Raw genomic sequence first — 57,671 nt, 5'->3', positions numbered from 1 at the left:
GCGGGTTCGCGGGTTCGCTGGTTCATGGATTTGTGAGTTCATTGGCTCGTGGGTTCGTTGGCTCGTGGGTTCGTTGGCTCGTAAGTTCGTTGGCTCGTAGGTTCGTGAGTTCACTGGCTCGTGAGTTCATTGGCTCGTGGGTTCGTGGGTTCGTGGGTTCGTGGGTTCGCGGGTTCGCGGGTTCGCGGATTTGTGAGTTCATTGGTTCGTAAGTTCATTAGTTCGTAGGTTCGTAGGTTCGTAGGTTCGTTGGCTCGTAGGTTCGTTGGCTCGCGGGTTCGTTGGCTTGTTGGCTCGTAGGTTCGTGGGTTCGTGGGTTCGTGGGTTCGTGGGTTCGTAGGTTCGTGGGTTCGTTGGCTCGTAGGATCGTTGGCTCGTAGGTTCGCGGTGGATTCTCTACCCTCCCGTCCTTCCATCCTCCCGCCCCTCCGTCCCTCTGCCTATCTAGACTCGGGGTTCTAACTCTCTAGACTCAGCATTACGAGTTACTGAGGCTTCCAAAGAAACGTATATTCACTGAAGCTCACCAAACCAACGCAAGGTAGGGAGCCGTTAGCCATTAGCTAGCCATTAGCTAGCCGTCAGTTAGCTGTTGATTACCCATCAGTTACCCATCAATTATCCATCAGTCACTCATCAGTCACCCATCAGTCACTCATCAGTCAACCAGCAATTATCCATCAGTTGCCCATCGTTTCCTGCCACTTACCCACAATCGACTAAGCCCTCCCCAAAACAGCAAAGCAGCGATCCTCCAGTAACGGAGAGATCGCTGCTTTGCTGTTTAACAAGGTATGTCTCAGCCAGCGAATTAAGGAATCATCATGCCCATTTCACTAGCCGCTTCCTTCAGTACCGCGGCATATTCCACTAGCGTATCTCGGGATAGGCGACTAACTGGGCCGGACAGTGATAACGCCGCGATCACATTTCCACCGCGGCCCGTAACAGGCACCGCCACCGCGGCCGCGCCGGGCTCGCGTTCCTCGAAACTAGTGGCATATCCGAGCCGGATAATGTCATTAAGCTGCTCTTGATAGACATCCTTCTCAACGTAGTCCGGCCATCCCGAACTCTCCAGCAATTCTTTCAGCACCTCTGGAGGAGCATAGGCTGCCAGCACTTTACTTGATGCGCCCACAGATAAAGGCAATCTCGCACCGATCTGCGCCACTCGCCGGATGGCCTGCTGGCTCTGAACCGCCTGAATCCGCACACGTTCTATGCCGTCGCGTAAGTATAAACTAACGGTCTCCCCTAACCGATCCCGCAGCCGTTCCATTGACGGCAATAATACCGCGGCCGACTCATCAAAAGCAGGCAAATGCGTAGACAATTCCCAAATTCGTATACCCAAGCTGTATTTCTCAGTGGCCGGATTACGAATGAGGAAGCCCTTTTCCTCCAAGGTTGCCAGCAGCCGATGGACGGTACTTTTATGTAAATCAATCTTTGAAGCGATCTCCGTCAACCCTAAATCTCTGTCCTGCGTAAAACAAAGCAATATATCAAGCGCACGTTCTACCGCACGCACTGTAAGCTTTCGGTCCTCCATGACAATCTCCCCCTCGTGTTTCATCAAATGAAACTCGGTTACATTATAACTAACTCTATCTTAGTGCAAAACTCTATGGAAAGTCCAGTATATTCACTCCGCCGGAGTTGTGCCAAAAATGTGCCGGAAAAGGTTGGGCCGCACTTTACAGTTACATTACAAAAGCGTCTAATTCATTGACTTTGTAAGGGCTTTTTCATACGATTAACATATTAAATTATCTACTGATGCTTTAGAATCATTTTTACAAATTCTTCTAGGCACTAGTACTCACATCATTCTTAGGAGGGGACCATATGGATCTGGCAACTCGCCAAACCGGCACAACCGTCTCCCGTCGACCTAAACTACCTAAACAAGGCAGTTCGTCCCGGCTATCGCTGCGGATGATTCGTGTGAAGCATATTATCGTTGCACTGCTATTATCTATTTTTTTCTTCTTAGCCTTCTGCTTTGTCTCACTTCATGGCTATATCGCCTGGGTATTATCTAATCCAACGGTCGCACCTCTGTATTCCAATCCCATGCAGGCCAAAGGTCTCGCATACGAGGATGTGACGTTTCCAGCTAAAGATGGAAGTCGGATGATGAGCGGCTGGTATATTCCCTCCGAAGGGGCTACCAAAACTATCGTGTTCAGCCATGGCTATGGCGCCAACCGGGAAGAATCTTGGGTACCTATGTACGATCTCGCTCACTATGCACACAGTCTTAATTTCAATGTCGTGATGTTTGATTACGGTTTTGCTGCCCAAGGCAACAAGGATATTGCAACCGGAGGTAAAAAAGAGTCCCAGCAGCTTCTAGGCGCTATTGATTTTGCTAAGGAACGTGGAGCTGAGGAGTTAGTGGTATGGGGCTTCTCCATGGGAGCTGGCACAGCACTGCAAACAGGATTAGTATCAGAGGACATTGACGCGATGATTCTGGACAGCACCTTTTTGTTAGAGCCAGATACGCTGTATCATAATATTAAGCAAAATATTGATCTGCCCCGCCAGCCTTCCCTGGCGATTATGGAAATGCTGTTCCCAGTTCTGAACGGTACGGGGCTGAATCAAATTCCTTATGCGAAGGTCAAATCCGAAGATTATCCTTTCCCTATTCTACTCATGCATGGAACCGAAGATGATAAAGCTCCTTATCCTATTGCCGAAAAGCTGGCCGCGAACCAAAGCAATCCGTTCTCAGATTCCTGGGTCGTAGAGGGCAGCCATCATGAATTGCTGTTCCGTGAGCACCCGCGTGAGTATTTGCGGCGAGTCTCTGCTTTCTTAGGAAATGTTCAACTAGCCAAAACCTACAATGGCAACCAGCCGGCGATGGCAAGTAACTAGTTAAGCACTACAATCCGCCTCTGTCCCCTGATGGGTCAGTTGCTTCAACCATTTACCACGGCGAAAACGCACGTAACCTATAACCAATCGAACAGCCTCTTCCAGGGACAGAAAGAAGTATACCCAGGGAAGAGGCTGTTTCCATCCCCATGACAACAGTAGCCCTAGAGGCACCCCAAGCAACCAAGTTGTGGAGGCTTCCATAATAAAGACGAATTTACTATCGCCACCACTCTGCAGGATCCCTCCCGCAATCATCATATTGCCCACCTTTATCCATAAAAAAAGAGCAAAAAAGCAGATAACGGAAGTGACCATTCGGCGCTCTTCCACTGTTAAGTTAAAGGCTGAGACGTAGAGCGGGGCAAGAACAGCAATAAGAACACCAAGCAGCAATGAAATCCCTACTCCTATTCGAACAAAAAAACGAGCATACTGAAAAGCACCTGCATTATTATTCTCTCCCAGCTTATGTCCGACCATAATGCCAGCTGCACCAGAAAGCCCTGCCAGAAGCCCAATCGTCAACCCCTGCAGCGGAAAGGTCACTGTCATAGCGGTCATCTCCGCTGTGCCCATACGGCTATATATTACGGAATAACAAGCCTCCCCTAAGACCCAAACCAATTCCGTTAAAACAATAGGCGCTATCGTTCTTAAAAAAGGTATGCACAGCGCTTTCGAAAACGAACTGAGTTCCTTAATACCTCCGGCACCCGGCAGCTTTCCACGATATACGGCTCCGACAATCAAGGCACTTTCGACTATACGTGAGATTAACGTTGCATATGCCGCACCTGCAAGTCCAAGCTCTGGAAATTCCCAATGCCCATAAATAAGCGCATAGTTTAAAATAATATTCATTCCTACAGCAGCTATGCTAACAATCATTGGATACTTTACATGTCCTGAACTTCGTAGAACCGCCGAATAGAGCATCGTCAACATCGTTGGAATATAACTGAGGGCAACGATTTTCAGAAAAATGTACCCATTCTCCAACACTTCTTTATCCGTTGTAAAAATAGACAGACATAGCCGAGGGTTGAAAAAAACAAATATCGTAAATGAACCCGACAAGATCAGGCCAATTCCAAGACTTAATCCCAGTAGTGGTGTGATGCTCTTTCGGTCTTTACTCCCCCAATATTGAGCCGCGTATATAGCAAGACCCGTAGCAAGACCCGCCAGTACCACTGAAATCACGCTATAGATTTTACTAGCCATCCCAACCGAAGCGATTGCTACACCCCCAAGCTGCCCTACCATCAATTGATCTACTAAATACAGCACCGCCATGACTAGACTTTGGAGGGATATCGGTACCGCTAATTTTAAAAGCTGATTATAAAATTGCTTCTTCTCAAGCTTGTTCATACCCTCATCTCATTTCTCAAAGTTTTTCTACTACCCCATAGGATTTCATTAATCGGTCCACACGACAAAAAAAGGTACACCCTCCTTTTCGCGAGGTTGTACCTTTCGGTATCATTGCCTTTATTTTCCTGTATTATTTCACCATATCAAACAGTTGTCAACGATATTATTATCGCGTTCTTATGCTCTTCATAAGCTATCATGAGCACACATATAATGGACTGATGAAGACATATCACGGGAGGTTTTCTTGGAATGTTATATGTATACGGGCCGATGCTGCCAGTACGTATTTTAGAAGAAATCGTATTCTGGAAAACACAAGAGAAAGAGCATACCGAGGTTATCAAAGCAATCGTACCTAACCTGGAGGAACCCTATGTTAAACTGCTGGATGAATGGGCAGTGGTCTTCGGTGCCACAGAGATGGCCGCTCAGCAGTTATTGAATTCTGCCCTCTCTGCTTCTCCACCAAGTCAGGCTGAACTCACTGCGGAAACAGAAAAGCTGCTGCACATCTCCTGTACCCAATCCCAAGAATTTGTTCGGCAGCTTTTTGCCATCATGGAAAGTAGCGCAGCCGTCAAAGCCGTCCCCCTTGCTACCACTGTGATCCTGCATATTATTCGTGAATCAGAGTATTTCCTTGCCGTACTGCACACACTGAGCTCGCCCGGACAGCTCACACAAATTATGAGAGATTACACAACAGCCGACTATGTCGTAAGAACAGAAGAGGACAATGTCACGCGGAATGAGGGACTTATTCCTTCTACAGATACTATCCTTGATATTCGTGAAATGAGTGCTGTGCCAATTGGCGGACATACGCTGCCTCCATTGCCTTATGCTTATAATGCGCTGGAACCATACATCGATGAGAAAACCATGCGGATTCATCACGATAAACACCATCAAAGTTATGTAGATGGACTAAATAAAGCGGAGAACAAGCTAGCTGAGGCTCGCAAGAAAGGAGATTTCGATCTCGTTAAGCATTGGGAGCGGGAGCTAGCCTTTAATGGGGCAGGCCACTATCTCCATACAATCTTCTGGAACGTAATGTCTCCACAAGGTGGCGGGCGTCCAACTGGAGCCTTACTGGAAGCCATTGAACAAAGCTTTGGCAGCTATGACAGCTTCAAGAAACAGTTCACAGAAGCTGCGAATAAGGTTGAAGGTGGCGGCTGGGCTATTCTCGTCTGGAGTCCACGCAGTCATAGACTGGAGATTTTGACTGCGGAGAAACATCAGAACCTGTCACAATGGGACGTGGTTCCGTTACTGGCTCTGGATGTATGGGAGCATGCCTATTACCTTAAACATCAGAATAATCGGGCCGATTATATTGAGGATTGGTGGAAGGTCGTTAACTGGCCTTACGTCTCAGAACGTTATGCTGCTGCCAGTAAACTGGCCTGGAAGCCTTTTTGATATTATTTCAATTCACAGTGAACATCACTCTTATTCCCACACCCTGACCAAAAAGGACCCATCATTCACATTACGTGAACGATGGGTCCTTCCAATTTCGAGGTATGCACCCCGATATTTATTCCTTAATCAAGCTTAGAAACTCCGCACGAGCGGCGGCATCCTCACGGAAGACCCCTCTAGTAGCCATAGTTACCGTTTTGCTGCCTGGCTTCTTCACTCCGCGTGCACACATACACAGATGTTCTCCCTCCACAACAACCATAACACCGTGGGGGCCTAGCACCTCCGTCATAATATCAGCAATTTGCGCCGTAATGCGTTCTTGAACCTGTAGACGCCGGCTTACTGCTTCAACAAGCCGAGCTAATTTGCTGAGTCCAGCAATACGTCCGCTCGGAATGTATCCTATATGCACTTTACCAAAGAAAGGAGCCATGTGGTGTTCACATTGGCTGTAATAGACGATATCCTTAACGATCACTAGCTCTTCATGAGACTCATCAAAAGTAACGCCGAGCGCCTCGCGGGGATCTATCGAATAACCGCCGAATATCTCCTCGTACATCCGCGTAACACGTGCCGGTGTTTCCAGCAGTCCCTCGCGGCCGGTATCTTCACCGATTAATTCTAATATTTTCTCAACGTGATACTCGATTTGCTCACGGTTCTCTGCAACTTTACCGTTCACATATTCCTTGATGTTCCCCATGATGTCTCCCCCTTCCGCACCCGTATACATGTTATCCGGACCCGGTTACTTACTTCTACGTTTATTCCCTTTAGCTGCTCCTGGGCGCGCACCTGGCTGTCCCTGAGTCTTCATCATTTGCTGGGCACGCTGCATTTGCTTCCCGTTCAGGTTATAACCCATTTGCTTTGCAACCTTTTGCAGCATTTCAGGATCATTCTGCATGTTTGTCATTTGTTTGCGCAGATAATATACACCGATGAAAAAACCACCGATGAGACCTACGACCAATGTAATAATAGGTAATGCGATACTCATCTAAAGCCCACCTCTACACTCTATTGTCTGCATCGCCATATGGCACGCGAATCTATCATAGCATTTCAGGAACTGGACAGCAATTGGCAATATGCAACCTGTCTATGAACTTTTTCCTCCATTAATATCGCTGTCCTCCCGTGCCTTCTTCCCAGTAAGGAGCACATCCTGCGCCCGGCTTAGCATTTCCCTCACCGTGCTATCCTCCTCGCGCTCTAAACCCGCTTCTACAGCCGCTAGAGCCTCATCACCGCCAATACGTCCAAGCGCCCAAGCAGCAGTGCCCCGCATCTCTGGCCGCGGCTCTTTCAGAACAATCTCTGATAGCTTTGGCACAGCCCCGGCTTCCTTAAAATTGCCTAGGGCAATGATCGCATTTCGCTGCATCGGCTTTTTGCCTCTCCAGGCTGCTGAGCTATTGCCGAATTTCTCTTTGAACTCACGATTGCTAAGATCAAGGATCGGCAGCAGCAGCGGCTTCACAATTTCAGGATCAGGTTGCATCTGAGGGCGATGATTCCAGTTCTTACCTCTATTCTTGGGACATACAATCTGGCAAGTATCACAGCCGTATAGACGATTGCCGATCTTGGTCATATACTCCTCGCTGAGGAACCCTTTAGTCTGCGTCAAAAAAGAAATACAAGCCTGTGCGTTAAGCTGACCCGGACCCACAAGCGCTCCGGTCGGACAAGCATCAATGCACTTAGTACACTCCCCGCAGCCTTCTTCAACAGGTTCATCCGGAGCAAAAGGAATGTTCGTAACCATTTCCCCAAGATAAATCCATGATCCCCATTTGGGTGAGATGATAGAACAGTTTTTGCCGCTGAAGCCTATTCCCGCTCTTTCCGCTACCGCTCTATCTACTAGAACACCGGTGTCCACCATACTTTCCAGCACAGCCTCCGGTACACGCTCGTGAATAAATTCCTCTAGCTTACTTAAGGCTTCCCTCAGCACATGGTGATAGTCCCTGCCCCAAGATGCCCGGGCGAGGATGCCTCTACGTGCACCCGGCTCAGATTTAGGAGGGTTCTCCATTTTAGAAGGGTAAGCCACTGCAATCGAAATAATAGATAACGGCTTGTCTCCAGAAGACAATGCTGGAACTGTCCTTTTATCCAGATCGGGTTCCTCGAAGCCAGATTCATATCCTTTGTCCCGGTGGTCTTGCAGTATATTTTTTAAATATACAAAAGGTTCTGCTGTTGTAAACCCGATATCATCAATACCGAGTGATGTCGCAGCCTCCTGAATCTCTGCTTTAAGCTGTGCCCACTTGGAAGGCGGGGGAGCATACGATGACTGAAATGTATTGGTCATTTCCGCCTTCTCCTTTCATATCTTCGCTGACTTTCTTATAATCTATTCAGTTTTGACAGAGGCCACCATATATAATCAGCCCTGCCGACAATCATATCCTGTGAAATAGAGCCGAAGTAACGGCTGTCCTTGCTGGCTGAAGCATGACGGTTATCGCCCATTACAAAATAATTGCCACTTTCCACGGTTAACGCTGCAAAATCCGGATCTTCAATCTCAGTATCGATATAGGGCTCATTCACTATTTTTCCATTCACGTATAACTGATGATTCCGTACCTCTATGATATCTCCAGGTATGCCAATCACTCGCTTCACTAAATACTCCTTATGACTAGGTCCGGTACTTGGATCATGAAGAATGACAACATCACCATGTTTTGGATTTACGAAGAGCAATGAAATTTTATTAATGAAGAGCCTCTCACCCTCCCAGAGCGTTGGCTGCATAGACTGACCTTTAACCGTTGATATATTGAACACAAAAACATTAAGAACAGACATCACAGCAAAAACAATCACAGCTGTAAGCAGCCAATCCTTCATTTCCGAGACCAAACGACCGCCCAGGGTAGTCTTGGATCTGGAGGATCTATGTCTTTGTTTCCTATTTCTCGTGTAATCTACTTGGGGCTCCTGATTCAATATGTCACCTCTGTTCTCAATAATTGAAGTCTATACTTGCAGATATTATAACAATAAAAAAGCATATCTCCCAGCCATTAGCAATGGACTTCTGGAAAATACGCTCGAGTATGAATGAAACAGACTATATCGTCAGCTATAGTTCTTTTTTCTAGAAAATGTTTCCGCTTTCGCAGCTGAGTGATCAAAATTACCCAACAATGCTCAGCTTCCGGACAGATTTGAAGATTTGATTCTCGCTATATCCCATAGCTTCATACAATGGCAAAGCAAAAGAATTATGCTCATCGACGGCTACATAGATACCACTGACTTTACGAGCTTGAAACCTGGATTCCATAGCTGATACCAGACTTCTACCGACTCCTCTGCGGCGATAATCAGGATGTACAGCAATCCGGAAATAACAACCGTGGTTTTTCTCAATTGTACCAATCAGTGCTCCAACAATTTCTTCTTCATCTTCCGCAACTACAATGAGATCTGAATCCCAAGAAAGCTGCCTGGAGAAAGGCTCGATAGTGTTCTCGAAACACTCTTCCGATAATGCGGTTTGCAGCAAATCAGTCACAGGGCTAACGTCGCTTAATTGAAAGGAACGAACGTGCATTCTTTAAAATCTCCCTTGTCTATGGCTTATGAATTTAACAAAAAGAAGGAGTTCCCTTAACATAGAGAAAATAAAAAAAAGCATCAAATATCGAGGAATACCTGCTTTTAAATCTATTAAAGCACACTTTTCTCGTGATATCATCATTTTTCTTTTGAAAGCGCTTAATATCAAGCGTTTACATTTCGGGTGGGGTTCATTTCTTGATTAAAAGGGTATTAATAAGGATATATGTCTATAGGTTAGGGACTATTTATTTTAACATTCTAAATACAATTGTAAAACCCTTTCCCTCTCCAATTATACTTTATAAACATTTATGTTTGTTTAGTGTTGCATTATTGGTCTAGATACGGTTTAATTAAAGTATCCTATTGGGCGAAACCCTATAGTACATATTTACAATAAAGGATTTTGACGTTAGTTCGCCAGAATTCTTTATCTATAACAAAATTCTAATATAACTCAGGAGGGATTTTTCCATGGCATTTCAATTACCGGCACTTCCTTATCCGAACAACGCACTCGAACCACACATCGACGCATTGACGATGGAAATTCACCATGACAGACACCATAACACATATGTAACTAATCTGAATGCAGCTTTGGAAAAAGCACCTGAATTGCAAAGCAAAAGCATTGAAGAGCTTCTTACAGATCTGAACGCTGTACCTGAAGCTATCCGTACTGCTGTTCGCAACAATGGTGGCGGACACGCTAACCACACTTTGTTCTGGGAAGTTATCGGACCAAACGGCGGCGGCGCACCAACTGGCGCATTGGCTGAAGCTATCGATAAAGAACTGGGCGGATTCGAAAAATTCAAAGAAGATTTCGCAGCAGCAGCAACTACTCGTTTCGGCAGCGGCTGGGCTTGGCTAGTTGTTAAAGATGGCAAACTGGCAGTAACAAGCACACCTAACCAAGACAACCCAATCAGCGAAGGCGCTACTCCAATCCTCGGACTGGATGTATGGGAGCACGCTTACTACCTGAACTACCAAAACAAACGCCCTGATTACATCAAAGCGTTCTGGAACGTAGTAAACTGGGAAGAAGTTGGCAAACGTTACGAAAGCGCAAAATAAGAAATTCCATTTGGCTTATGCCATTTAACTAAAAAAGAAGGTATCTCAGAGCCGAATAGGCTAAGGGATACCTTCTTTGTTTAGGTTGGAGATATAGAGGGATAAAGATAAAGACAGAGATTGACTGACTGATTGATTGATTGAGATCCTCCCAGACACCGCATTTCACGCCGCTTGCGTCGCTTAAATGGATGCGCTGGATCGGTATAGATCAGAATAGATCGGTATAGATGAGAATAAATCGGAATAAATCGCAATAAATCTATACTCGGCTTACGAGAATCTGCGTTTGGAGTAGCTGAGCAATAGATTAGGGAATAACTCCCTAAAATTCTGCGATATACTCCATAAACACGAGTAATTAGGGAAATACTCCCTAAAAATCATCCGTTTTGGGCATAAAACTGATATTTCCCCAATTATTAGGGAGGTTTTCCCTAAAATGATCAATTACAAGCCAATTCGACCTATTTTCATGGAAGAATTCCCTAATTAAATTTCATTCACTCTCGTAGCCATAGAACACCAGAAGAATTTAGTTGGAACAAGACTGAACTAATCTGAACCAAATAAACAAATATTTGCTACGAAGAGACTGAAGCATACGACCCTACTTGGGCGCATACGACCCTACTTAGGCGCATACGACCCTACTTAGGCGCATACGACCATACCTAGGTGCATACGACCCTACTTAGGCGCATACGACCCTACTTAGGCGCGTACGACCATGCTTTGGTGCATACGACCATGCTTTGGTGCATACGACCATGCTTTGGTGCATACGACCATGCTTTGGTGCATACATCATACTCAGGTTTTGTACATTTAGCACTTTAGCAACGCAACACGGCGAATCTTCTACTTCTCTAGCTTCGCCCGCTCTTCCTGCTCATCAAAATAAAGGTTCAGTAGCTTCAGAAAAACGTTAGGGAACGCATAGTTAGCCATGTCTTCGCGGCTGATCCAGCGCACTGCTCCGCCATCCTCTGGACTAGCGGTCCCGTCCTCAAATCTCTCGATAGGCATGCTGCTGTCGATCCCCGAGAATAAGTCCGCATCCGCGTTGTACACCGCCCGTCCTTCTGCCGCTATCGGCAGCGGAAGGGCGTCCTCTTCGCTGCAGCGGTACACCTGCAGCGTCCACACGATATGGCTGAAGATATGCTCAGCAGCCATCCAGTGCTTCTCAGGCCGGGCAGAGATCCCGGCCTCCCGCAGTGACCGGCGCAGCCGGTCCAGCGCCGCCGCTTCCGGCAGCCGCGCGCCTTTGGCGCCGCCTTCCACAGGCGGCGCCGGCCAGTGCGGCAGCTCCCACATGCGGGCTAACAGCCCGCTTTGTGGCCGCTGCCGGATGAGCACTTGGCCCGCGTGGGCACCGCGGCCCTCAATCAAAGCCGCCAGCCGCTCCTCAGGGCGCGGCGGCTTGGCCTTGGTCTTGACGGGCAGCGAGGTCTCGCAGCCCGCCAGGCGCGCGGCGCAATGCTCCATCACCGGGCAGGTTAAACAGCGCGGTGATTTAGGAGTGCATACGAGCGCCCCAAGCTCCATCAGCGCCTGATTAAAAGATGCCGCTTCCCCCTCCGGGATCAGTTCAGCTGCCAGGCGCTCCATTTTTACGCGGGTGGGTCCCTTGGCGATATCATCCTCTATCAGGAAGTATCGGGACAACACCCGCATCACATTGCCGTCGACCGCTGGCTCCGGCCGATTGAACGCAATGCTAAGGATAGCCCCTGCCGTATAAGGTCCCACTCCCTTTAAACTGAACACAGCCTCACGATCATTCGGCACCTGCCCGCCATACAGCTCTTTGACCTGTTTGGCCGCATGCTGTATATTGCGAGCACGAGAATAATAACCTAAGCCTTCCCAGCACTTAAGAACGTCCTCTTCTGGTGCATCGGCGAGCGACTCCACGGTAGGAAACCTTTCGATAAACCGATTGAAATACGGGATTACCGTATCCACCCTTGTCTGCTGCAGCATTATTTCAGAAATCCAAATATAATAAGGATTGCGGTGCCGACGCCAAGGCAAATCCCGTTTCTGCCCTTGATACCACTCCAGCAAATGATAGCTGAAATATTGCTTAGCCTCCCGCAGCTCCTGTTCGTCTTGAACTTGTAGATCTTGTTGTGTCATTATAACGCTCCTTGCCCTTCTATAATCAGGGTTCAATTTATGAACCTGGCCCTTCCACGACGGCAAAAGCCGAAGCCAAATCACGGCCATGTGTTATCGTAAGATGAATGGTGTACCTCTGTCCATTTGGCAGATCTAGTCTGCTCCAAGCTTCACACGATAAAGTTACCTCTGGTTTTCCTTTAACATCAGGCAATATCTCAATATCGTGAAACCCAACTACATTGCCGATGCCACAGCCTAAAGCCTTCACAACTGCTTCCTTGGCAGCAAAACGTCCGGCTACGAACTCAGCCAACCTCCCGCTTCGCTCTTCAGCAAGTTGATATTCTTGCTCTGTTAAGACCCGCTGGTTAAATTTCTTACCCAGTCCTCTATTTATTACCTCTGAGATTCGTTCAATTTCTAACACATCATGTCCGATTCCGTAAATCAACACTTCACGCTCCTTATGGACGTGTATCCCATTTTGCTTCAATAATGGTATGATCAATCATATGAAGTATTATTAAAAGTAATAGTCCTGCAAGATTCTTTCTGCTATCTTAAAAGAAAATGCGCTCTAAGTCTAATAAGACTATCCAGCGACTTCACGATAGACTAGCTGATTTACTTCATTTTTATATATGGAGAGGGGATTACCCTATGAATCATCGTAATTTTGAAATACCTGCCGGAGACGGAGCTGTTCTCCGCTGCTCACACTTCCCAGCCCAAGGCAAAGCCAAAAGCGTTATAGTTATAGCCCATGGCTACAAAGGTTTTAAAGATTGGGGAATGTTTCCTTACATAGCCACAACTCTCAGCCAAGAGCATGAAGTAATTACTTTTAACTTCTCTCATGCTGGCATCGGGGAAGATCTGCTGCATTTCACTGAACTTGAGAAGTTCGCCCGCAACACCTATCGCCGCAGCTTGAAGGACATGGAAATCCTGTTGTCCTATCTTAGTCAACACCCGAAATTCGGCAGCCTGCCGTTATTCCTTCTCGGCCACAGTCTCGGAGGGGGAATTTGTTTGGTCTACACGCTTGATCATCCCAATGAGATCAGCGGAGTAATCTCCTGGAACGGGGTTACGAAACTCGATTTGCTGACGGAAGAACAAAAGCAGCAGATGAAGGAAACAGGAAGAACCTATGTCCTTAATGGACGTACTGGCCAACAAATGCCGCTGGATGCTGTAATTTTAGAAGATATGGAGAACAACAAAGAACGCTATAACATCCTTGAACGCATACAGAAAGCGTCCTTCCCAGTTGTCCTTATTCAAGGCAGTCAAGATGGAGTACATCTCCGCCAAGGATCTGAGCATCTCATCAAACTTCGGCCAGATATTAGCTGGGTGCAGGTTCCTGAGGGTAATCATACGTTCAACACTGTGCATCCTTTTGCTGGCACGACTCATCAATTAGAGTTCGCGATTGCTGCGACAACTAATTTTATCGATCAGACACTTACGCTTACAGAATAATTATTCTTCTTAGTCTATCCAGCTATCCAACTCACAAAAACCGCCACGAGCTCTGCTGCTACGCAGACCCGTGGCGATTTCTAGTTCAACCTATTCTAAATCCCCGGAATAACATTACGCTTATGTGCCGTTCTCCGGTAATAATTCTCAAGCTTCTCAGCTACTTCAGGGTTAACCTGTTTACCTTCAAGATAGTCGCTGTTATCGTCATAAGTAATGCCCAACTCGGTTTCATCCGTCTGACCCGGCCATAAGCCCGCCGTAGGTGCTTTTGTGACAATATCCGCAGGCACACCGATATGTGCAGCCAATTGACGTACCTGACGTTTATTAAGTGTGGATAGTGGTGTAATATCTACAGCGCCATCGCCCCACTTCGTGTAGAAGCCGGTAATCGCTTCAGAAGCATGATCCGTTCCTACTACAATCAGATTGTTCTCAAAAGCGAGTGCATATTGCATAACCATACGTGTTCTGGCTTTAACATTTCCTTTGCCTTGATGCGTCATATGGCGGTGTTGGCCTATTGATTTCAGACCATGCTCAACTTCAAGGGCAATTTCATTTACAGCTTCCTCAATGTTGGTCTCCACAGTATGAGTCAGATTAAAAGCTTTGGCAACATCATAGCTGTGCTGAATATCTTCCTGAACCCCATAAGGCTGGAATACTCCAAGCGTCATATACTCTGTTCCTTTTTCTGCCGACAGCTCGTCCGTAGCCTGTTTACAAAGACCCGCGGCTACCGCACTGTCCACTCCACCACTAATGGCGATCAATAATCCTTTAGCCCCTGCGTTTAGCACGTACGACTTTAAGAAGTCAACCCGTTTTCGTGCCTCAACCTCTACATCAATCGTTGGCTTCACGCCAAGATCCGCAATAATTTCTTTCTGTAAACTCACCAAACACACCTCGTTCCATCAGAAATGGTTCCATATCCATCAAAATATCCACCCAAACGAAGCTCATGCTTCTAAGCATATTCTATCCCATTATTGCTCTTATATTTTGAAAAATCCCGCATGCAGCCGATTTGCCGGCTGATGCGAGATTATATGGAATAACTGTTTTTACTGGCACAAACGATTGAAGACTTCTTTCAATTCAGCAGCAATTTCAGCAGCCGAACGATCTTCTACACCATGACGTTCAATAAAGTGAACGAGTTCTCCATCCTTCATCAGTGCGATGGAAGGTGAGGATGGCGGATAAGGAGCAAAATATTCACGTGCTTTAGCAGTAGCTTCTTTCTCTTGACCTGCAAACACTGTGAACAAGTGATCCGGAGTGATTTCATTTTGCAAAGCCTGAGCTACACCTGGACGACATTGTCCAGCAGCACAACCACAGACCGAATTTACGACTACAAGCGATGTTCCTTTTGCGGTTGGAAGAGTTGCTTCCACCTCTTCTGGAGTCATAAGCTCCTGAAACCCGATACTTGTCAGGTCATCACGCATAGGCTGAATTGAATCTCTCATATATTGATTAAAAGACATGGACATTTCTCTGCACTCTCCTTCACATTTCAACTGTTTGTCAGATAATATTACAGCAGTACTTACTAACTTTATTATACATTCATACTCTGTGAAAGCAAGAGATGCTGTAGAGGGTGATTCAATCTAAGAGCGAACCCCGCTGGGTTCCTCCTTATTCAATGGGAAGGAGATCGTAAATACCGTGCCCTCTCCTTCTACAGACTCTACATTTATTTTACCGTTATGCCGCTCCACAATACTAAGACACAAGGATAAGCCTAGACCTGTTCCCTGAATTTTCGTCGTAAAAAAGGGTAAAAACAGCTTCTCGCGTTGACTTTCTGACATACCAACACCGCTATCGGTGACAATCAACTCCACTTTATCATGAGTACTGCGAGTCTCCAGCGTCAGCACCCCCTTGGGTCCCATAGCCTCCATACCATTACGTCCTAAATTGAGAATAAGCTGCTTGATTTCCCGGACATTTAGCTCCAATTCATGCAGTGATGGGCTCAGCTTCAGTTCAACACTTTGACCGCGAAGATTAGCATCAGCCCACAGCAATGGACTAACTTCTTCTATAATATGGTGCAGCAGCACCTTCTCTTTATCAGAAACCCGGCTCTGTGCCAAGGATAAAAAATCATTAATAATACTATTAGCGCGGTCCAGCTCTTCCATCACAATCTGATAATAAGAATCCAATTCTTGAGCACTCTTTTCTCTCATCAGCTGCAAAAACCCCCGAACTACCGCCATAGGATTACGAATCTCATGGGTAATTCCAGCAGCCATCTGCCCGACCAAGCTCAAACGTTCCACATGATCCAGCTCTACACGTAGTTTTTCCTCATTGGTCATATCCTGCACAATAATTACAGCACCACTTGTTACCCCTGAGCTCTTATGCATTAACGGCGCTGAATAAATCTGATAGATGCGCGACTCATGAATCATTTTTTCACTGGAACGCCGTTTAGAGCGGATATTATCACTTACCCGCATATATGCCTGTGTATCCACTGAGCTGTGAAAAAACTTTTTTACCGGTTCGTCAATAATATCCTCTTTTCGCAAATTGGGATAATGAGTCCTCATCATTCCTAACATACAATCATTAAGATCAGTTACAACTCCGTGTTCATCCAGAGACATAATACTCAGAGGGACTACATTGGTAATCTGCTGCAGCTTCTCGGACTCCCACTGGAAACTTTCACTGATACTCTCCATTTGTACTTTATCCCGCAATCTACTTCTAACCATCTCAACAAAATATACAAAAACACCACCTAGCGCGATGGTAAAAAACAGATACACCGTAATCAGAAATGCTTGTACGGAATTTGATTCATATATATTTTCCCCGCCTATAATCGGGACTAACGCAATAAATAGCATGCTTGGACAAAGAATCATCCATAACATACCGATCTTCTCAACTACTGTACCTTTCTTAAAAGGTTTGGCCAGTCCAAACAGCAGCGGATATAATAAAACCCCTGAATTCAATATCACATTACTGATTCCTGTAGGCTCCGCGATGATTACATTGCAGATAAGCAAGAAAATGGACAGCAAAATGCCCGAACGGGTAGTTCCATATAAAATACCAATATACGCAGGGATTAATCCTAAATTCAAATAGGCTACACCAAACAGAGTTGTCGAAAGAAGAGAGCACAGGATAAGACTAAACGTACACGCCAAAATTAAAAAGGTCTGATCATTTGGGAGCTTCCCCTTTTTCCGAGTCACAAATCTACGGTCCACCCACCATTGAAAAAGAAAAAGAAAGGAGCATGCTGCCGATATTTGCAATAAGATATCCTTAACCGCACCAATAATTACAATCACACCCCAAAATGGACAAATTACCCTACATGCTTAGATTAAAGCACAGGATTACTCTCCTGACAACGATAATCACCTAATGATTGGACAAGACTGGTTACATGTGAATCAGAATGGTATGATTCCGTTAGGAATACCCGCGGAAATCGCTTCCGTGTCTTAACATGTAAAGGAGTAAAATTTCATGAGCAATTACGATGTGATCGTCATTGGAGGCGGCCCTTCGGGTCTAATGGCAAGCGTGGCCGCCGCAGAACACGGGGCATCCGTTCTGCTAATCGACAAGGGAGCAAAACTAGGCCGAAAGCTCGGAATATCCGGTGGCGGACGCTGCAATGTTACCAACGTCAAGGAAAGAGACGAGCTAATCGCCCATATTCCAGGAAACGGGCGTTTTTTGTATAGTGCCTTCGACCATTTTAATAACCAGGATATCATCGCCTTTTTTGAAGGTTTAGGCATTGCATTAAAAGAAGAAGATAACGGGCGGATGTTTCCCGTTTCCGATAAGGCCTCTAGTGTCGTCTCTGCCCTAATCAGCAAAGTACGGAGTCTAGGCGTGCAGATTATGACCGACAGTCCCGTCTCAAGAATAATCTATGACGAAGGGGCTGTTAAGGGAGTCCAGCTGAGCTCAGGCAAGACGATCGCCTGCACTGCTGTTATCATCGCCACCGGAGGCAAGTCTGTACCACAGACCGGCTCCACTGGAGATGGCTACCCTTGGGCAGAAGCCGCAGGGCACACGATCACCGAGCTGTTTCCGACAGAGGTGCCGATTCTTTCACGGGAAGAATGGATTAAGTCCGGCGAGCTGCAAGGCCTGTCGCTACGTGATGTAGCCCTCACTGTGTGGAATCCTAAAGGGAAGAAGGTCATCTCTCATCGAGGAGATATGATATTCACCCATTTTGGATTATCAGGGCCCATTGCACTGCGGTGCAGCCAATTTCTGAGACAAGTCCAACGTAAATCCGGCACAGATACGGTGGAGATGTCCATTGATCTCTTCCCTGATCTGAACACACAGGAAGTAGAATCTATGTTGCAGGATAAGCTGGATCAGGAACCTAAGAAAGCGATCCGCAATTCGCTGAAAGGACTGTTGCCAGAACGTCTCATCCCCCTCTTGCTGACTAAAGCTGACTTAGATGGGGATACAACTGGCCATCACGTCTCCAAGAATGGGTTGCTTCTATTAGCTGGGATTTTGAAACGCATGCCGGTTTATGTGCATGGCACCCGTTCCCTATCCGAGGCCTTTGTTACCGGGGGCGGGGTAAACCTGAAGGAGATCGATCCCAAAAGAATGGAATCGAAGCTTATGCCGGGGTTATTCTTCTGCGGCGAGGTACTCGATATCCATGGCTATACAGGAGGCTACAATATAACAGCGGCCTTCTCAACAGGATATACAGCAGGCAAGCACGCTGCTGACATTCGACTGGAATAATCTCTAATGCAACGTGAATATCCTCCAAGCAGCTTACTACTTTGAAAATGGCGGTCTGCGCGATTCTCTCATTAATTGGAGAATCGCTCCTCTGTTTTGGGTTCCTCAGCTGCTATGTGGAGCGTCTGTCCTAATCAGCTACTGCGGCTTCGGACCCAGATGACGTTATTTGCGAATTTATCACCTTATGGACAGTGTTTCGGACTCCAACGACGCTATTCATTATAGCGAGGCTCATATAGGGTGTTTTTCATGGAAATAGCAACTATGGAGTCCGTTAGCATCCCAAAAGTGGAAAAATAGTATGTTTAGGGGCAGCTGTGTCCGATAGGCTAGCTAGGTACCTCGTACGTACGTGCGTGCAATAGACCGAATCAAGACAAAAAAAGAAGAGTGCCCCAGCAGCCTTTTCACGGCTTATGAGGCACTCTTCCGTTCTATTTATATCTTTATTTCGCTAAGCGAAATGTTCCAAATATTCTAGAGCTAAACAGTGCAACGATATAACCTAGCGGGATGAACAGGATAATCCCAAACCATCCATATAAGGAAATACAGATCAGCGCAGAACAAATGATTGAAAAAGGAAGCAGTAAGATAGGGATCGCACGCAGCCCCGCTTCGGCTTTTTGTTCCTTTGAAAACGGCAGAATTCCGATGTAATCATCTCCCACGAATAACGACCAGAACGACAACAGCCAATTGGTCATGAGAGAAACTAAAACTATAAATCCTAGCCATTTGAACCCTGATGGAATGATAAATATCGCTAGAAGGGACACAGCAGTAAACGATAAGTAGAGCTTTAAATGAGCCGGATTCCGTACAAGTGCCTTAATCGCTGCCGCAGAGAAACGACTCTCGGCAGTTTTTGATTTTAGCAAAGGCTGTGATTTCCGGAAAATCCACGGCTTATGGCGGGTCGGACGTGGCTTATCCAGTACACCGCGGAGTAATAGGGCCGCTATTTTCATCCGCTGCTTATAATCTTCACGCACATCGTTCATGAATGTCCCACGCATCACTATACGCCGCTGAAGAGCGATTACCGCTACGACTGCAAAGAGTGCTGCGATCAGCAGCATAAAAACTGGACTGTTGTTCCAAAACGCAGCTGCACGGAAATAGATCCCACAAGGAACGGAGATGGCCAGAATCAGCCACAGCCAGCGCCGCCAGCCTTGCTTTTGTACTTTTACAATATGCCCCAGTAATTTAATGCACCAGCTACATGCCAGAGTCAGAGCGAACAGCGCCCATACCTCTGATGACAGCATTCCATATCCCCGAACCAGAAAAGGTAATAACAGCACAAAAGCTGCACAGAACTTCAACGATGTTACGATCAGGCTGTACAGCAACCCGCGAAACATAATCGTATTTATCCATCGCTGCCGTTGTCTTAGAAATAATAGATCGCCTTCCTGCAATAATAGCACCAGTCCCCCTCTACAGAGCAGGAGCACAAATAATGAAGGAATGAGCATAAACGGCAAATCTCCACTCCAAGCTGGCAATGCCTCGTTCCAGAACCCGTAATATAACCGTCCTCCCAGAAATCCCCCGGGAATCAGTATATATAACAGCACAGTCCAATCGGCAGCCGTACGGATAATAGCAGATTGCTCACGCCAATGAGAAAATAATCGCCGCCAGAATAGCTTTTTGGAGGTAGGAAAAGCAAACCCTCGCTGCTTCTGCTTACTCATGTCAGTTCGTCGAAGCAATCAAACAACGACGCCTCCGGCAGCCCAGCATAATCACGTATATCTTCGAGCGTTCCTGCAGCGGCAACCCTGCCACCCGAGATCAGCACAAAATCATCGCAAATTTTCTCAGCAGTATCCAATACATGCGTAGACATTAATACACCAGCTCCGCGCTGCCGCTCCGCTTCCAGCAGTCGCAGGAAATCTTTAGTGGCCCGAGGATCCAAGCCGATAAAAGGCTCGTCCACAATATAAACATCCGGCTGTACCAAAAAGCCAAGCATCAGCATCATTTTCTGTTTCATACCCTTAGAGAAGCCAGCTGGAAGATCATCACGGACATGGTTCATGCCGAACTGCTTCAGTAACCTCTCCGCCGTTTCTTGAAACTGCTCATATTTTAGTCCATAAGCAGCAGCAGCCAAATCTAAGTGTTCCCATAAGGTCAGGTCCTCATAAAACACCGGTTGCTCCGGTACATAAGCATAAGATTTATTAACTCCATTAAAGGAGACCTTAGCTTTGGTATTCTTAAGCAAACCGAGCAGTGTTTTGATTGTAGTACTTTTTCCCGCACCGTTTGGTCCGATCAGTCCGAGCAGCTGTCCACGCCGCACCTGAAATGAAATATCGAATATGCACGGGGCACCTGCTTCATAGCCTGCTTCATCGATCTCAACATCGAGTACAATCTCTTCGTCGCTCTCGGTATCCCCTGTTATTTCTACATTCTCCATATTCGCCAACTCCTAAATATTTCTAATGAATATTATTATCGAAATTCCAATCCAGAAAGATAGCTTCTCTAATCGTACTATATATACTTTCTCCAAGGAAGCAAACTGATTTTTTCACAGCTCAGAGAACTACTCTCCTATTTAAAAAAGAAACCTCCCATTAAAGAGAGGTCTGTCCGAGAAGCTCTAGGTTATTTGTTGCTGAAATTTCTTCTTCACGTTTAATTGCCGCTTCATCTCTACGCTCGATTTTACCACGCAGCATTAACAGTAACACTCCGAGCAGGGCTGTAAGCAAACCAGAGAGAATGAAAGCCGGGACAGGTCCTGACGCTGTAACTAAAGCCCCACCGGCCACAGGTCCCAAGATAACAGCCGCACTTGTTAGACTGCCTATAGTTCCAAATACACGGCCCGTGTATTCCGCAGGGGTCCGCTGTTGCAGCATAGAATTGAAGGGAATGAATGCAAGGCCTGCTCCCACACCAGCAAACATAAAAGAACCAAATAAAGCGATGTTCATCCATAATCCAGCCTGACCGTGGGCAGTTACAATTCCTGCACTTGAGAAAACAACCCCCATAATTACAGCTCCCAATCCCATAAAGACGAGCGTATGTTTACCACTGCCTATACGGCTTACAAGCAGGGCTGACAGTAAGGTGCCAAGACCACTGGCTGCCACACACCAACCCAGCAGATCACCGTTCACACCCGGAATTTCCCGGAATAACGTTACAATCTGCGAATCACCAATTTGCAGCATTAGCAGCACTAGCACCAGCATAGCAATCCCGCAAAGTACTACAGGCATTCCCGCGATCACCTGCAGACCCGCCGACATTTCTTGGCGAAAAGACTTCTGAGCACCATTCTCCCCTGTGCTATCCTCTGCTGCATCTTTCTTCAGTGCAGCCGCACGCGGCAGTCCTATTAAGATGACCGCCGATAAAATGAAGGTAGCCGAGTCAATCACATAACAAGCGGCAATACCAAATGCGGCAACCAGCAGTCCACCTAGAGCAGGACCTACAATTTTGGTTATTTGTTCAATAGATGAGCTAAGCGCCATGGCTTTATCCATCTGGGCCGCAGGGACAAGCTCCTTGAGCTTTCCGCTTTTGGCTGGTGAAAAGAGTACATCCATGATCCCTTTAGCCACCAGCAGGACATATACCTGCCAGAGAGAACCTGCAAATACCAAACAAACAACGATTCCGGCACGAGCTAGATCCGAACCAATCATCAGCGCCTTGCGGTTAAAACGATCACTTAAATAACCTGCGAACGGTCCTCCTAAGAGCAACGGCACAGCCATACATAAAGATATAGCCGTAATTTCCCACGGTGTCGCATTCCATTTAAAACCTACCATTGTCAGTAGCGCTAGGATATGCAACCAGTCTCCCACATTCGATACAAGCTGTGCGGCAATAAGCAGCATAAAGGGCTTATTCGCCGTCAGCTTTCCTTCTTTTGAATCATGAGCCAGTTGTTCCTCCATCTTACTTCACTCCCCGTTACTATTTCTCGATGAAGTAATAGTAAAATATTGGAGAACATCAATCATCCGTCTGGAGGCGTAAATAGCGCTTGAACCTAAGGCTGAAATTCTTATCCTTTCAAAGACTGAAATCAAAAAAACCTTCGTTTTTATCGTATTCAAAAAATTGTTTGATTTTTAATAATTAAAAGTGTGCTCATTGTGACAAATCACATGTTCTTCATTCGCTCTTTCACGTATTCTAAGGTTATCTCAAGGTTCGTTGCACAGGTAACCCGTGCACTAATGACTATTGATTGCAAACTGTGCGATGAGTTCACACATGATTAACGATAGAGGGTGGAGAAGCATGATACAATCTTACGAACGTGATACGCAATTAACACTACATTTGTACCGGGTATTTGCCAAGTCTTTTAAGAGCATTAATGAACATGCTGTTACCGGCAGCAAAATTGAAGGTTTTAATCCGACTGCCTTTGCCGTTATGGAAGTGTTGTACTATAAGGGACCACAACCCATTCAACAAATTGGCGCCAAGCTGCTGCTGCAAAGCGGCAACGTTACTTATGTAATCGATAAGCTTGAGGAACGCGGCTATTTGCAGCGTAAGCCTTGTCCGAGCGACCGCCGTGTGATTTTTGCGGAGCTGACTACGGAAGGTGAACGTCTCATGAATGAGATGTATCCGAAATATTCAGAACGCCTGCATCTTGCTTTCAGCGGTCTGAATGATGATGAGAAGGAACAAATGATTGTTCTGCTCAAAAAGATGGGTCTACAAGCTGAGAAGCTATCCCCTCTTCCTCGTAAGTAAGAGTCGCTTATTTATGTGTTTTAGACAAGCTGTTATTGATTTCTGTTAATGGTAAAAAGAAAACCAATAGGCGATTCTCCGATTTATTTGAGAATCGCCCATTGGTTTTCTTTGTTCTGCGGCAGCTTACTTGAGCAGATGATATAAGTCCTTATGACCCCTCTGAGCAAAATTTGAGTGCCTTTTTACAGCCTCCGTTAGCCGAACATTAGTTGGGAACTGATCAGTTAGGGCAGTAAGTCGATGCCGAAGACGGACCTTGAGGTCCGCTTTTGGCAAACCTCGGATCATAGTCATCCTTATTCGGCAGGACTAGCGAGCACACTTCCGACTGGATTTGGCGTAGCACACCTCCGATTGGACTTGGCGAGCACACTTCCGATTGGACGTCCCTTCTAGCTAACCGTAACTATAACTCTCAGTAAAATCCACTTTTGATATAACCCGCTATATTTTCAGCGCCCGATCTTGATGGGAACCTGAGCAGTAACTAAAGGAATAACTGCATTCTATACAGCTATTTCGTATGCAAATCGGATTATTCTAACTTTAAGTGTATTCTGTACAATTAAAAACCAGAAAAAGTACCCTTAGGCGAGTAAATCAAGAAAATAGATGTACTAAATACAGCTATATCCATTGAAGAGTTACCGACAGGATTATAGTTGTACGAAATACAACTAAATATGCCTAACGACTGCTTCCACTGCTTCCATCGACGCTCTACTCTAGAGGTTACATCAATCTGGCGTGCCACCCATCCGTTATTCCATGTGTCATTCCATGCATCACTCCGTGCGTCACTCCATATGTCATTCCATGCGTCTTTCCGTGTGTCATTCCATGTGTCTTTCCGTACGCCACTCCGTGCGTGATTCCATGTGTCACCCCATGCGTCATTTCATGTGATACTCCGTCCGTTAGTCCATGCGTCATTCCATGCGCCACTCCAGGGAGTAAATTCGTATGGTTCAACCACTTTAACACGCTATCTACCTATTAAGTTATGCCTTTTTCAAGGACGATGAAGCATCCTCTACTGAAGGCACACCCTTGCGCAAACCCCAGGAAATTATCAGCGACAAAACAGCGAAAACTGCCATTACGATAAATAATGAATGAAGACCACCTTCAAGGGCATCACGCAGACTGTTTGATACTTCCCCAGACAGGTTGGTTCCTGCATGCGATCCAAGCAGCTTATTAATATCATCTCCTGAGATGTTCGAATCTGGTTGTTTTCTTAACAGCTTATCAATATTCAAGTTCAGCCAGGAACCAAAAATAGCCACCCCAACAGTCTGTCCTAAAGAACGCGTGAACGCATTAAGCGCTGTAGATGCTCCCCGTTGCTCATACGCAACAGAGGACTGCGCGATAATCGTAAAGACTGTAGAAGAATACCCAAAGCCAACTCCACAGACCAGCATCAAGCATAAGAGCAGCAGCTGTGAAGACTCCCCTGTTAAGAAAGCCAGGCCAATAGCCCCCGCAGCGATCATAATCAACCCAAGCATTGCGGTTCGACGCGAACCCGCTTTTAGAATCATCCGCCCTCCGGCGATCGAACCAAACATCCAGCCTACCGACATCGGCGCCAGTAGCAAACCTGAGATGGCGGCGCTTTTTCCGGATACACCCTGCACCCATAATGGCACATACGTAGAAAGCCCAATAATTAATGTGCTTACCAGCAGGTTAGCGCCTGTAGATACTGCGATATTGCGGTTCGAGAATAGACCCAGCGGTAACATAGGTTCAGGAGCACGACGCTCCACAAAGAAAAATAAGACTAGCAGGATAACAGCCACACTTAGAGTTGCAATTAGCAGTGGGGATGTCCACTCCAGTTTCTGTCCTCCTGTGGAGAGACCGAAGAGTAATGCGCCCATACCAGCAGCGAATAGCAGCACCCCTGCCACATCAATTTGTGCTTTCCGGCGTACCTTCTCTTCCTTCAAATAACGGGCAATAAATACCATTGCTAGTAAACCAAATGGCAGATTAAAGACAAATACCCAGCGCCAGCTTAGGTAATCTACAACATATCCTCCAAGAAGAGGGCCTACCAAAGAGGAAATCCCCCATACAGAGCTAAGTAATCCTTGTGTCTTCGCTCTCTCTTCAATACTGTAAATATCCCCGATAATGGTAAAGGTCATTGGAATGAGCGCACCCGCGCCAATCCCCTGTATTGCCCGGAACAGGATCAGCTGCTCCATACTTTGCGAAATACCGCATAATAATGAGCCTAATAAAAAAACAGCTGCCCCCCACATGAACACAGGCTTGCGTCCAAAGAGGTCACTGATTTTGCCGAAAATAGGAGTAGTAATAGCCATTGCCAGCAAATAAGAAGTGAATATCCAGCTAAGCCACTGCATTCCCTGAAATTCACCTACGATAGCTGGACCCGCTGGTCCTGTTACCGTTCCTTCAATCGCAGCCAGAAAGGTAGCTAGCAGCACCCCTATCAGTATTAATTTACGTTCTAAATCCCCTGTTGACTTCAATGTTCCAAACCCTCTCTTTATGTAATCAAATCATTGCCATTCCCCACGCAGAAGCGCATGTAGAGTCACATCCTGAAAGCCGGAAGGTGTTTGACGATATTGACGCAGTATACCTTCCTTCTGAAAGCCGAGCGTTTGAACCAGCCTCTCCGCACGATTATTATCAGGATGACACAGCGCTTCTATCCGATTCAGCCCCATCCTATTGAAGCCGAAGTTGAGCACTAAACCAAGCGCTTCTTTCATATATCCAAGCCCCCAAAAGGCAGGCGCCAGATCGCAGCCAATTTCCCCGCGGTAAGCTCCCTGTAACTGCCAATAGTTATACCCGCAGCTCCCTATAACTTCACCTCCGGGTCCTACAATACTCCAGCGTAAGCTGTCCTCTTCCTGAGCCATCTGTGATAAAAATGCAATCAGTTGCTTAGTCTCTTCGATAGAGGATAATGCTGGAGCCCCCAGCCAGCGGGTGACCTCTGGATGAGACCAGATCTGATACAATGCTGAAGCATGTTCAGTAGTCATAGCACACAGCTTCACTCTACTGCCGACCAGTGTGGGTATCACTCCATTGCAGATGTACAAGTCTCTGCCCCCCTTCAACTTATCAATTATACATCATTCAAGAGTATATCCTTAAGATAAAAGTTCTAAATTCTTTAACATTGAAAAGAACAAATTCTACGCGTTAACGTAAAAAGACGTCTGCAGCAGGGAGCAAACACTCCCTAAATACAGACGCTTTTTATTCAACTTAACTACAATGATTTCATTCTGCTTCATGAATAACTTCACTGCATAACACCTGAAGTTTGGCTCGAATATCCTTGAACTCTTCAATTCCAGTCCCCGTAATACTGTACCCTTCGGTATGGGCAGTCAGAAAGTTGTCCAGTGTCAGCTTTTCCAATTCCTGTTTCACTTCGCGTTCTCCTACACGATACCCCAGATCTTCAAGTCCGAGCAGCATCTCTGAGATCGTCACATCTTTATCCCGTGCACAATAAAGCATATGAATTCCTATGAACAAGTTCTGTACATCAGCGCGCATATTCCACCTCTTCCGGCTATATAGCCTTCGGTATTTATACTAGCATTACCCTCTGACCGATCCTCGGAAACATTATTGTAGCTGTTCCGCATTTCATGGACTTCAAGGAACATTCCATATTGTTACAGATTGGTATTGTCGCTTGACGTATCATGTCTAGCTGTACTATGTTGATAATTACAGTTATGAGTTCATATTTGAATTTAAAGTACAGGAAGGTGATGCTTCATGTTTCAAGCTATGCCTTACGATGGAACACGCAACGAGCAGTTTGAAGCGGTTCTAATCCAACTAGAAGCATTAGTAAAGGACGAACCAAGTGCTACGGCCAACCTGGCCAATGCTTCGGCACTGCTTAAACACGCTATGCCGGATACGAATTGGGCCGGTTTTTATTTATTTGATGGCAAGGAGCTTGTGCTCGGGCCTTTCCAAGGTCTTCCTGCCTGCATCCGCATCCCGTTGTCTCGTGGAGTCTGCGGAACGGCTGCTGCGGAACGACGCACGTTAGTAGTTGGAGATGTGCATGCATTCCCGGGACATATCGCCTGTGACGCCGCTTCAAACAGCGAAATTGTTGTCCCGCTGATCAAGGATGATCGTTTGCTTGGCGTACTCGATATCGACAGTCCGCTGAAAGATCGTTTTGATGATGAGGAACGCCGGTTCCTGGAGCGGTTCGCAGCCCTGGTATCGGAAGTTATCTAAAGCAGCTCTGCCCTATAGAGCATAAGAAATAGGCTGTCTCATTTGTAGGAATCTTCTACTTATAAGACAGCCTATTCTTGTTGAGCCTATAGCCGTACCGGACTGATATTCCAAATCTCCGCGGCGTAGCGGCTAATCGTGTTATCACTTGAGAATTTACCGGAATGACCAATATTTATAATAGACTTTTTCAGCCACTCCTGACGGTTGCGGTATGCCCGGTCAATCTCGACATGAGTCTCGACATAACTTGCGAAATCCTTAAGCACAAAGAATTCATCGTTATTATCCAAAAGAGAATGGAAAATGGTCTCAAACTCCGCACCATGACAGCATATAGGTCCCGGATTAACCAACTGATCCAATACTTCCTTCACACGGCTATCCCCATTGTAGATATCACGTGCGTGATAGCCACCATGCTGATAATAATCCATTACCTGCTCAGCACGAAGACCGAACAGGAACATATTGTTGTCCCCTACCATCTCATGCATTTCCACGTTAGCACCGTCCATCGTACCTACGGTTAATGCACCGTTCATCATAAACTTCATATTCCCCGTACCGGAAGCCTCTTTACTCGCTGTAGAAATCTGTTCACTAATATCCGCAGCAGGAATGATCTTCTCGGCCAAGGATACCGAATAATTCTCAAGGAAAAAGATACGGATCTTGCCTTTAACATCCGGATCCTTGTTGACAGCCTCCGCCACAGTATTGATCAGCTTGATAATTCGCTTCGCCAAATGATAGCTTGGTGCCGCCTTTGCTCCGAATATAAACGTGCGCGGTACCATATCCATCGAAGGATTATCTTTGATTTGGTTGTACATATGCAGAATATGCAAAATATTTAGCAGCTGCCGCTTATAAGCATGCAGGCGCTTCACCTGAACATCAAAGATAGAGTCGGGGTCTACATGTACTGAATGCTTGCTGTAAATGTATTCAGCCAACTTGAGCTTATTCCGCCGTTTAATGCTGGCTACTTGTTCCTGAAAGGAAGCATCCTCACAATATTTAATCAAGCCAATCATCTCTTGCGGATGGCTCATCCAGCGGGTTCCTATCGATTGATTGATAAGGTTAGCCAGATCCGGATTGGCATGCATCAGCCAACGCCGGTGAGTAATCCCATTCGTCTTATTATTGAAGCGGTGCGGGTACATTTCATTAAAGAGCCGCATTTCGCGTTTCATCAATATTTCTGTATGCAGCGCTGCTACCCCATTGACACTATGGCTCGCCACAATCGCCAGATGAGCCATGCGAACCTGATCGTCATGAATAATTGCCATCTGTGAAATCCGGTCCTGATCACCGGGATAACGACTCATCAGCTCGCCGCAGAAGCGGGCATTGATCTCTTCAATAATAAGAAAAATACGTGGAAGCAAGTCCCTGACCATTTGAATAGGCCATTTCTCCAGGGCTTCGCTCAAGATCGTATGATTTGTATAGGACACCATACGAGTTGTAATACTCCACGCTTCATCCCATCCTAATCCATGTACATCCATCAGAATCCGCAGCAATTCAGGAATTACAAGCGTCGGATGTGTATCATTGATATGAAGTGCAACCTTGTCGGGCAGCGATTGTATAGGGAGTCCAAGCTTTCCAAAGGTTCGCAGAATACTTTGCAGGCCAGCGCTGCAGAGGAAGTATTGCTGCTTCAACCGCAACAGCTTGCCTTCGTATTGAGAGTCATCCGGATACAGGAACTCCGAGATGGATTCTACGGAACGCTTATATTCCAGGAATTTATGATAGTCTGATCCGGCAAAAGAGCCAAAGGTTCTGGTAGGCTGGGTGATGGACTCCGCGCTCCAGTTGCGCAGTGTATTCACATGCCGCCGATCTGCACCAATGATAGGCACATCATACGGAACTGCACGAACGGCCTCATATTGACTATGCTCAAAGACAAGACGCCCGTTCTCCTCGCGAGTCTCAATCACGCCCCAGAACCTTACTTCTACCTGCTTGTCTTCACGACGCACTTCCCATACATTATCATTTTGCAGCCAGTAATCGGGCAGTTCCACCTGATACCCGTCAACGATTTTCTGCTCGAACAGGCCGTATTTATAACGTATACCGCAACCATGCCCCGCATATTGCAGGGAGGCCAGTGAATCCAAGAAACAAGCAGCTAGACGTCCAAGTCCTCCATTGCCAAGCCCAGCGTCGGCTTCTACCTCCTCAATATCCTGCAGCGAGAAACCAAGATCGGCCAATCCCTCACGCACGACCTCCAGCACGCCCATATTCAGCAGATTGTTCCCCAGAAGTCTTCCGATCAGAAACTCCATAGAAAAATAGTATACCTGCTTATCCTTATCCGTCTTGTACTTTTGATTGGTATCCGCCCAATTTTTCCCGGCATTCTCGCGAATCATGTTGCCTAATATTTTATAGACATCAGCATTCGAGGCTTCCTCCAAAGGTTTGCCCAATTTACTGATGAGCGTCTCGCGAAACACCTGTTTGAAAGTTTCTTTATCGTTAAACAACAGCAGGTTCCTCCTGACAAAAGCTTTTTTTAGGGATGCATTAGACTATGCCTGTAGATCAGATAGGTTATACTGTTTCGTTTCATCTAATCCAGTTGGTTTATATTTTGCTGCTCTTGGCGATCACAAATGGACGTTTACTATCCCCGACGAGAATTCGATTCTTACTTAAATGTACGTCCTTATCCATGATCACATTCTCAATAACAGCATCTTCCTCTATAATGCACTTCTGCATAATTACAGAGTTGATGATCTTCGCTCCTTTACGTACCTGAACCCCACGAAAGATCACGCTGTTCTCCACCGTTCCCGCTATAATGCAGCCGTTAGCCACCAGTGAATTGCTGACATTTGCGCTCTCTAAATATCGGGTAGGAGCCTCATATTTAATCTTCGTCTGCACTGGACTTTCTTTGAACAGACTAAAGTAATTCTCCTGCTGAAGCAGCTCCAGACTATTCTTATAATAGCTTTCCAATGAATTAATTACGGCATGATAGCCATGATACTCATAAGCAGCGATTTTGAATTTATGGCGGTTTTTCTGAATGACATCACGGAAAAAGTAACTCTCCCCATGTGCAATGCAATGTTCCACCTGCTCCAGGAACAGTTTTTTCTCCATAATGAAGATATCGAGATATAAATTGGGATGATCCTTCTCATGATGGATATTGGTCACATTATTCTCTTCGTCCACTTCAATACGCTGGCATAACTCATGCTCTGGCTGCAATTGCTCTATTTTTTTGTATACTACTGTAACATCGGCACCCTTCTCCAAATGGTAGCTGTACAAGTCCTGGAGATCGATAGTATTAATATGCTGGCTGCCGGAAAACACAATATATTTAGCAGATCCCCGTTTAAAAAGATCCAGATTATTATGATAATGCTGAAGGTCGCCAAGAGAAGTATCGGTGGGATCATTCCAGTCCGGAGGCAAAATAAATAGTCCCCCATGCTTGCGATTCATATCCCAAGATTTCCCGTCACCCAAATGGTCCATTAAAGAACGGTATTTACGGCGAACAAACAGGCCCACGCTCTCCAGATCCGCACGCATCATATTGGAAAGCACGAAATCTATCAACCGATAACGACTGGCAAAAGGTACGGCTGCACCACAGCGGAAATAAGTGAGTTCATTTAGTTTATCGAGTTCATGATCCAGATTAATTACACCCATGAGTTGCTTCATCGGAATCCACCGTCCTCTTATAATTTATAAGAAAGTATAAGTTTCACTATATACTTTATCCTTATAAATCTCGCATAAACGCTTACCGTCCCTAGAAGGACGCCGAAGGCGTTTTAGCTTGATTATATGGTTTTGGCCACAGCTGATTTACGTTTTTTGCTTTTATTGTCGATCAGCAGAATTTCGTTCTCGTTCTCCCGCTCGATGCCTATTTCCATATAATCGTCGATTATCGTATTCTCACTAATAATCGCTTTATGAATGCGTACGTTCTTACCAATCTTAACCTTAGGCATAATTACGGAGTCCGTAATCACACTGCCTTCACCTACCTCTACGCCATAAAAAAGAACCGAGTGCTTCACTTCACCATGCACAATGCAGCCTTCATTAATAATGCATCCTGACACTTTCGCCCCAGGTGCGACATATTGGGCAGGTTGATTCGGATTACGTGTAAATATGCGCCAGCTGGGATCATTTAGATTAAGCGGTGGATTATCGCTCAGTAAATCCATATTCGCTTCCCACAGGCTTGCTACCGTACCGACGTCTCTCCAATACCCTTCAAAAGGGTACGCAAATAAAGAGTTCCCATCTTCCAGCATCAAAGGAATGATATCTTTACCAAAATCGTGAGATGACCCTATATTCTCTCCGTCCTCCAGTAAATGCTTGCGGAGAATTTCCCATTTAAAGATGTACACACCCATAGAAGCTAGCGTGCTTTTTGGCTGTGCAGGCTTCTCCTCAAATTCGTAAATTTTCAGATCATCCTCCGTATTTAAGATTCCAAATCGACTTGCTTCCTCCAGCGGAACGTCAATCACAGAAATTGTGCAATCTGCATTTCTCTCCTTGTGGTATTGCAGCATAGCATGATAATCCATTTTATAAATGTGATCACCGGATAGAATAAGAACATGCTCGGGGTCGAACTGATCTACAAATTTAAGATTTCGATAAATCGCATCGGCTGTTCCCCGATACCAGCTGCTTCCATTCTCACGTTCATGCGGTGGCAATACGAATACTCCACCATTCTTACGGTTCAAATCCCAATCACTGCCTACTCCGATGTAAGAATGTAGTATAAGTGGCTCATACTGTGTCAATACACCAACAGTATCAATACCCGAGTTGGAGCAGTTACTTAAAGGAAAGTCGATGATCCGATAAGTGCCCCCAAAATAGACAGCGGGCTTGGCAAGCGATTTGGTTAAACCTTTCAATCTTTTGCCTTGGCCTCCAGCCAATAGCATGGCTACCATTTCTTTTTTCTTCATGGAAAAGCCTCCCTTGACTTATGGGTAATATAAAGTTCAGCAAACCTAGGATGAATGAACAGAATTCCAAAAAGAAGTGAATTAGAAAAGAAATACACCAGAAAGAAATGAGCCTTGATAGGAAGATGACAAAGTTGAAAAAACGAGGAAGGAAATTTTACACGTTCGGATGATCTAACCTAAAATAGGGAGAGCATTCTCCAAAATCAGGAGCCTGAATCAGGAGATTATCCTTATTGTAAAGTGTTCTATATTCTTCGTCAAAACCCTTTATCGCAATTCCGAAAATCCGGAATTTTTAACCCTGTTTGTCATTAAACACGTTAATATTCCTTATAACTAGATTAACCAATTTAAAGCCATGTGAAAGAAATTCACTCATTTATTCTAGAAAAAGAATCATTCGGTCTTCAGCAAATATTCAACCGGATATGGCATAATGAAGCTATCTATCACCGATTTGGAGGAACCTATGATGAAAGCAGTACAAGGAGTTCGACTTCTGCTCGTAGATGATGAGCCTCATATATTACAGTTCCTGGAGCTGGGTCTCCTTAACGAAGGTTTTGAAGTACGAACCGCGTCGGACGGGCTAAGCGCCATTTCGATTGCAGCTGAATTCAAGCCCCATGTAGCTATCCTGGATGTTATGATGCCGGGTATGGATGGATTCGAGGTATGTCACTATCTGCGCTCAGAAGAGACAGAGGTAGCTGTCATCATGCTTACTGCAAAAGACGAAGTGGATGATCGCGTAAAAGGACTATCTATTGGTGCTGACGACTATATGGTCAAGCCCTTCAGCTTTGATGAATTACTAGCGCGGATCCAAGCGCGGCTGCGGAATCAGTTTCCGGGGCTGCTAGGTGAGGTCCGCTGCGGTTCTTTCCGAATTGACAGTCGGCGAAAGGAAATTCGCTTCAGGGAGGAAGTACTTGAACTCTCCCCTACGGAATACGAGTTATTACAGTATCTCGTTATCAATCACGGCCTTGTACTCAGCAAGCCTATGATTCTTGATAAAGTGTGGGGCTATGATTTTGGCGGTGAGGAAAATATTGTTGAGGTCTATATCCGTTCGCTTCGTGAGAAGCTCGGAGATAAGGAGCACCGTATTATCCGTACCCTGCGGGGTGCAGGCTACCGGGTGGATCTATGAGCACTCCCATCTTCAGATGGCTTCGCAGACTGCCTGCACCACGTTCCCTGCGTAAACAGCTGCTTGCCACATCGCTGCTTATTCTATCAGGATTGCTGCTGCTAATTGGAGTCTTACAATATATCCTTATGCGAGATTTTATATACAGCAATAGAGCCGAGTCTATGGAAGCGCAAATACGTTCTGTCCCCCGTGAGATGTTCTTTAACTTTTTTAATTCCTATGACGAGGACAGCACAGGTATAAATGACACAAACAACGAGTTTAACAGCAATTTCCCGTTGGAAAGAGAAGACATGAATAAAATGCCAAGTGGGCTGCGAACTGGCGAGAACCGGCGTCCGCTTTTGCTTGATGCCCATACAACTCTCGCCATGTACAGCTCGGATGGCACCTTCAGGGATTTACAGCAATTAACCCTCTCAGATATAGCAGCACCCAGGCTGACCAATGAGCAATACGATGCGCTGCTGATTCACACCACGGATAGGGCAACAGGAAATTACAAGCTCATCCAAGCTGAAGACGGCACTGAACATCTAGCCATATTCATGAATCTTTATAGGCCTGGAAATACTAGATTGCTGCTGCAAATGAGTGTGAGCACGGGGCCATTGACGGATGTGATAATGCAGCAGCTGCTGATCTACGCAGGTTTGTCAGTGATTGCTTTATTGACTGGATTATTCCTATACTTGCCGGCCCTGCGAAAGACGTTAGTTCCTCTATCTAATATGGGAGAATCGGCTGAGATCATTAATGCCGGTAATTTGGATATTCGGTTTCCAGTTGACCAAGGACAGGCCGAGATCGACAAGCTTGCTCATTCATTCAATGGTATGCTCGAACGTCTCGAAATATCCTTTCATAATGAACGGGAGGCCAAGGAGCAGATGCGCAGGTTCGCTGCCGATGCTTCCCACGAGCTTAGAACTCCGCTTACCTCAATACACGGTTTTCTTGAGGTCTTGCTGCGGGGCGCCGCCGATAATAAAGAACAGTTATATAACTCGTTGCGAAGCATGCATGGTGAATCGAAACGGATCAATAAGCTGGTCGAGGATCTGCTACTGCTCGCTCGAATGGATGGAGCTCCACAGCTGCAGATGACTGATCTGATTCTCAGCGAGGTAATTCACGAAATGAAGCCGCATCTGCTTTTGCTCGCGGATCAACGTAAAGTTACTTTTGATATCTCCTATGGCATCCGTGGTAAATATGATCCCTATAAGCTCAAGCAGGTGATTCTGAATCTGTTCCACAATGCAGTTCAGCATACCAATGCCACGACAGGGAGCATTCATCTCTCTTTACAAGCGGAAGGAAATCAAGCTCTATTAAGCGTGCGGGATAATGGCTACGGAATTCCCGGAGAGCACATCCCACATATCTTTGATCGATTCTACCGCAGTGACTCCTCTCGTACACGTAAATACGGCGGATCAGGGTTGGGTCTCTCCATTACAAAATCTATTGTCGAGGCACATCACGGCAAGATTAGTGTAAATAGCACCGTTGGCGAGGGCACAACGTTTACGGTTAGTCTGCCTTGCGAGGAAGGATTAGCCAAGGAAGAGTAACAACCGTTATAATTAAGAGGAACTGGAGCATCGCTCCACAAAACTTTTAGGAGGTAAATACATGTACGAAATCGCCGTAATTGGCGCCGGTCCTGCCGGTGCAAGCGCAGCCCTGTTCGCCGCCAAGGCGGGCAAAAAAACGCTGCTGATCGACAACGATAAGGGCATGACCCGCAGAGGTTGGTTTGAGAACTTTTATGGAATTTCCGAAGTAGGTGGTCCTGAGCTGGTCGAAACCGGCCACAAGCAAGCCGTTAAATTTGGCGCTGAGCTGGTTTCCGAACAGGCTATCAACCTCACCTCCAGCGGCAATGGTTTTGTCATTGAAACTGAAGATGGAATTATCTATGAAGCAAAACATGTCATTCTCGCCACAGGCGCCCTTACAGATCTAGCTGCCAAAGCTGGCGTAGAGACTAAGGATGGTACAGAGCCAAGAATCAAAACTGTAGTAGCCGTTGATGCTGAAGGCAAAACGAATATCGCAGGCATTTGGGCAGCTGGTACTGTTGCTGGAGTAAGTGTACATGCCATTATTACCGCAGGCGATGGTGCGAAGGTAGCTATTAATGTAATTAGCGAGTTAAATGGTGCGCGTTACGTTGATCATGATGTGCTGAAAGCTTAATCTATACTCAAAACATAAATCCGGAGGATGATTCTTAGGAATCGGTCTTTCGGATTTTTTCGTCACCCAGGAGAAACAAGTTACGAAATTTAAAAATAACTGCACTTGATGCAGCTATTTCATACAATAACACCCACACGGCTGTTTTAAGTGTATTTTATGCAACTAAAAACAGGCTAACTGAGCATTCTAGCTAAAATGTAAAGATATAGATGTATCAAGTACAACTAAATCGATTTGCAGCTGTCCCCCCATACTTTTAATTGTATAAAGTACACTTATTTGCTCGTCCCTCACCGTCCTTTGAACACCACACGCAAAAAAACTGCTTCAAAACCTCATCCCACCGCCGAAGCCGATGTTATGATCGTTTGAAACAGTTCCTCTCCCTCAACTGTGTATACTCCAATGCAAGGAATCCACTTCTTCTTCTCTTCCCTTAAGACTAGCAGCCAGCTCCTGCAAATACGGAACCAATAATGGGCGCAAATCCTCCCGCATCAAACCTACCTCCAGTGTGGCTTTAATGTAACCAAATTTATCACCAATATCATAACGTTTCCCGATTAAATCCAGCGCCAGCAAGCCTTCTTGCCGGCATACCTCGTGCAAAGCATCCGTCAGTTGATATTCACCGCCCGCTCCACGTTTGAGGTTAGCCAGCACTGAGAATATCGAAGGCTCCAAAATGTATCGCCCCATAATGGCGTATTCTGAAGGTGCTGTTTCAGGCGAGGGCTTCTCTACCAATCCTTTTACTTCATGAACTCCATTTAGTGAGCCGCTGGAGGCTATAATCCCATATTTGTTAACCTCCTGCCGTGGCACCTGCTGCACACCGACGATAGTCTGCTCCTCTTGCTCATACAATCTCATCATCTGCAGCAGCGCCGGGTCCTCCGAAACCATAATATCGTCACCAAGCAAAACAGCAAAAGGTTCATCACCGATAAATTGTTCCGCACAAAGGATGGCATGGCCTAGTCCCAGCGGCTCTTTTTGCCTAATGTAATGGATGCTCGCTAGCTCACTGATTAGCTGGACTTCACGAAGTAGATCCTCTTTCCCTTTTTCCAAAAGCGTCTGCTCCAGCTCCACCGATTTATCAAAATGATCTTCAATCGACTTCTTATTGCGGCCGGTCACGATGATAATACTTTCAATACCAGAGCGGACGGCTTCTTCTACGATATATTGAATCGCTGGTTTATCCACAATGGGCAGCATTTCTTTTGGCTGAGCCTTAGTGGCAGGCAGGAAACGAGTGCCTAAGCCCGCGGCGGGAATGACAGCTTTTCTAATCTTCATCATGAATCCCTCCCTTGCAGTTTATTTACGGAGATGGGTCACAGGGTGCTCACGAATGTTCTTTTGCTGCCCCTTACCTTCATAGAACTCTTGGACAATATAAAGCGGACGTCCCTTAGTTTCGTCATAAATCCGGCCGACATATTCACCTAGTATTCCTAGCATAATGAGTACAAATCCGTTGAAGGTCAGCGTAATTCCAATCATCGAAGCCCAGCCCTTAACAACTGAGTCTGTAAAAATCACCAGGTACAAAACATACATAAGGTACAGAAAACCAGAAGCCGACAGCAGTGCGCCCAAATATCCTGCCAGCTTCAGCGGCTTATAGGAAAAGGAGGTAATTCCGTCCAAAGAGAGCTTGATCATACGTTTTAGTGGATATTTAGTTTCCCCCGCCAGACGTTCATCCCGTTCATATTCAATCGCCTTCTGACGGAAACCAACCCAGCTGACCAGTCCGCGCACGAAACGGTTTTTCTCCGGTAGACGTTTGAGCTCTTCGCAGACCCTACGATCTATAAGCCGAAAATCACCCGTATCCACAGGGATAGAAATATCGGTTGAATAACGCAGAATTCTATAAAAGAGGCTGGCCGTCCACTTTTTGAATAAGGATTCACCATTACGCTTCACCCGTTTAGCATATACAACTTCATACCCCTTCTTCCATTCCGCAATCATGTCCAAGATCAGCTCAGGCGGGTCTTGCAAATCAGCATCAATAATGACAACTGCATCCCCAAGGGCATAGTCCATTCCGGCAGTAATAGCGATCTGATGTCCGAAGTTACGTGACAAATCGATCAGCTTCACACTCTCATCCCAGTAGCTATATTCCTCGATCATCTGGGCACAGTTGTCGGTGCTGCCGTCATTCACGAAGATCAGCTCATACACTTCCTCCGTCATTGCCATCACTTTTTTAATACGGCGATACGTTTCCTGAATGACTGCCTCTTCATTAAACATCGGTATAATAATGGAATAGCGCACGTTGATGCTCATGAGCAGCTCCTCCTTTAATTTGAATGCTGAAGCGTGCCTGCAAATGTATTAGCACGCTTCGTACTCTAAAACACTGAACTAGTTAACTGTAACTTTGTATAACGTTCCGCTGTTACCAGCATCGTTTCCTGCCCAATCCGCTGCTGGAACCTCTGTACCATTGTCGGTAATCCAGGTAGATAGCGTAGAGTTCCCTCCACGTCCACCCCCCATACCGCCGCTGCTCAGCAGGAAGTATTTCACCTTTCCACTCTCTACTAACGCCTCTAGGGTATCTGTGGTATATACTGTGTCCGAATTGGAAAACCCGTTCAGAATAACAACCGATGCCCCCTTATCGACGATATAAGGAGCTGCTGTGCCATAATCCAATACGGCAAACAGATAAGGCTCCCCAGTATTATTTTCCTCCAGATAGGACAACAGACTCTCGTTCGCACTTGTGGCGCTATTACGCCCAAAGTTGCTAGAATTGCCGCCCATTCCTCCTCTGCTCTCACTGCTCCCTGGTCCTGCTTCAGGGGTTTGGCTATTCAGGCCATAAGTAATTGGGGTAGCTGCCCAGTAGAGCGGGCCAATTAACAATACTAGTACAGCAACAATACTTGCCGAGAAAACAAATGGCTTCTGCTTGCCTTTAAGAACGACCAGCACCAAAGAAACAACTATACCGGCAGCCAGAATGCCAATCGACCAGCCCCTGCCAATCGTATCGTCATAAGGATGAATAATGTACCATTGAAAAACTGCTGTAACCAGCGTCGCAACTGGCAATAGCCATGACAGCCAACCAGAGTGCTCACGATACAGACTCCAGAGCTTTGACCAGCCTGCACCGACCAGCGCGGCTATCGGCGGAGCCATCATCACCAGATAATATTGATGGAAGAATCCCGCAATACTGAAGAATCCCATCACCGGCACCAGCCATGCTAACCAGAATAGAGCTTCTTTATGCCCTTGCGTAAAGTTCCTTCTCCGCAGATTAGCGAATAATCCAATACAACCAAACAATACAAAAGGCAGCATCCAGCTTGCCTGACCTGACAGCTCTGATTGGAACAGGCGCAGTGGACCTGCGGTTCCAGTATTGAACATTCCACCTCCGCCGCCATTCATGCCGCCGCGTTGTCCTTGACCCCCACCTTCACCACCAAATTGCCGGTTTTGATTATCTGTTCCGCCGCCGGGTGGTTGCCCTGGAGAACCTCCATCATCGGCGCCATTTTGACTGTCTGAGGTTGAATTCATACCTTGCCGACCCGAAAATGATCCACGTCCGCTATCCGTACCATTTTCAGCATCTGCCCCGTTCATAGCGGGTCTTTCACCGTTCATAGCTGGCATCTCGCCATTCATGTTCGGCATCTCACCACCATTCATTGAAGGCATTCCACCTCCGCCACCACCTGTCCCCCGATCACCCGTCAATCGGGCGACACCATTATAACCAAAGGCAAGATTGAGCACGGAGTTAGTACCGCTGCTGCCGATATAAGGTCGTTTACTAGCGGGAATCGAATCCACTATCACTGCCCAGGATAACGAGACCACGAGTAATATAGCTGTCGAGGCCGCTAATACTCCAGTTTTTCGCTTCCAGTTCACTTTCGCAGCCAAGACATAAAAGAGATAAAAAGCCGGCAATACCATATAAGCCTGCAACATCTTCTCATTAAACCCAACACCGATTAAAGCGAATGCGGCAAGGAGACTGCCCAGCTTATTACTCTTCGTTCCTTTAAATAAAAACCAAACCGCCAACAGTAACGTGAATACTAACAAAGCATCAATGTTATTCGTCCGGCTAACAGCCGCCGCTACTGGAGTTGTTGCCATGGCCAGCGCTGCTAAACGAGCTGCTGCTTTACCAAAGGTAGGTTTTACCAGAAGGTATACGAGCAACACGGAGCCCACGCCCCCAAGCGCCTGAGGTAAAATTACACTCCAGCCATGCAGCCCGAAAATGAGTGCGCTAAGAGTCTGAATCCAAAAGGTGACCGGTGGTTTATCCACCGTGACTGAACCTGCAGAGTCGAGTGAAGCGAAGAAGAAATTATGAAAGTTTTGCAGCATACTTCCCACGGCAGTGGTGTAGTATGTATTCACATAGTGGTCATTCCAAACTCCATAACCGTACAAAAAAGCAGCGAGTATTAAAATGAGCCACAGTATAAGATCCGAGCTTATTTTTCTAGCAAAACTCATCTCCATTTCACTCCTATCCCTTGATCATTCTATATGCCGGCAGTTCTGTAACTCCGGCCCAAGCTTTCCGTAGGTGTATTATTTCATCCATACCTTAACTCTCAATGAGTGCAAGCTGAATGTTTGCTGAATAAATGAGGCTGCCGGAACGCAAAAAAGACCCCACAATGTGGAGCCTTTCGGTACCCTGTTCAATCCAAACTTGTTATTCCATCTTGCCTATGGCAACAAGCTTATTCACCGTGTTCCAGTTGCGTGCGGTAATGGGCATCCCGAGTATTTTGTCAAAAGGGACTTTAAAAAGCGATGATTGGCTCACACTGACCTCATATAATATATACATCTCTCTGCCGACAAAACGCACTTTATCCGGTCCATTCTCATAAGTGCACAGTTTATCCAATGCTTCCCCTGAAGGCTCGGCTGGTAAAAAAGTAACATACCATCTTTTGAATTCCTCTGGCTCGGACAGCTGAAAGGGATCGTTAGCGATCACATTCTCCATTTCTGCTAAAGTACGGATAATAACAGAGACCTCGAATCCAAAAACCTCATGAATCTGACGTTCAATGACTCCTCTAAGCAGGCTTACCGAACCTTCATCACTCTCAAAAACGACATTTCCACTCTGAATATACGTTCGTACATTTGCAAATCCAAGAGACTGAAACAACGCCTTCAGGTCCAACATTTTAATAATTTTGTTCCCGCCGACGTTAATTCCACGCAGCAGCGCTATATAGGTAGTCATAGAATACGCCTCCGTTTTTGTGCCATGATCAGCTTACCTCTGCGGCTAAGGTGTGTAGACGTTTACGAACTTCTTTTACCAGCAGCTCCTTCTCTGGAGGCGAAAGCCCCTCCACCAGACGTGCGGCAGCGATCGGCAAAATCCAGCGGTCTACGTCCTCATAAGTGTGTCCTGATAATCTGAGATACTCTTGAATGTATCCCTTAGTTAATCTTTTTCTTATAAAACCTAACATTAATTTGGAGAAGGCCGAAGCTCCCGGAGGCATAGCTCCCAAACTGAACATCACTACGGAACGCGCAGCATCTCCAGCAGGTTCTCCCACTACACCCGTCATCCAGTCGATCACCCAGAGCTGTTCATCCATAAGCACATTGTCGGGATGAAAATCCCCATGACATAAACGAGTGCCTTCCGGCAGCTTCTCCAGATACTTCAAAATGACGGATTTTTCCTCTTCGCTCAGCATAGGGGCAACCATGATCTGACTTTTCAGCATATCCTTTTGCTGGCCGATTTCCTCTGTAGTTTCAAGCTTATGTAAATCACAATGAAGCCCCGCCATCAGCCTGGCATATTGGGTAACTTTCCAAGGCTTCTCACCCATCACCTTTAGTAAAGAGGGACCCTGAATTTGTTGAAAAACGATACCTTGTCGATTCTGTTCAGAAATAAGCTCAAAAGGCTGGGGGGTCCGAACACCCCGCGCATGTACAAACTGGCTGATTTTATATTCCCGGCTGACGTGTTGCTCTGCTATATCCTCCCGATACAATTTAAGAATCCTCTGATCGTCATGCTGCCAGATCTCCGCTGTTCTGCCTTCCCCAACAAGCTTGGCCTTCATTCGGTATCCTCCATTTAGTCCAGATTAATGCGGGTAAAATGCTCAACTACCGGAAATGGGTCGTAGTAATGGTGAAGGAGTGCTTTCCATTCCTGATATTGGCTGGATTCTCTAAATCCAACAGTGTGGTCTTCAAGCGTTCTCCACTTCACCAGCAACAGATACTTATGATCATCCTCCAAGCAATGTTGTAATTCATGGCCCATATAACCTTCTATCGAGGAGATTAAGCTTGATGCCTCCTTGAAGCTTTGCTCAAATTCAGTAGTCAAACCAGGCTTCACTTGCAGCATCGCAGCTTCCAAAATCACACTCATCATCTCCTAAAGTTATTAATTTAAAGCATCCCGGAAAAATTCATGATAGAAATTAATGATGACCAGCAGTATTGCTAGTGACTCGTTGACACTGCCTACCTCCAGCGAATGATTGGCATCATCGATTCTATACACCTTCAAATGATTCAGCCCACTAATTTCACCCGAATGCTCTTCACCAAATAAGGGGTCACTGCCACCATAAATTACAGTCCCCCGACTCCGCTGAATCAGCGGCACCGCCTCAGGCAACGGGGTGATATATAGATGAGACGTCTTCTTCTGTATTTCTAGCTCTTCAGCTATTCTACCTGCAATAACAGCTCCCATGCTTTTACTTATAAAAAGAAACCTCTTATAATCCGGCAGAGAAGCAATCACGGCTTTACATTCCTCAATGATAATACTCATTTCTTCACGCTTGAAATCCACCCTAGCACTCTGGTAACCATATTCTAAAAGCAGAACATCACAATTATGCTCCCGGGCAGCTTTAGCCGCATAATCCAGCAGAGAGCGATCAACTGAATAATTTTTACCCGGAAAAATAACAGCCAGCGCTTTGGACCCTTGGGTGATATATTTATGTTTAACCTCTCTACCCCAATAAGAGGACATAATGATATTGCTAACGTTCATACATGTTTCCCCTCTTCTACTCCTTAAACGGATTTAAAATGTTTAAAGAAATCTATCGTTTCTTGCAAATCTGCCTCATCTTTATAGATACTCATTACTCGCCCAATTTCAAGCGCAAAATCTACATATCCATTCGGCTTAGCGGTAATGATTGTTCCATCGACAACGACGTTAGATACGCCAGATTCATTGTCCACATAAACCTTACCATCCAGTACTCCGGCTGCCTTAAGAATGGATACCCCACCGCAAATGCCCGCGATGACTTTGCCTGCTCCATTCAGGCTTCTGATTAAATCTAATAGAGCCTCCTGCCCTATTAAATTATCTGTTTCCCCACCAGGGATAATCAATAAATCTATGGTGCTAACGTCCACATTTTCAACCAATACGGATGGATTCACAGAAAAACCCTCGCAGGAGATTAACGCCTTATCTTCCAAACCTAAGGTATAAACCTCACCCTTTGTTTTCATAAAATAAGCTGCCAATGTAACCTCAAACTGCACAAAGCTATCATATATAAGAATATATGTATTCAATGATAGATCAGCTCCCCTGTTCTCAAAAAAAGTAATCTCTATTCTATGTATCTATCATTATAGCATCATCGCCCTCTCCTGAAACTTACGGACTCAGAGGACGCTAATCAATAACAACTATGCGCTCCGCTAAGATTCCGAATGTGGGATTTCACCTAATTACTCATAACAAAAAGGACACAAGCATCCCAACAGCCACTTTTTATGGCTCACGAGACACCTGTATCCTCCTATTTAGAGCTATTGCTGCGACTGCGGCGCTATCTGTTTATTTTTACCTCGGCTCACAACAATTTCAGCGCAAATCCATAATATCAACGGAATAATCACCTGGAAAGGAAAGGCGTATATTTTATAAATATGGTAAGAGAAATAGTACATTTCCATAATATCCTTGTACACAAAATCCGCAAAATAGATCATGAGTAGTCCCATCTGAAGCACAACGGAGCGGTAACTCTTGAGCTTGAATACTTTAGCTACTCCAATGCAAGATACGTAAAGGCATAAACTTCCTTTTATAAATGTTGTGATTACAAAAGCCACTGCCGATGACGCTTCAATTCGGGTCAAAAAATCTCCTACATTAATACGCCCTGCAGACACATAAGCCGGAAAATATAAACTAGACAAGACCTCAGGACCCAGCATCAATAGGTTCCGTAGTGTAGCCATAATAATAATTGCCCCAGCAATCGCTACGCCACCAAATAATACCTTCTTCGCTGAGCTCTTCTTCGATAAATTACCGAATACCCCCAGAAAGACTACAACCTCTGCAAATGGAAAAGAAAATGTGCCCAGCGTATCGTTAAATAATGGCTTCCAGCCTTTATCCAACAGCGGAAGTAGGTGATGATATTCCATTTTGGAAAAAGCTAAGGTGACAATGACTAGATTAACAAATATTGCGAACAGTAATAGAAGCTTAGAACTTCTCCCCAGCACTTCAATCCCAGCCTTAACTATCCATATACACAACAGTCCAAGACATGCCATAGGTGCTATCATTGGTGTTTCGGTTAAAGTAACGGATCTACTGAATTCTCCAAAAACCCTAAGAATTAGTGTCCCTAGATGAAAGGTATACCAAATATAGAGACAAGAAATGATTCGACCCAAGACGCCTCCAAACACGGTAATCAACATATCAAATAGATCCTTGCCTGGTAATAGGATGTGTAGTCTGGCATATATCAGCAGCAGTGGGACCACCAGTACCATGGCTAATAATACGGCGATCCAGTTACTGTTACCGGATTCTCCCGGCACACCCATAAATATTGAAGTCCCCATAATAAACAAGACAGCAATACTAATAGCATGCCCTGTTGATACGATCTCTTTGTTCATACTCTATTCTCCCTTAGGCTTGTCCCCTAAAATAGCATCTTAATCCAGTGTTCTAGGTATGGTGAAGGACTAGGGAGTGACCATCTCATTGCCAATGCAAAAGCAATACAGAATGATACCAGACATAGTGCGGAAGAAACATAAAAATCCCGCTTCATCCCCTGTTTCCATAGACCATAAGGATCACTCAAAACAATTACCGCATAGATAAATATGACCACAACAACCAATTTTATCACCTATTTTTGATGAATCTTGATAGACCTTGACGTTTGTGCACTGCTCTCGATAATCACCTTGGAATTCACTACTATCTCTACGTTGGAAAATTCCTTCCCCCAGTTTTTCTCGATTTTCTCCCAGGTCCGTGGCATTTTCTCATGAAGAAGCTCTCCAAATCCAAAAATATCTGCTTGGTAATCCTTCTGAACCTTATGAATAACGGAGAGAATCTGCTCCTCCAGTTCTTTTTCAGCCCACCTTTCTATAGTCTTCTTGCTGTCCAGATTATTGAATTCCCCCGAAGATTTGACCTCGTCCAGTCCTGCGTGTGTCAGTGTATTAAGCTTTATTTGGAGCTTACCGTTTATCCATACAGGTTTTATTTTTGTACGATTGGATAAAATTTCGAGGGAAAAGGCAGGTTCTCCACTTTCATCCTTTACGATTAACACACCTCCCTGGATTTGATTGTTGGCAAACAACATGTATTTCGTTTCTTCGCCACTGATCATACCGATCATTTTATCCATCCTGAAAATAGCTGTTCCGCTAACTCGTGCATTCTTCGTCTTATTTTGTTCATGAACATAAATTAATGGAGCGATGGCATATTCACCAGAAGCCTCGAGCTTATCTATGAAGTCCCAAATTTCCACAACCGGCGCTGTACTTACATTTTTCTCAGTCCTCATCTGCTGTGCAAGTGCATAGGACATAATACTCTCAGTCGAACTGCTGAGACTTATGATTTCTTGAGCCGACTTCTCTTTAGCGACAAAAATATACACATCCGATCGGGTTTCCGTATCCCTGTTGTACCAATCTATTACTTTGGTGACTCCCTCCCTTGCAATCTCCTCACTAAGGATAATCGCCTTAGAATGGCTCCAAAATAACTTTTTTCCAGTGATCGAGATCATTCCCCTCACAATATCAAACATGGTCTCGCCCGCGAGCGTGATCATTTTGAAGCCAGCCTGACTTGATTTCATTCCTTCCTTTGTATCTACAATCTCTGTTGTCACCAATAACTGACCGTCTTTTTTCCCCTTATCAATCGCGACCCCGGCAACAATCGACATATCGTCAATTTCAAAGTAGTTCCAGCAGCCTGTATTGCAGATCAGAAGCATCATGGATGTAACAATCAGAAGTATCCTTTTCAGCTTGCTCATGGTCTTCTCCTTATTTTATTGGAACCTTTTCTCCTCATATTTCGTGCCCCAATTAACGCCGGACGCAGATACATATGCCACCACGGCGCCCTGATCGCTGTATCTTTAATGTCCTGAGGACGGATTGAGCCTACTCCAAGCATGTATGGAACCCCAAAACTACGCAGACTCATCAAATGAACTACTAAACCAAGCATTCCAAGAAAATAACCATATATCCCTAGAAAAAAACTCGCACCCAGCAGCAATGTTCTTACGATAATTAAAGGACCGGTCAACCTAGGGTTAAGTAGCGTCATGATCCCTGTTAAACCGACTACAATAATCATTGGAGCACTAACTATTCTAGCCTCCACTGCTGCTTGTCCTAACACGAGAGCGCCTACGATACTGATAGCCTGTCCTATATAGGTAGGTATCCGCTCACCCGCCTCTCTTAATATTTCAAATATAGTTAACATGAATAACGCTTCTACTATTGTAGGAAAAGGGACTGCTACTCTTGCAGTAGAAATACTGAGCAACAACATGGTTGGGATCATTTCCTGGCTATAGGTAACTAAAGCTACGTAAAGAGCAGGTATACTGATCGACAAAAAAGCTCCAAAAACTCTCAACATTCGATTGAAGGAACCAAAATAAAAGTTAATGTAATAATCCGAGCTGGCTTGAAAATTCTCTACAAATACATAGGGAACAGTCATTGCAAACGGGCTGCCTTCAATGAGCACGGCAACTCTGCCCTCCATCATGTTACTGACTACGGCATCCGGGCGCTCTGTACTTCCTGTCATTTCAAAGGGCGAATAGGGCTCGTCTCTAATTAATTCCGCCAGAGATGCCGTATCTAGAATAAGATCTATGTCAATCTGTTCCATTCGATTCTGTAATTCTTTGAGAATAGCCGGTGATGCTAACCCCTCCATGTAACAGATACATATCGGTGTTTTGGACCGTGTTCCCAGTGAACTAAAAACAAATTTTAACTCGGAATCTTGTACCCTGCGCCGAATAAGAGTGAGATTTACTAACAGTGATTCCGTAAATCCCTCCCTTGGACCTTTCACACTTTTTTCGGTAACCGGTTCCGCAAGAGCTTTCGTCTCCCAACCCTGTGCACCAATGTTCAGAACACCGGCATAACCGTCCATCAACAGTAAGGTCTTGCCAGCTATAATCGCATAGATCATTTCATCAAAATTCTCAGAGGCAACCACATCGCTAATACTAATGACCTGCGTCCGGATGTTCTCCATCAGCTCGGCTTTATTGCCACAATCCTTTTCGGTAAAATCAAATGCCATGACGGGCTTGATAATCCCCTCTTGGATCATATGTTTGTCAACCATTCCGTCAACATAGACTAATCCAAAGCGAAGACTATCACTAAACATGTTGCTAAACACTCTGATTCTAAGCGTTCCATCGTTCTTGAATATGTCTCTAAACAAAGTCATCATTTCATCCAGTGACGTACTCAGAGTCTGCTCAGATTTTGTGTTTTTTTGAGACGTATTGCTGTTCCCACCTGCTGGCCGTTCCTCCACAGTAGTCACTCCTGTCAGAATTAGGTTTCCTAGAAATTATCCCCCGTCTCTCCAAATCCTATCCGCCAAAATTATACTGAAAAGGGATCAACAAGAAAGAAAATGAGACTGCTCCATAAGCTGGGTTCCGCAGGTAAGTCACTAAATCAGCCCTTGGGGTCATGCCAATAGCGAGCGACTCACTGCATACATCCTCAGACACTTTCGGCTCAGGCACTCAACACCGCATACATCCTCAGACGCTTACGGACTCAGGAGGCGTTATTGGCTCAATTACCGCCTTTTGGGCACATTTTCGGACTCCAGTGCAGCTATTTCATTCAAAGTGGCTCTGTTCGGGCGATTTTTATGCCAATAGCGACTATGGAGTCCGATAGCACGCCAAAAGTCGATAAATGCAACGTTTAGGGACTACTGGGTCCGTTGCCGCCGAGTCACACTCATCCTTTGGGCTTACGCACCTAGCACGATAACACGAATACACTCTCAAGTACTTACAGATCTAGGTACGATAACACCGAGTGCATCCTCAGACGCTTACGGACTCAGATACGATAACACCGAGTGCATCCTCAGACGCTTACGGACTCAGGAGGCGTTATTGGCTCAATTACCGCCTTTTGGGCACATTTTCGGACTCCAGTGCAGCTATCTCATCAAAAGTGGCTCTAATCGGGCGATTTTCATGCCAATAGCGACTATGGGGTCCGATAGCACACCAAAAGTCGATAAATGCAACGTTTAGGGGCTACTGGGTCCGTTGCCGCCGAGTCACACTCATCCTTTGGAGCTTACTGACCTAGCGCAATAACACCGAACACATCCCCTGAGGCCTACAGACTCAGACACGATAACACCGAGTGCATCCTCAGACGCTTACGGACTCAGGAGGCGTTATTGGCTCAATTACCGCCTTTTGGGGACATTTTCGGACTCCAGTGCAGCTATCTCATCAAAAGTGGCTCTAATCGGGCGATTTTCATGCCAATAGCGTCTATTGGGTCCGATAGCACACCAAAAGTCGATAAATGCAACGTTTAGGGGCTCCTGGGTCCGTTAGCGATCTCTTGCGTGCAAATTACATACCATGAAGCAAAGTTTGTTTTAAGAGCGTGGTGGATACGAGCATGAGATTAGGTGTTTGGGGTTGGCAGCAAAAAAACACAGGTGCCCAGCAGTCATGATCATGACTACGGGACACCTGCGTCTTTTTTATATCTTGTATTGCTACACGATTTTTTATATCTTGTATTGCTGCATGATTATTGAAGCTGCTCAAACAGGCGGAAGATCACGGTCGCTGCTTGCGCTCTTGTAGCCTTGCCGTTTGGTCCAAATTGGTTGGATGTCATACCGTTAATAATTCCACTAATACGCATCGCTTCTACAGCTTTGGCTGCATCCGCGGATAACTGGTTCACATCAGAGAATGCTTCACCAGAAGCATTTGTTCCGTCGGTCAATGGGATATTAATCGTCTGAGCCAAACGATAAATCATGACCGCCATTTCCTGACGAGTAATCTCCTCGCTTGCACCAAAGTTGCCATCCGCTTTGCCTTTAACAATACCGAGCTTTTGAGCGCTCGCAATCGGACTGGCATACCATGCCCCATCCTTAACGTCTGTAAATGTGCTTACAGCCGTCTCATCTAGTAAATCAAAAGCGTTCATCAATATTTTGATGAATTCTGCACGGGTCACATTTCCACTTGGATTAAAGTGTTCAGCATCCATCCCTTGGATTGCGCCTCGTGCTGCGAGTGCTTCAATACTGTTTACCGCCCAATTAGCTGTAGCGGTATCTTTGAATGAAACATTCGAGTGAACCACTACATAACTGCCAAGCTGTTGCAAATTTAACTCAAGCATCTGTGTTCCTGTATTAAATCTTCCGTTCTTAACGATCTCTAGTTGCTGATTACTGTTCAAGTAATAAACCACTACTTTATGTGCTTTCTCACCAGACTTCAGCGTATAAGGAAGTGCCAGCTTGATCCCCGATGTCTTCAGTACATCGCCTGGAATAATCACACCATCTACGCTAAGACTGATGTCTTTAATTGTACCTGCATTCAACTGACTGCTTACCGAAAGTGGCAATCCGGATATATCTCCAGTGCCCACAATAAGCTTAAGTTTGCCGTTCTTAGCATCTTTGTAAGTCTTCAGGAAATTTTCCGGCAGCATTATGCTTGCTGTTCCTATATCAATCTTGAGGGATTTAACATTCCCCGCTGCTGCCAGTGACTGCAGTGGCAGCTCAACTACAATTTGTTTCGCGTTTCCGGTAGGATTCACGACAATGGACAGAATACCATCCTTTGCATCCTTTGCTGCCTTTTCAACATCTGCGGCAGCCAGTTCAGCCAATGCATTTCCATCTGCTCCGATGACCGTCTGGACAACGATTTTACCATTGCTTACAGCAGGGGCAGCTGTCGCAGACGCGCTAGGCGACGGTTTTGCCGTGGCTACCGGCACATAAGTACCCGGTGCATCTGTTGGTTTCGGCGTTGCCGTTGGCGTTGGTGTCGTTGTCGGTGCAGGTGTTGATGTTGGCGTAGGTGTTGGCGTAGCTTCTGAAAGCAACTTCAGGCCCGCAACCGCCGCAGTAAGCTGACTTAATGCCTCATCAATGTCTGCCTGAGTAGCAGTTCCACTCTCCAGCAACATCACTGCACGTGCTACCTCTTTCTCAAGAGTATTCCAGCTCTCCTCTACATAAAGGCTCTTATCCAGAGCCTCTATTGCTCTAAGCTTCTCCTCCAAGGCTGCCGTTATGAGAGGTGGATTTACAGAAACTAATGTTAAGGTATACGTTCTGGTCGTTGTTTTATCCAGTGCCGTCACAATGACCTTGTAACCCGTTTGAATTTCTCCCGCAATAGTAATGCTATCGGGTTCATACACAGCGAAGGTAACCCCTACCGGAACAGTAAGTCCTTCCTTCAGCTCATCAAGTGTAGTCGTATCCGGTAAAATAATTTCTTTGGCTACCTGATCAATAGATCCACCCGGAATTGTGATTCCGCTGATCGTTGCATCATGAGCTTCGACAGGCTGTAAGGCTTCAAAGACATTTTTCAAATTGGAATATGCCACATTAATATCACCATCGGTAGCACCGTCATTTGCATAAGTGGCTTTAGCAGCCTCTAGTGCAATGCGTAGTGCCTCCCATTGCTCAGGCGTTCCGGTATAATTCTCTTCATTTATCGAAGGATCTTCCGCTGTATCAATGGCTGCTTTAAGTTTAGATTTATCGTACCTCACACTGATGCGGCAGCTGGCAGCAATATCGGTGCCCGCCACTTTACCAAATATAGTGAAGTCTGTAGCAATGGTGAGTTTGTTAAGGGGAATTTCCTCCCATACCACACTTGCCAAGCCTGTCGTTTTATCGGCGTAAGTTACCGTAACCTTAGCTGGAAGATTAGGCACGACGTTAACTGTCGTACTCACCGCAATCTGTTCAATGCTTACAATCGCACCATGGTCGCCGGGAGCAGGAACTTCTCCTTCTGGCTTAGACGAAATTGCCCGCCATTCCTTAACGCCTGTCCAAATACTAGTGGACTGCTTATTAAGAATCAAACGGAGTTTATCCGTCTTCACCTCGTCAAAGGTTACCTCGTTAAATGCATTTCTTGCTTTGCCTTTCTCGCTCAAGCCCGTTACCGGCACATATTTTCCGGCATCCTTATCCCAATATTCGAAGCTATAATCTCCCGGTACCTGTACACCGCCTTCATCATCATAAAAGTACACGGAGCTGCCTGACAAAGTCACGGGCTCTTTCCAGGTCAGTTGTAGCCAGTGGCTTTCACCGGGACCGCCCCAGTTCCCATACTGAGTTTCTGCTTCGCTATTGTAAATACTTGCTGAAGTATAAGGGATATAACCATCATTAACGCCATACACAGACTCCCATGCCGAAGTGTAAGAGGCACTAGGCGTAGCCAAAAGGGCAGCATTTCTGTATCTAAGGTTATCCACCGCCATCCGCATTTGATCCGTTGCCACTTTGATCTCTTCCAGTGTATATTCTCCCTGAGCCAGCAATGCCTTGGCAGCAGTCAGTGCAGCTTGCAGCTCTTGCCATGTTGCCGCAGTAAAATCATCCTTGTTCCGGACAAGTCTGCCGGAATCCCGATCCGCAAACTTCGCGATCATCTCTGTCAGTTCTGCAGTAGCTACAAATACGGTGACTGGAACCTTCACGACAGTTTCAAGTTCCCCATCGCTAACAGTCAGACGGTATTCATATTCACCAGTCGCCTTAAAGGTTGCTTGCAGCATGGCCTTATCAAGCCCTGTCTCCTCTACTTCTCCTTCACCTGAAATCTTCTCCCAGGTATAAGTCAGCTTGCCACTTGGCAATCCATCATCAACGATTTGCGGCATAATCGTCAGAGGCACATTTTGCTCAACCTTCAATGGTGTTTCTAGATAAACCTTTGGTGCCTGATTGGCAGCCGCCTTAACCTCCAGATTATTGTTGTAGATCTGAATCTCCTTGATGGCGGTCGCAAGTTCCAGCGAATGCGTCACATGAATGCGAATCGCTGCAGTGTTAACCTTTTGGAACTCTACATTGTTATAGTTGGAAGCAATATACTCCGGATAGCGGAATTGCCCCTCCACTGGTTTCCAACTTCCATCAGCATCCTGATATTCGACACCGAATGTCTGTGGTGTACCATAACCGTTCAGAAGCCGGTCATTATAGAAATAGACTTTTACATTGTCCACAGCCTGGACTCCATCAAATTTGAACGTAACCGTATCGACGGAATTCGGCGAACCTCCGAATAAAGCTGTGTTTGACGTATGATTAATCGATGCGATTGTTGAATTGTCCGCCAGGTTGCGGATGTTCGAACCGCTCTTGATATAAGTCGATTCAACAGTAGTGCCTGAAGCAACAGCCAGATTCGTACCGTCATTAACAATATCTACGCCTGCTTTATTAAACATATCGACAGTCTTCTCATTGCTGGCTAGGGATGTTTGATCTGCCGCAGCAAGTGTCGTAGCACTGCCTTTTTCATATAACACCTGTGTCTTCGAGTTATCGCCAACAGCCCCAGTTACATCACCTGAAGGTTTTTCCACCTTACCAGTAGCTGTATCATAAATCAGATGGGACATTTCGTTAGTTGTCATTACGAGTTCATCATTAATGAAGAGCGAATAACCTGCTGGAATACCTTGATAATGAGGATTGTCACTGTATTTAGCAGGATCCTGCCATACGATAGATAAGTTAGCATCATGATAACGCACGTTATCTACAGCAAAATAGTCATAATCAACATTAATCGGCCATAGCTCGATCTTGTCATCTGTCCGTGGCTGAATACCCGCCATATCTTCAACCACAGTGTAATTCATCATGCCAAGCGTATCGTGGTGAATCCATGCCCGTACCATATCTCCACTAGGGTTAGGAGGATTGTCTTTTGTCCATGGCGTGCCGAAGAAGTAATCCTCCAGCCAGAAAAATTCATTAGAGTCCAGGTGGTCCGTATTGCCCGGCTCCACTGTATGCAACCAAGCGCCCCAATCAAACAGTGTTTTGTAAACGTCACTATTGATGTTATCTATAGGATAATAGCGCAGAGAGGCACGAACGGTATTAATATAGTTGCCGAAGTTACACCATGCGAACTGGTCTGTACCGAAGGCATCCGTCTTGCCATTCTTGAAATCTTCCACCCGCTTCATAATGCTGTTCTGATCCGCTGTAAAGAAAGGAAAGATCGGATAATAATTCGGATCTGCGTAATCAGACAACTGGGATAAATATTTCGCCTCATATCCTTCTTCACCTTCAGTTGGTACTACACCAAAGTTAAAGACAAACATGTTATTATCCCGCCAAGGGTTGAATACATCAGTACCACCCACAACTTTTTTGTGCAAAAAGCTGCCTGTACCATTCGTATCTGCCACACCGTCACCATCAAAGTCAGCCTTGTCGTACCACATCTCATTCAGAATTGAATTCTTAATATTCTGCGCCACAGTGTTCATTTTAGCTGCACCCGCAGTATCCCCAAGCTGCTCGTACATCTTCGCTGTTGCCACTGCATTGGCGTAGGTAGTAGAAGAGCCATCCAGCCGGGCATAGTTACCACTGCCATTCCAGTGCATGGATACGGTATCTCCGTCATTACCTGTAATCGGACCATGGTTATAATAAACAAGATTTGGATTAGTGCCTTTAAAATGTTCAAGTGTGCCGGTAACATCAGTGGCGGAAAAATCAGCGAACTTCTTCAATATTTCCTGACCACCACCGTAAATCTTGTAAGCATCCCAGCCTACTTGCGACGTGTTCTGCATCATATCCCAAGTCCAGATGTTAGGACGTCCGGGATTATTTTTATAGTTCTTATTCTCGGAATATTCCCCTTGAGCCAGCCAGGTTCCATACAAGTAGGAAGGATCACGCAGCCATTTCAGATCCTGCATCGCCCAAGGTACACTGACCGTAATCCCGTTGTTGTAGCCGAGAACGCCCTCCATGTTCATCGGGAACTGCCAGTCATTGCCCGGAATGTTGGCATCCAGCAAATTAAAGCGGTTACACCACCAACGATAATAAAGTACCTTCTTCACATTCTCATCGGGAACATCGATATATGGAATGTTCTCTGCCCACCACTCGTTGTACTCCCGCACCTGTGCGGAGAAGGCTGTATCATTGCTGTCAGCAGCCTTAAAGCTCTCATAATGCAGCTTTGAGCCTGGTATTTCATCCGCGAGCCAACCCATGACTACCTTTTGGTCAACGGAGCCACCGGCGGGCACTGTAATCTCTTTAACCAGTTCATTTTTGGAAGGACTCATGCCGTTTCCGCTCAGGTGAACATCCACGTAGGACATTGCTTCAACTACCTTTTGCCCGGCTTTGCCTATCATTAGCGGAGCAGCCACTCTGTAACCCACCAGCTCATCACCCTCAGCCGCTGAGACAAAAGGTGATTTAACCTTTATCGTCAACGTTATATCGCTGGCTGTAGGATTCTTCAATTGAAGCAGCGTTACAGCACTGTTATAGCTGGAAATAAATTTCCGCTGGTTAATCTCCAGGCCTCCGCTTGTGTAGGTCTGATTCTCATGACTCGGGTAGTTCTTCCGCACATTTTTCTGTTCCGCCAAGTCTCCTGTAGAAAGGGTGATGTTATACATCGTTTCCTTGTTCAAAGTATCCGCGTAATGCACTGTTCCCACAAAACCCAGCTTGGTATTATCCTGAGTCTTCATGTACAAAGCGCTTCCCCGGCTGAACAGAGTATTGGCGCTAACTTCGTCGTTGACATCATCCGGAATGACACCTTCGTTAACTAGCAAGGCGTCAAGCCAAGGCAAATCGGAATTATCTTTTGCAAAAGCCTCAAAATCAAAAGCTTCAATTGCCTGCATCATTTCTCCGACGGTGACATCGCTGAAATTAACGCCTTCCTTAACAATAGAATTATCCTTCCACTTCGCCTGCCCGTAATCGGTGCCTACACCTTCATGATAGAAATCAGTCGTGTAGTTAGCCGATACGGGAACAATCCCTGCATTTAATACCACAGCCGCGCATAATGCCGCTACAGAAGCTCTTCTGGGCCATTTATGACTTGTCATTTGGATGAATTCCTCCTTTTTATCCCTTGATTCCTGTTAATGTAATGCCCTCAACAAAATATTTGTTGCCGATCAAGAAAAATACTAGACAAGGAGCTGTAACGACGAGCGCCAGTGCCATGACCTGTTCATAGTTCGGAATGCGCATCCCGTTCACAATATACAAGCCCATAGGCAGCGTATAATCTGCTTCAGTCTTCAAATAAATCATAGTGTAGAAAAATTCATTCCAACAGTTGATAAAGCTGAACAACGCCACAACAATCATTGCGGGACGTATAAGCGGCAGCATGATGCGGGAGTAGATACGGAAATAACCCGCACCGTCAATCTTGGCAGCTTCACTGAGTTCTAGCGGAATCGTCATGAAAAATTGCCGGAGCAAAAAGACAAAATACGCGTTGCCGCCTGCACAGAAAAAGGCCGGAATAATAAGAGCAGGTTTGCCAGCCAGTCCCAAAGAAGTGTACAGAGAATATTGTGGCAGCAGGGTTACGGCACTAGGCAGCATCATCGTACTGATGACCAGCACGAACCACATCCCGCGCAGCGGAAAGTTCAGCTTAGCAAAGGCATACCCAGCAAAGCTTGTCGTCAGCACCGTCCCGATCACATAAGGAACTACAATCGAAACTGAATTCCAGAGCTGCCGCAGGAACTGAATACGTTCCAACCCAAGCCGAAAATTATCGACATTTAGTGACTCAGGGAAAAACACAGGCGGCCGCGCCAGTATTTCTGTATGGCTCACGAAGGCACCTCGCAGCAGCCAATAAAGCGGAAAAGCAAACACCACTGCTAGCAGACAGGAGAGCAGAATCAGCCCGGTATTGATGGCTTTAGCTCTTTTCTTTTTTTTCTGGATACTTGTATAATTCATAATTGCGGTAGCCGCCATTATCTCGCCTTCTTTCTTTTGCCCATCGAATCGTCCCTTTTAAATGCGCCCTGGAAGTAGAACAGCACACCAGTAATGGCCATAGTGATTAGGAAGACGACCCATGCCTCAGCAGACGCCAAACCGCGCATCCCTACCTGAACAAATGAATGGTCATAGATCATAACGTTGATAAAATAAGTCATCCGATCGGGTGCACCATTTCTGGACAACACCACACTTTGCGTATAAATTTGGATAGAGGTCATCATGCACATAATCAATTGGAAAAAGAGGACAGGCTTGATCGTCGGATAGGTTACTTTGAGGAACTTGTGCCAAGCATTTCCCCCGTCCATCTCGATAGCTTCCAGCAATTCTCCCGGAACATCCTGCAGCGTAGCGATGAACACAACAATCGTCCCACCACAGGTCCACAAGCTCATGATAAACAATGTCTCAAAAATACGGATGGGATCTGTCAGGAAATCAACAGGGGCTATTCCTATCTGCAATAAAATCCAGTTAAGCAATCCACCCTTGGCTTGGTTCTGTAGAAGCATCTGCCACACAATTGTTGTCGCCAGCATCGGAACTACAGACGGCAGAAAGAATATAGCCCGCATCAAGTTTCTGCCGATAAATTTACGGTTCAATAAGAGTGCAACAACCAGACAAAAGGTGATTACAAGCGCCACGTTAATGAAGGCATAAATCAAGGTTACCGTTATGGATTTCTTGAATTCGGAGCTGGTATTGGTGAATATGTACCGGAAATTATCCAGTCCAATCCACTCCATAACTTGGCTTCCGCTCATAATCGTTATTTTATGAAAGCTGTAAAACAAACTGGCCAACATCGGATAAAGCGTCAATACCAAAAATCCAATAATGGCCGGTGCTGCAAACAAATATCCAGCCACCGCCTCTTTGGTGACACCTCTGGCATGCTTTTTAACATAGACCGCAGCCGTTTCGGTTTTGCTCTCTGGGTTCATAAGCAATAGCCCTCTTTTCAAATATA

General features: G+C 45.7%; 46 protein-coding genes and 1 pseudogene (1 of these 47 cut by a window edge). 11 read left to right on the top strand and 36 right to left on the bottom strand.

All coding sequences use genetic code 11. The annotated features are described in order from the left end of the window. Positions 1 to 212 carry the 3' portion of a hypothetical protein gene (locus tag MHB37_RS03045; RefSeq protein WP_405168913.1) on the top strand. Its footprint begins 40 nt before the window's first position, so only the last 212 of its 252 coding nucleotides appear in the window; its start codon lies off the left edge, out of view; the stop codon is at positions 210 to 212. 599 nt (positions 213 to 811) lie between these two features. Here the strand turns inward: MHB37_RS03045 and MHB37_RS03040 are convergent. After that, complete coding sequence (locus tag MHB37_RS03040; protein ID WP_076124389.1) at positions 812 to 1,555, bottom strand: IclR family transcriptional regulator; 744 nt, start codon at positions 1,553 to 1,555, stop codon at positions 812 to 814. 296 nt (positions 1,556 to 1,851) lie between these two features. Between MHB37_RS03040 and MHB37_RS03035 the strand changes: the two genes are divergently transcribed. Next, entirely contained in the window at positions 1,852 to 2,892 is a 1,041-nt protein-coding gene (locus MHB37_RS03035; protein ID WP_139329954.1) for an alpha/beta hydrolase, read from the top strand. Here the strand turns inward: MHB37_RS03035 and MHB37_RS03030 are convergent, their stop codons facing one another. Continuing rightward, positions 2,893 to 4,269 (bottom strand): MATE family efflux transporter, encoded by a 1,377-nt coding sequence (locus MHB37_RS03030; protein ID WP_405168912.1) that lies wholly within the window; start codon positions 4,267 to 4,269, stop codon positions 2,893 to 2,895. A gap of 255 nt (positions 4,270 to 4,524) precedes the next feature. Here MHB37_RS03030 and MHB37_RS03025 point away from each other — a divergent pair, with 255 nt between their 5' ends. Beyond that, complete coding sequence (locus tag MHB37_RS03025) at positions 4,525 to 5,703, top strand: Fe-Mn family superoxide dismutase (protein ID WP_339246248.1); 1,179 nt, start codon at positions 4,525 to 4,527, stop codon at positions 5,701 to 5,703. A gap of 118 nt (positions 5,704 to 5,821) precedes the next feature. Here the strand turns inward: MHB37_RS03025 and folE are convergent, their stop codons facing one another. The 5 genes and pseudogenes from folE to MHB37_RS03000 form a co-directional block, all read right to left on the bottom strand. Continuing rightward, positions 5,822 to 6,415, bottom strand: coding sequence for a GTP cyclohydrolase I FolE (folE, locus tag MHB37_RS03020; protein ID WP_036676830.1), 594 nt, complete (start codon positions 6,413 to 6,415; stop codon positions 5,822 to 5,824). Between the two features lie 45 nt (positions 6,416 to 6,460). Next, a complete protein-coding gene (locus tag MHB37_RS03015; protein ID WP_036676828.1) occupies positions 6,461 to 6,712 on the bottom strand; it encodes a YneF family protein in 252 nt (83 codons plus the stop codon). A 129-nt stretch (positions 6,713 to 6,841) separates the two neighbouring features. Beyond that, positions 6,842 to 8,038, bottom strand: a pseudogene (gene queG, locus MHB37_RS03010) (tRNA epoxyqueuosine(34) reductase QueG); the annotation flags it as partial. Between the two features lie 35 nt (positions 8,039 to 8,073). Next, positions 8,074 to 8,682, bottom strand: coding sequence for a signal peptidase I (gene lepB, locus MHB37_RS03005; RefSeq protein ID WP_076101394.1), 609 nt, complete (start codon positions 8,680 to 8,682; stop codon positions 8,074 to 8,076). Positions 8,683 to 8,872: 190 nt separating this feature from the next. Continuing rightward, positions 8,873 to 9,292 carry a GNAT family N-acetyltransferase gene (locus MHB37_RS03000; protein ID WP_036676822.1) on the bottom strand — a complete coding sequence of 140 codons (420 nt, stop codon included), beginning with the start codon at positions 9,290 to 9,292 and terminating at the stop codon, positions 8,873 to 8,875. Positions 9,293 to 9,774: 482 nt separating this feature from the next. Between MHB37_RS03000 and MHB37_RS02995 the strand changes: the two genes are divergently transcribed. Further along, positions 9,775 to 10,383, top strand: coding sequence for a superoxide dismutase (locus MHB37_RS02995; protein WP_036676820.1), 609 nt, complete (start codon positions 9,775 to 9,777; stop codon positions 10,381 to 10,383). Between the two features lie 861 nt (positions 10,384 to 11,244). Here MHB37_RS02995 and mutY read toward each other — a convergent pair. Both mutY and acpS read right to left on the bottom strand, forming a co-directional pair. Then, a complete protein-coding gene (mutY, locus tag MHB37_RS02990) occupies positions 11,245 to 12,528 on the bottom strand; it encodes an A/G-specific adenine glycosylase (protein ID WP_076124396.1) in 1,284 nt (427 codons plus the stop codon). Between the two features lie 37 nt (positions 12,529 to 12,565). Then, positions 12,566 to 12,964, bottom strand: coding sequence for a holo-ACP synthase (acpS, locus tag MHB37_RS02985; RefSeq protein ID WP_076186292.1), 399 nt, complete (start codon positions 12,962 to 12,964; stop codon positions 12,566 to 12,568). Positions 12,965 to 13,173: 209 nt separating this feature from the next. Between acpS and MHB37_RS02980 the strand changes: the two genes are divergently transcribed. Next, positions 13,174 to 14,001, top strand: coding sequence for an alpha/beta hydrolase (locus tag MHB37_RS02980; protein WP_076193769.1), 828 nt, complete (start codon positions 13,174 to 13,176; stop codon positions 13,999 to 14,001). Positions 14,002 to 14,096: 95 nt separating this feature from the next. On the opposite strand, the gene nadE is transcribed toward MHB37_RS02980, so the two are convergent. The 3 genes from nadE to MHB37_RS02965 all read right to left on the bottom strand — a co-directional run bounded on the left by nadE (position 14,097) and on the right by MHB37_RS02965 (position 17,132). Further along, the gene (nadE, locus tag MHB37_RS02975; protein WP_076124401.1) at positions 14,097 to 14,906 is read right to left on the bottom strand and encodes an ammonia-dependent NAD(+) synthetase; all 810 of its coding nucleotides are present in this window, start codon (positions 14,904 to 14,906) and stop codon (positions 14,097 to 14,099) included. Between the two features lie 168 nt (positions 14,907 to 15,074). Then, complete coding sequence (locus MHB37_RS02970) at positions 15,075 to 15,509, bottom strand: BrxA/BrxB family bacilliredoxin (RefSeq protein ID WP_036676813.1); 435 nt, start codon at positions 15,507 to 15,509, stop codon at positions 15,075 to 15,077. 120 nt (positions 15,510 to 15,629) lie between these two features. After that, a complete protein-coding gene (locus MHB37_RS02965; protein ID WP_081392005.1) occupies positions 15,630 to 17,132 on the bottom strand; it encodes an ATP-binding protein in 1,503 nt (500 codons plus the stop codon). 394 nt (positions 17,133 to 17,526) lie between these two features. Here MHB37_RS02965 and MHB37_RS02960 point away from each other — a divergent pair, with 394 nt between their 5' ends. Further along, on the top strand, positions 17,527 to 18,795 hold the full coding sequence (locus MHB37_RS02960) for an NAD(P)/FAD-dependent oxidoreductase (protein WP_405168911.1): 1,269 nt from the start codon (positions 17,527 to 17,529) through the stop codon (positions 18,793 to 18,795). A gap of 449 nt (positions 18,796 to 19,244) precedes the next feature. Here the strand turns inward: MHB37_RS02960 and MHB37_RS02955 are convergent, their stop codons facing one another. The 3 genes from MHB37_RS02955 to MHB37_RS02945 form a co-directional block, all read right to left on the bottom strand. Further along, a complete protein-coding gene (locus MHB37_RS02955) occupies positions 19,245 to 20,522 on the bottom strand; it encodes an ABC transporter permease (RefSeq protein ID WP_143762772.1) in 1,278 nt (425 codons plus the stop codon). Next, positions 20,501 to 21,241: an ABC transporter ATP-binding protein gene (locus MHB37_RS02950; protein ID WP_036676805.1), complete on the bottom strand. Its 741-nt coding sequence runs from the start codon at positions 21,239 to 21,241 to the stop codon at positions 20,501 to 20,503. The genes MHB37_RS02955 and MHB37_RS02950 overlap by 22 nt, the downstream gene beginning before the upstream one ends. A 160-nt stretch (positions 21,242 to 21,401) precedes the next feature. After that, entirely contained in the window at positions 21,402 to 22,745 is a 1,344-nt protein-coding gene (locus MHB37_RS02945; RefSeq protein ID WP_339281630.1) for an MFS transporter, read from the bottom strand. Between the two features lie 349 nt (positions 22,746 to 23,094). Here MHB37_RS02945 and MHB37_RS02940 point away from each other — a divergent pair, with 349 nt between their 5' ends. Then, positions 23,095 to 23,562, top strand: a complete 468-nt coding sequence (locus MHB37_RS02940) for a MarR family winged helix-turn-helix transcriptional regulator (protein WP_036676802.1) — start codon at positions 23,095 to 23,097, stop codon at positions 23,560 to 23,562. 735 nt (positions 23,563 to 24,297) lie between these two features. Here the strand turns inward: MHB37_RS02940 and MHB37_RS02935 are convergent. The 4 genes from MHB37_RS02935 to MHB37_RS02920 form a co-directional block, all read right to left on the bottom strand. Next, positions 24,298 to 24,498, bottom strand: coding sequence for a hypothetical protein (locus tag MHB37_RS02935; protein ID WP_405168910.1), 201 nt, complete (start codon positions 24,496 to 24,498; stop codon positions 24,298 to 24,300). A gap of 68 nt (positions 24,499 to 24,566) precedes the next feature. Continuing rightward, positions 24,567 to 26,075, bottom strand: a complete 1,509-nt coding sequence (locus MHB37_RS02930; RefSeq protein WP_405168909.1) for an MDR family MFS transporter — start codon at positions 26,073 to 26,075, stop codon at positions 24,567 to 24,569. Positions 26,076 to 26,105: 30 nt separating this feature from the next. After that, positions 26,106 to 26,660, bottom strand: a complete 555-nt coding sequence (locus MHB37_RS02925) for a GNAT family N-acetyltransferase (RefSeq protein WP_076279657.1) — start codon at positions 26,658 to 26,660, stop codon at positions 26,106 to 26,108. A gap of 184 nt (positions 26,661 to 26,844) precedes the next feature. Then, entirely contained in the window at positions 26,845 to 27,126 is a 282-nt protein-coding gene (locus MHB37_RS02920) for a hypothetical protein (RefSeq protein WP_036676794.1), read from the bottom strand. Positions 27,127 to 27,354: 228 nt separating this feature from the next. On the opposite strand from MHB37_RS02920, the gene MHB37_RS02915 reads away from it, so the two are divergent. Continuing rightward, positions 27,355 to 27,834 carry a GAF domain-containing protein gene (locus MHB37_RS02915; protein WP_036676791.1) on the top strand — a complete coding sequence of 160 codons (480 nt, stop codon included), beginning with the start codon at positions 27,355 to 27,357 and terminating at the stop codon, positions 27,832 to 27,834. Positions 27,835 to 27,920: 86 nt separating this feature from the next. Here MHB37_RS02915 and MHB37_RS02910 read toward each other — a convergent pair whose 3' ends face one another. The 3 genes from MHB37_RS02910 to MHB37_RS02900 form a co-directional block, all read right to left on the bottom strand. Beyond that, on the bottom strand, positions 27,921 to 30,353 hold the full coding sequence (locus tag MHB37_RS02910) for a glycogen/starch/alpha-glucan phosphorylase (protein WP_076193750.1): 2,433 nt from the start codon (positions 30,351 to 30,353) through the stop codon (positions 27,921 to 27,923). Between the two features lie 100 nt (positions 30,354 to 30,453). Further along, on the bottom strand, positions 30,454 to 31,557 hold the full coding sequence (gene glgD, locus MHB37_RS02905; protein ID WP_036676786.1) for a glucose-1-phosphate adenylyltransferase subunit GlgD: 1,104 nt from the start codon (positions 31,555 to 31,557) through the stop codon (positions 30,454 to 30,456). A gap of 122 nt (positions 31,558 to 31,679) precedes the next feature. Further along, positions 31,680 to 32,843, bottom strand: coding sequence for a glucose-1-phosphate adenylyltransferase (locus MHB37_RS02900; RefSeq protein WP_076275458.1), 1,164 nt, complete (start codon positions 32,841 to 32,843; stop codon positions 31,680 to 31,682). Between the two features lie 475 nt (positions 32,844 to 33,318). On the opposite strand from MHB37_RS02900, the gene MHB37_RS02895 reads away from it, so the two are divergent. The 3 genes from MHB37_RS02895 (at position 33,319) to MHB37_RS02885 (ending at position 36,210) form a co-directional block, all read left to right on the top strand. Next, positions 33,319 to 34,002 carry a response regulator transcription factor gene (locus MHB37_RS02895; protein ID WP_405169577.1) on the top strand — a complete coding sequence of 228 codons (684 nt, stop codon included), beginning with the start codon at positions 33,319 to 33,321 and terminating at the stop codon, positions 34,000 to 34,002. After that, positions 33,999 to 35,582 carry a cell wall metabolism sensor histidine kinase WalK gene (locus tag MHB37_RS02890; protein WP_076186276.1) on the top strand — a complete coding sequence of 528 codons (1,584 nt, stop codon included), beginning with the start codon at positions 33,999 to 34,001 and terminating at the stop codon, positions 35,580 to 35,582. The genes MHB37_RS02895 and MHB37_RS02890 overlap by 4 nt, the downstream gene beginning before the upstream one ends. Positions 35,583 to 35,643: 61 nt before the next feature. Then, positions 35,644 to 36,210, top strand: coding sequence for an FAD-dependent oxidoreductase (locus tag MHB37_RS02885; protein WP_036676776.1), 567 nt, complete (start codon positions 35,644 to 35,646; stop codon positions 36,208 to 36,210). Positions 36,211 to 36,600: 390 nt separating this feature from the next. Here the strand turns inward: MHB37_RS02885 and galU are convergent, their stop codons facing one another. The 14 genes from galU to MHB37_RS02815 all read right to left on the bottom strand — a co-directional run bounded on the left by galU (position 36,601) and on the right by MHB37_RS02815 (position 57,645). Continuing rightward, entirely contained in the window at positions 36,601 to 37,521 is a 921-nt protein-coding gene (gene galU, locus MHB37_RS02880) for a UTP--glucose-1-phosphate uridylyltransferase GalU (protein WP_175617382.1), read from the bottom strand. Between the two features lie 18 nt (positions 37,522 to 37,539). Beyond that, positions 37,540 to 38,526, bottom strand: a complete 987-nt coding sequence (locus MHB37_RS02875; protein WP_076138397.1) for a glycosyltransferase family 2 protein — start codon at positions 38,524 to 38,526, stop codon at positions 37,540 to 37,542. 78 nt (positions 38,527 to 38,604) lie between these two features. Then, a complete protein-coding gene (locus MHB37_RS02870; RefSeq protein ID WP_405168908.1) occupies positions 38,605 to 40,734 on the bottom strand; it encodes a glycosyltransferase family 39 protein in 2,130 nt (709 codons plus the stop codon). Positions 40,735 to 40,939: 205 nt separating this feature from the next. After that, a complete protein-coding gene (locus MHB37_RS02865) occupies positions 40,940 to 41,485 on the bottom strand; it encodes a DUF1697 domain-containing protein (protein ID WP_405168907.1) in 546 nt (181 codons plus the stop codon). 28 nt (positions 41,486 to 41,513) lie between these two features. After that, positions 41,514 to 42,332: a phosphotransferase family protein gene (locus MHB37_RS02860; RefSeq protein ID WP_076186267.1), complete on the bottom strand. Its 819-nt coding sequence runs from the start codon at positions 42,330 to 42,332 to the stop codon at positions 41,514 to 41,516. Between the two features lie 14 nt (positions 42,333 to 42,346). Next, positions 42,347 to 42,643: an antibiotic biosynthesis monooxygenase gene (locus MHB37_RS02855; protein WP_036676767.1), complete on the bottom strand. Its 297-nt coding sequence runs from the start codon at positions 42,641 to 42,643 to the stop codon at positions 42,347 to 42,349. Positions 42,644 to 42,664: 21 nt separating this feature from the next. Beyond that, complete coding sequence (locus tag MHB37_RS02850) at positions 42,665 to 43,288, bottom strand: hypothetical protein (protein ID WP_339246218.1); 624 nt, start codon at positions 43,286 to 43,288, stop codon at positions 42,665 to 42,667. Positions 43,289 to 43,311: 23 nt separating this feature from the next. Continuing rightward, on the bottom strand, positions 43,312 to 43,830 hold the full coding sequence (locus MHB37_RS02845) for a DJ-1/PfpI family protein (protein WP_076186261.1): 519 nt from the start codon (positions 43,828 to 43,830) through the stop codon (positions 43,312 to 43,314). Positions 43,831 to 44,070: 240 nt separating this feature from the next. Further along, a complete protein-coding gene (locus tag MHB37_RS02840) occupies positions 44,071 to 45,183 on the bottom strand; it encodes an endospore germination permease (RefSeq protein ID WP_076303404.1) in 1,113 nt (370 codons plus the stop codon). A gap of 239 nt (positions 45,184 to 45,422) precedes the next feature. Then, entirely contained in the window at positions 45,423 to 46,580 is a 1,158-nt protein-coding gene (locus tag MHB37_RS02835; protein WP_076278130.1) for a Ger(x)C family spore germination protein, read from the bottom strand. Continuing rightward, positions 46,577 to 48,127, bottom strand: a complete 1,551-nt coding sequence (locus MHB37_RS02830; RefSeq protein ID WP_139330151.1) for a spore germination protein — start codon at positions 48,125 to 48,127, stop codon at positions 46,577 to 46,579. Before MHB37_RS02830 ends, MHB37_RS02835 begins: the two co-directional genes overlap by 4 nt. Before the next feature lie 1,262 nt (positions 48,128 to 49,389). Beyond that, positions 49,390 to 55,770 carry an S-layer homology domain-containing protein gene (locus tag MHB37_RS02825; RefSeq protein ID WP_405168906.1) on the bottom strand — a complete coding sequence of 2,127 codons (6,381 nt, stop codon included), beginning with the start codon at positions 55,768 to 55,770 and terminating at the stop codon, positions 49,390 to 49,392. Positions 55,771 to 55,789: 19 nt separating this feature from the next. Continuing rightward, complete coding sequence (locus MHB37_RS02820) at positions 55,790 to 56,668, bottom strand: carbohydrate ABC transporter permease (protein ID WP_081383335.1); 879 nt, start codon at positions 56,666 to 56,668, stop codon at positions 55,790 to 55,792. After that, the gene (locus MHB37_RS02815; protein ID WP_081387232.1) at positions 56,668 to 57,645 is read right to left on the bottom strand and encodes a carbohydrate ABC transporter permease; all 978 of its coding nucleotides are present in this window, start codon (positions 57,643 to 57,645) and stop codon (positions 56,668 to 56,670) included. Before MHB37_RS02815 ends, MHB37_RS02820 begins: the two co-directional genes overlap by 1 nt. Positions 57,646 to 57,671 lie beyond the last annotated feature (26 nt).

Origin of the sequence: Paenibacillus sp. FSL H3-0286, assembly GCF_045040705.1 — a bacterium.
In the GTDB taxonomy this organism is placed as follows: Bacteria; Bacillota; Bacilli; order Paenibacillales; family Paenibacillaceae; genus Paenibacillus_AQ; species Paenibacillus_AQ odorifer.
Note: the sequence above shows the minus strand (reverse complement) of the source record. Positions and strands in the feature narration are given on the sequence as shown.

Bases quoted from the DNA above. Each gene is read 5' to 3' on its own strand.
- MHB37_RS02960 (WP_405168911.1), top strand. From the start codon at position 17,527: ATGAGCAATTACGATGTGATCGTCATTGGAGGCGGCCCTTCGGGTCTA.
- MHB37_RS02885 (WP_036676776.1), top strand. From the start codon at position 35,644: ATGTACGAAATCGCCGTAATTGGCGCCGGTCCTGCCGGTGCAAGCGCA.
- MHB37_RS02940 (WP_036676802.1), top strand. From the start codon at position 23,095: ATGATACAATCTTACGAACGTGATACGCAATTAACACTACATTTGTAC.
- MHB37_RS02970 (WP_036676813.1), bottom strand. From the start codon at position 15,509: ATGTCCATGTCTTTTAATCAATATATGAGAGATTCAATTCAGCCTATG.
- MHB37_RS02890 (WP_076186276.1), top strand. From the start codon at position 33,999: ATGAGCACTCCCATCTTCAGATGGCTTCGCAGACTGCCTGCACCACGT.
- MHB37_RS02835 (WP_076278130.1), bottom strand. From the start codon at position 46,580: ATGAGCAAGCTGAAAAGGATACTTCTGATTGTTACATCCATGATGCTT.
- folE (WP_036676830.1), bottom strand. From the start codon at position 6,415: ATGGGGAACATCAAGGAATATGTGAACGGTAAAGTTGCAGAGAACCGT.
- MHB37_RS03030 (WP_405168912.1), bottom strand. From the start codon at position 4,269: ATGAACAAGCTTGAGAAGAAGCAATTTTATAATCAGCTTTTAAAATTA.
- MHB37_RS03015 (WP_036676828.1), bottom strand. From the start codon at position 6,712: ATGAGTATCGCATTACCTATTATTACATTGGTCGTAGGTCTCATCGGT.
- MHB37_RS03025 (WP_339246248.1), top strand. From the start codon at position 4,525: ATGTTATATGTATACGGGCCGATGCTGCCAGTACGTATTTTAGAAGAA.
- MHB37_RS02865 (WP_405168907.1), bottom strand. From the start codon at position 41,485: ATGACTACCTATATAGCGCTGCTGCGTGGAATTAACGTCGGCGGGAAC.
- MHB37_RS02850 (WP_339246218.1), bottom strand. From the start codon at position 43,288: ATGAACGTTAGCAATATCATTATGTCCTCTTATTGGGGTAGAGAGGTT.
- MHB37_RS02950 (WP_036676805.1), bottom strand. From the start codon at position 21,241: ATGGAGAATGTAGAAATAACAGGGGATACCGAGAGCGACGAAGAGATT.
- MHB37_RS02825 (WP_405168906.1), bottom strand. From the start codon at position 55,770: ATGACAAGTCATAAATGGCCCAGAAGAGCTTCTGTAGCGGCATTATGC.
- MHB37_RS02875 (WP_076138397.1), bottom strand. From the start codon at position 38,526: ATGAGCATCAACGTGCGCTATTCCATTATTATACCGATGTTTAATGAA.
- MHB37_RS02920 (WP_036676794.1), bottom strand. From the start codon at position 27,126: ATGCGCGCTGATGTACAGAACTTGTTCATAGGAATTCATATGCTTTAT.
- MHB37_RS02915 (WP_036676791.1), top strand. From the start codon at position 27,355: ATGTTTCAAGCTATGCCTTACGATGGAACACGCAACGAGCAGTTTGAA.
- MHB37_RS02995 (WP_036676820.1), top strand. From the start codon at position 9,775: ATGGCATTTCAATTACCGGCACTTCCTTATCCGAACAACGCACTCGAA.
- MHB37_RS02815 (WP_081387232.1), bottom strand. From the start codon at position 57,645: ATGAACCCAGAGAGCAAAACCGAAACGGCTGCGGTCTATGTTAAAAAG.
- MHB37_RS02945 (WP_339281630.1), bottom strand. From the start codon at position 22,745: ATGGAGGAACAACTGGCTCATGATTCAAAAGAAGGAAAGCTGACGGCG.
- galU (WP_175617382.1), bottom strand. From the start codon at position 37,521: ATGATGAAGATTAGAAAAGCTGTCATTCCCGCCGCGGGCTTAGGCACT.
- MHB37_RS02980 (WP_076193769.1), top strand. From the start codon at position 13,174: ATGAATCATCGTAATTTTGAAATACCTGCCGGAGACGGAGCTGTTCTC.
- MHB37_RS02935 (WP_405168910.1), bottom strand. From the start codon at position 24,498: ATGACGCATGGACTAACGGACGGAGTATCACATGAAATGACGCATGGG.
- glgD (WP_036676786.1), bottom strand. From the start codon at position 31,557: ATGAAGCAACTCATGGGTGTAATTAATCTGGATCATGAACTCGATAAA.
- MHB37_RS03035 (WP_139329954.1), top strand. From the start codon at position 1,852: ATGGATCTGGCAACTCGCCAAACCGGCACAACCGTCTCCCGTCGACCT.
- MHB37_RS02900 (WP_076275458.1), bottom strand. From the start codon at position 32,843: ATGAAGAAAAAAGAAATGGTAGCCATGCTATTGGCTGGAGGCCAAGGC.
- MHB37_RS02895 (WP_405169577.1), top strand. From the start codon at position 33,319: ATGAAAGCAGTACAAGGAGTTCGACTTCTGCTCGTAGATGATGAGCCT.
- MHB37_RS02820 (WP_081383335.1), bottom strand. From the start codon at position 56,668: ATGGCGGCTACCGCAATTATGAATTATACAAGTATCCAGAAAAAAAAG.
- MHB37_RS03040 (WP_076124389.1), bottom strand. From the start codon at position 1,555: ATGGAGGACCGAAAGCTTACAGTGCGTGCGGTAGAACGTGCGCTTGAT.
- MHB37_RS03000 (WP_036676822.1), bottom strand. From the start codon at position 9,292: ATGCACGTTCGTTCCTTTCAATTAAGCGACGTTAGCCCTGTGACTGAT.
- MHB37_RS02840 (WP_076303404.1), bottom strand. From the start codon at position 45,183: ATGAACAAAGAGATCGTATCAACAGGGCATGCTATTAGTATTGCTGTC.
- MHB37_RS02860 (WP_076186267.1), bottom strand. From the start codon at position 42,332: ATGAAGGCCAAGCTTGTTGGGGAAGGCAGAACAGCGGAGATCTGGCAG.
- MHB37_RS02870 (WP_405168908.1), bottom strand. From the start codon at position 40,734: ATGAGTTTTGCTAGAAAAATAAGCTCGGATCTTATACTGTGGCTCATT.
- mutY (WP_076124396.1), bottom strand. From the start codon at position 12,528: ATGACACAACAAGATCTACAAGTTCAAGACGAACAGGAGCTGCGGGAG.